This is a genomic window from uncultured Paraglaciecola sp., from assembly GCF_943787955.1.
GTDB lineage: Bacteria > Pseudomonadota > Gammaproteobacteria > Enterobacterales > Alteromonadaceae > Paraglaciecola.
The window spans coordinates 115,343-156,974 of the sequence record NZ_CALSOK010000001.1 but is presented as its reverse complement, the minus strand read 5'-3'; the positions used below and the strand labels follow the sequence as shown (position 1 = coordinate 156,974).

The 41,632-nt window shown below is 39.3% G+C and carries 38 protein-coding genes and 1 pseudogene (1 of these 39 only partly in view); 23 read left to right on the top strand and 16 right to left on the bottom strand.

Annotated elements, in window-relative coordinates; translation table 11 throughout:
* The 3 genes from Q0Y52_RS00720 to Q0Y52_RS00710 form a co-directional block, all read right to left on the bottom strand.
* On the bottom strand, nt 1–976 hold a 976-nt coding region (locus Q0Y52_RS00720), incomplete at its 3' end, for a hydroxymethylglutaryl-CoA reductase (RefSeq protein WP_297816685.1).
* A 143-nt stretch (nt 977–1,119) separates the two neighbouring features.
* Nucleotides 1,120–1,620, bottom strand: coding sequence for an RNA methyltransferase (locus tag Q0Y52_RS00715; protein ID WP_297816683.1), 501 nt, complete (start codon nt 1,618–1,620; stop codon nt 1,120–1,122).
* A gap of 1 nt (nt 1,621) precedes the next feature.
* Complete coding sequence (locus Q0Y52_RS00710; RefSeq protein ID WP_297816681.1) at nt 1,622–2,638, bottom strand: aldo/keto reductase; 1,017 nt, start codon at nt 2,636–2,638, stop codon at nt 1,622–1,624.
* Between the two features lie 274 nt (nt 2,639–2,912).
* On the opposite strand from Q0Y52_RS00710, the gene Q0Y52_RS00705 reads away from it, so the two are divergent.
* Entirely contained in the window at nt 2,913–3,176 is a 264-nt protein-coding gene (locus Q0Y52_RS00705; RefSeq protein ID WP_297816678.1) for a TerB family tellurite resistance protein, read from the top strand.
* Nucleotides 3,177–3,401: 225 nt separating this feature from the next.
* Here Q0Y52_RS00705 and Q0Y52_RS00700 read toward each other — a convergent pair whose 3' ends face one another.
* Genes Q0Y52_RS00700 through Q0Y52_RS00690 form a run of 3 tightly spaced genes read right to left on the bottom strand, consistent with a single transcriptional unit; the run spans nt 3,402 to nt 11,007 of the window.
* On the bottom strand, nt 3,402–6,491 hold the full coding sequence (locus Q0Y52_RS00700) for an efflux RND transporter permease subunit (protein ID WP_297816676.1): 3,090 nt from the start codon (nt 6,489–6,491) through the stop codon (nt 3,402–3,404).
* A complete protein-coding gene (locus Q0Y52_RS00695; protein ID WP_297816673.1) occupies nt 6,484–9,858 on the bottom strand; it encodes an efflux RND transporter permease subunit in 3,375 nt (1,124 codons plus the stop codon). The genes Q0Y52_RS00700 and Q0Y52_RS00695 overlap by 8 nt, the downstream gene beginning before the upstream one ends.
* A 9-nt stretch (nt 9,859–9,867) precedes the next feature.
* Entirely contained in the window at nt 9,868–11,007 is a 1,140-nt protein-coding gene (locus tag Q0Y52_RS00690) for an efflux RND transporter periplasmic adaptor subunit (RefSeq protein ID WP_297816670.1), read from the bottom strand.
* A 316-nt stretch (nt 11,008–11,323) separates the two neighbouring features.
* Between Q0Y52_RS00690 and Q0Y52_RS00685 the strand changes: the two genes are divergently transcribed.
* Genes Q0Y52_RS00685 through Q0Y52_RS00670 form a run of 4 tightly spaced genes read left to right on the top strand, consistent with a single transcriptional unit; the run spans nt 11,324 to nt 15,100 of the window.
* Nucleotides 11,324–13,147, top strand: coding sequence for a VWA domain-containing protein (locus Q0Y52_RS00685; RefSeq protein ID WP_297816668.1), 1,824 nt, complete (start codon nt 11,324–11,326; stop codon nt 13,145–13,147).
* A complete protein-coding gene (locus tag Q0Y52_RS00680) occupies nt 13,144–13,800 on the top strand; it encodes a sigma-70 family RNA polymerase sigma factor (RefSeq protein ID WP_297816665.1) in 657 nt (218 codons plus the stop codon). The genes Q0Y52_RS00685 and Q0Y52_RS00680 overlap by 4 nt, the downstream gene beginning before the upstream one ends.
* A complete protein-coding gene (locus tag Q0Y52_RS00675; protein ID WP_297816662.1) occupies nt 13,800–14,630 on the top strand; it encodes a hypothetical protein in 831 nt (276 codons plus the stop codon). The genes Q0Y52_RS00680 and Q0Y52_RS00675 overlap by 1 nt, the downstream gene beginning before the upstream one ends.
* Nucleotides 14,631–14,653: 23 nt before the next feature.
* On the top strand, nt 14,654–15,100 hold the full coding sequence (locus Q0Y52_RS00670) for a YaiI/YqxD family protein (RefSeq protein ID WP_297816659.1): 447 nt from the start codon (nt 14,654–14,656) through the stop codon (nt 15,098–15,100).
* A 122-nt stretch (nt 15,101–15,222) separates the two neighbouring features.
* Here the strand turns inward: Q0Y52_RS00670 and Q0Y52_RS00665 are convergent, their stop codons facing one another.
* Nucleotides 15,223–16,539 (bottom strand): DEAD/DEAH box helicase, encoded by a 1,317-nt coding sequence (locus Q0Y52_RS00665; protein WP_297816656.1) that lies wholly within the window; start codon nt 16,537–16,539, stop codon nt 15,223–15,225.
* A 207-nt stretch (nt 16,540–16,746) separates the two neighbouring features.
* Complete coding sequence (gene rne, locus Q0Y52_RS00660; protein WP_297816698.1) at nt 16,747–19,602, bottom strand: ribonuclease E; 2,856 nt, start codon at nt 19,600–19,602, stop codon at nt 16,747–16,749.
* Nucleotides 19,603–20,203: 601 nt separating this feature from the next.
* On the opposite strand from rne, the gene rluC reads away from it, so the two are divergent.
* The gene (gene rluC / locus Q0Y52_RS00655) at nt 20,204–21,157 is read left to right on the top strand and encodes a 23S rRNA pseudouridine(955/2504/2580) synthase RluC (protein ID WP_297816653.1); all 954 of its coding nucleotides are present in this window, start codon (nt 20,204–20,206) and stop codon (nt 21,155–21,157) included.
* Nucleotides 21,158–21,188: 31 nt separating this feature from the next.
* Nucleotides 21,189–21,751, top strand: a pseudogene (locus Q0Y52_RS00650) (HAD hydrolase-like protein).
* Between the two features lie 31 nt (nt 21,752–21,782).
* On the opposite strand, the gene Q0Y52_RS00640 reads toward Q0Y52_RS00650, so the two are convergent.
* Nucleotides 21,783–22,388, bottom strand: coding sequence for a nucleoside triphosphate pyrophosphatase (locus Q0Y52_RS00640; RefSeq protein WP_297816647.1), 606 nt, complete (start codon nt 22,386–22,388; stop codon nt 21,783–21,785).
* 117 nt (nt 22,389–22,505) lie between these two features.
* On the opposite strand from Q0Y52_RS00640, the gene yceD reads away from it, so the two are divergent.
* The 13 genes from yceD to Q0Y52_RS00575 all read left to right on the top strand — a co-directional run bounded on the left by yceD (nt 22,506) and on the right by Q0Y52_RS00575 (nt 32,365).
* On the top strand, nt 22,506–23,033 hold the full coding sequence (gene yceD, locus Q0Y52_RS00635; protein ID WP_297816643.1) for a 23S rRNA accumulation protein YceD: 528 nt from the start codon (nt 22,506–22,508) through the stop codon (nt 23,031–23,033).
* 10 nt (nt 23,034–23,043) lie between these two features.
* Nucleotides 23,044–23,214 carry a 50S ribosomal protein L32 gene (gene rpmF / locus Q0Y52_RS00630; protein WP_007635479.1) on the top strand — a complete coding sequence of 57 codons (171 nt, stop codon included), beginning with the start codon at nt 23,044–23,046 and terminating at the stop codon, nt 23,212–23,214.
* Between the two features lie 17 nt (nt 23,215–23,231).
* Nucleotides 23,232–24,260: a phosphate acyltransferase PlsX gene (gene plsX, locus Q0Y52_RS00625; RefSeq protein ID WP_297816638.1), complete on the top strand. Its 1,029-nt coding sequence runs from the start codon at nt 23,232–23,234 to the stop codon at nt 24,258–24,260.
* Nucleotides 24,261–24,431, top strand: a complete 171-nt coding sequence (locus Q0Y52_RS00620; RefSeq protein ID WP_297816635.1) for a hypothetical protein — start codon at nt 24,261–24,263, stop codon at nt 24,429–24,431. It begins immediately after the preceding gene.
* 281 nt (nt 24,432–24,712) lie between these two features.
* Nucleotides 24,713–25,639 carry an ACP S-malonyltransferase gene (gene fabD, locus Q0Y52_RS00615; RefSeq protein ID WP_297816632.1) on the top strand — a complete coding sequence of 309 codons (927 nt, stop codon included), beginning with the start codon at nt 24,713–24,715 and terminating at the stop codon, nt 25,637–25,639.
* 28 nt (nt 25,640–25,667) lie between these two features.
* The gene (gene fabG, locus Q0Y52_RS00610) at nt 25,668–26,405 is read left to right on the top strand and encodes a 3-oxoacyl-ACP reductase FabG (protein WP_297816629.1); all 738 of its coding nucleotides are present in this window, start codon (nt 25,668–25,670) and stop codon (nt 26,403–26,405) included.
* 169 nt (nt 26,406–26,574) lie between these two features.
* Nucleotides 26,575–26,814 carry an acyl carrier protein gene (acpP, locus tag Q0Y52_RS00605; RefSeq protein ID WP_007620501.1) on the top strand — a complete coding sequence of 80 codons (240 nt, stop codon included), beginning with the start codon at nt 26,575–26,577 and terminating at the stop codon, nt 26,812–26,814.
* Nucleotides 26,815–26,892: 78 nt separating this feature from the next.
* Entirely contained in the window at nt 26,893–28,131 is a 1,239-nt protein-coding gene (fabF, locus tag Q0Y52_RS00600; RefSeq protein ID WP_297816624.1) for a beta-ketoacyl-ACP synthase II, read from the top strand.
* Nucleotides 28,132–28,191: 60 nt separating this feature from the next.
* Nucleotides 28,192–29,034 (top strand): aminodeoxychorismate lyase, encoded by an 843-nt coding sequence (gene pabC, locus Q0Y52_RS00595; protein WP_297816620.1) that lies wholly within the window; start codon nt 28,192–28,194, stop codon nt 29,032–29,034.
* On the top strand, nt 29,034–30,029 hold the full coding sequence (mltG, locus tag Q0Y52_RS00590; RefSeq protein WP_297816617.1) for an endolytic transglycosylase MltG: 996 nt from the start codon (nt 29,034–29,036) through the stop codon (nt 30,027–30,029). The genes pabC and mltG overlap by 1 nt, the downstream gene beginning before the upstream one ends.
* 11 nt (nt 30,030–30,040) lie before the next feature.
* On the top strand, nt 30,041–30,670 hold the full coding sequence (tmk, locus tag Q0Y52_RS00585) for a dTMP kinase (RefSeq protein ID WP_297816614.1): 630 nt from the start codon (nt 30,041–30,043) through the stop codon (nt 30,668–30,670).
* Nucleotides 30,671–31,558 carry a DNA polymerase III subunit delta' gene (gene holB, locus Q0Y52_RS00580; RefSeq protein ID WP_297816611.1) on the top strand — a complete coding sequence of 296 codons (888 nt, stop codon included), beginning with the start codon at nt 30,671–30,673 and terminating at the stop codon, nt 31,556–31,558. It abuts the gene before it with no gap.
* A gap of 33 nt (nt 31,559–31,591) precedes the next feature.
* A complete protein-coding gene (locus Q0Y52_RS00575; RefSeq protein ID WP_297816609.1) occupies nt 31,592–32,365 on the top strand; it encodes a TatD family hydrolase in 774 nt (257 codons plus the stop codon).
* An 86-nt stretch (nt 32,366–32,451) separates the two neighbouring features.
* On the opposite strand, the gene Q0Y52_RS00570 is transcribed toward Q0Y52_RS00575, so the two are convergent.
* The 6 genes from Q0Y52_RS00570 to Q0Y52_RS00545 form a co-directional block, all read right to left on the bottom strand.
* The gene (locus Q0Y52_RS00570) at nt 32,452–33,150 is read right to left on the bottom strand and encodes a glutathione S-transferase family protein (RefSeq protein WP_297816607.1); all 699 of its coding nucleotides are present in this window, start codon (nt 33,148–33,150) and stop codon (nt 32,452–32,454) included.
* Nucleotides 33,151–33,337: 187 nt separating this feature from the next.
* A complete protein-coding gene (locus Q0Y52_RS00565) occupies nt 33,338–33,817 on the bottom strand; it encodes a YchJ family protein (RefSeq protein ID WP_297816605.1) in 480 nt (159 codons plus the stop codon).
* A gap of 89 nt (nt 33,818–33,906) precedes the next feature.
* Complete coding sequence (locus Q0Y52_RS00560; RefSeq protein WP_297816602.1) at nt 33,907–34,197, bottom strand: hypothetical protein; 291 nt, start codon at nt 34,195–34,197, stop codon at nt 33,907–33,909.
* A gap of 599 nt (nt 34,198–34,796) precedes the next feature.
* Nucleotides 34,797–36,119 carry an anti-phage deoxyguanosine triphosphatase gene (locus Q0Y52_RS00555; RefSeq protein WP_297816599.1) on the bottom strand — a complete coding sequence of 441 codons (1,323 nt, stop codon included), beginning with the start codon at nt 36,117–36,119 and terminating at the stop codon, nt 34,797–34,799.
* A 100-nt stretch (nt 36,120–36,219) separates the two neighbouring features.
* Complete coding sequence (gene yfbR / locus Q0Y52_RS00550; protein WP_297816596.1) at nt 36,220–36,831, bottom strand: 5'-deoxynucleotidase; 612 nt, start codon at nt 36,829–36,831, stop codon at nt 36,220–36,222.
* Between the two features lie 4 nt (nt 36,832–36,835).
* Nucleotides 36,836–38,056 (bottom strand): pyridoxal phosphate-dependent aminotransferase, encoded by a 1,221-nt coding sequence (locus tag Q0Y52_RS00545; RefSeq protein WP_297816593.1) that lies wholly within the window; start codon nt 38,054–38,056, stop codon nt 36,836–36,838.
* Nucleotides 38,057–38,932: 876 nt separating this feature from the next.
* On the opposite strand from Q0Y52_RS00545, the gene Q0Y52_RS00540 reads away from it, so the two are divergent.
* Nucleotides 38,933–39,727 (top strand): DUF2189 domain-containing protein, encoded by a 795-nt coding sequence (locus Q0Y52_RS00540; RefSeq protein WP_297816696.1) that lies wholly within the window; start codon nt 38,933–38,935, stop codon nt 39,725–39,727.
* Between the two features lie 77 nt (nt 39,728–39,804).
* On the opposite strand, the gene Q0Y52_RS00535 is transcribed toward Q0Y52_RS00540, so the two are convergent.
* On the bottom strand, nt 39,805–40,140 hold the full coding sequence (locus Q0Y52_RS00535) for a hypothetical protein (protein ID WP_297816590.1): 336 nt from the start codon (nt 40,138–40,140) through the stop codon (nt 39,805–39,807).
* A gap of 118 nt (nt 40,141–40,258) precedes the next feature.
* Between Q0Y52_RS00535 and Q0Y52_RS00530 the strand changes: the two genes are divergently transcribed.
* Nucleotides 40,259–41,020, top strand: coding sequence for a Nif3-like dinuclear metal center hexameric protein (locus Q0Y52_RS00530; protein WP_297816587.1), 762 nt, complete (start codon nt 40,259–40,261; stop codon nt 41,018–41,020).
* A 14-nt stretch (nt 41,021–41,034) separates the two neighbouring features.
* Nucleotides 41,035–41,632: the 5' portion of a methyltransferase domain-containing protein gene (locus Q0Y52_RS00525; RefSeq protein ID WP_297816584.1), read on the top strand. It continues 170 nt past the right edge of the window; 598 of the gene's 768 nt are visible here — the first part of the coding sequence; its start codon is at nt 41,035–41,037; its stop codon lies off the right edge, out of view.

The window sequence follows — 41,632 nt, the reverse complement described above, 5'->3', positions numbered from 1 at the left end:
CCACAATTAGAGAGGGTAGAGTGACCGACATGTAAAGATCGCCGTTGTCTAACAGCTCATGCGACAACATACCCGCATGAGATTCAACAACGTTTGCCTCATCCTGACCTGTGGCAATATATAAAGAGGCGATGCCATTGGCTGAGTGAGGACCGTTATATGCGGCACCTGCCATTTGCGCGCCAGTGTTAGCTAACACGGAAGCACCAGCAAGCATTTTGGTATCGACTTTCATTACGCGGGCTAACACTTCCTTTTTAAGTACTACCTCAGCAATTACCCGTTTGCCTCTTGAGTGCAACATATTAAGGTGAGAGTGTTTTTTGTCGGTATCCATATTACCAGATAACATATACATACAAGGAATAGGCGAATTGGCTTTTATCCATTCACAAGCCACTAAAGTAGCTTTACCAACCATGTTTTGCCCAGCAGCATCACCTGTGGTGTAGTTAAAGCGTAAATATTTTGTTTTTGACACCGACCATTGCTGAATATGTTCAAGCTTACCGACGCTAGTAGTGGTTTCTGCGGTTGCTTTGATTATTTCAAAATTTTCTTCTATCCAATGACCGAAATCTCTCGCTTCTCGCGCATCTTTAAAAATAAAAGCGGGAGCCCGTTGCATAAAACCTTCAACAACAGTGGTTTTTACTCCACCACATTCATTGATCACCCGCATCCCACGACTATAACTTGCGACTAATGTACCTTCAGTGGTGGCAAGAGGCACGTAGAATTCGCCCTTTGCATGTTCGCCATTGACTAAAACTGGACCTGCTACACCCACTGGCATTTGCACGATACCGATAAAGTTTTCAATATTGCCTGGTAACACTGCAGGATCGATACTAAATTGCCCTGTATGAGTCAGTTCTGCACCAGTTTTTTGTTCGATAAATTGTCTACGGATCTCGGCCATTTCACTAGTATGGTCATTTTCTGAATTACGTGGGATTCGGTTATCATCACTCATTAACTATTCCTTCTATTTTATCGTGTGATTAAATTACAGTATTTACGGATCATTTCACCTTAATATTCACACGGTTAGCTAAAGATGACAAAGGAAATGTGATGACGAAAATCAAATAGTTGGTATTTAATTAATGAATGGGTCTACTTTGTTTTTGTACGGTTATTGTTATCTCGGCTTTTTTTTATTACTTCATCGTCCACAGGCATTTGTGTGGTTTTGGCCAAACGGTCGTAGAGTAATACATTGACTGTAGCTGCCAGATTCATGCAGCCGATTGTTGGGATGTAAACCACATGCTCACATTGATCGACTATCCCTTGCTCAATTGACCCATCCTCAGGACCAAATATATACAAGCAATTTTCAGGATGAATAAAATTAGGCAGTGGTATTGCACCTTCTACCAGTTCTACAGCTACTTTTGTAAGATTTTTGTCTGTTGTTTTACAAATTATTTCATCAACATGACTGACTTTAATATCTAAATGTACATTTTTAGTGTCAGTTTGGAATGCTTTGGCCCGCGCATAGCGCTCACCTGTATATCGAATGCTTTGTGCCTGATAACAACCGGCAGCACGCAGAATGCTACCCATGTTTTCTGGGCTTTTGGGATTGATAATAGCTAAGTGTATTGGCACGTTACTGTCCTAATATATTGTCGATGCTGATCAGTTCTTGTTGAGTAAATTCTAAGTTATCCAAAGCCGCCACACAGTCTTCAATTTGACTGACTTTACTCGCTCCGATAATTGCACTTGTGACAGCTTGATTGTTTAGTACCCAAGCTACCGCCATTTGTGCCAGAGATTGCTCTCTTTGTTCAGCTAGTTTATTGAGTTGAATGACTTTGGTTATTTTCTCTTGATTGATATTTTCTTCGGTTAAATAAATCTGTTCGCTGCGGGAGGCCCGTGAACCCTGGGGAACACCTTTAAGATACTTATTTGTTAAAAAACCTTGTGCTAACGGAGAGAATACAATTGAGCCAACCCCTTCTTCCAACAAAACGTCTGTCAATCCGTCTTCTATCCATCTATCAAACATATTATAACTAGGTTGGTGAACCAGCAGATGTGTGCCTAAATCTTGTAAAATACGCATGGCTTGTTTGGTATGAACCGGTGAATAACTGGAAATTCCCACATACATGGCGCGACCGGAACGCACAATATAGTCCAACGCTTGCATGGTTTCTTCAAGTGGTGTGTCGGGGTCATAACAGTGTGAATAAAACACGTCAAAATAATCAAGCCCCGTGCGCTTTAGACTTTGATCACAGCTGGCGATTAAATATTTGCGTGAACCACCAATACCATAGGGTCCAGCCCACATATCGTATCCTGCTTTACTGGATACCAGCATTTCATCTCGATAGGGCTTAAAGCTTTTTGCCATAACCTGACCAAAGGTCGATTCGGCAGAACCAAAAGGAGGGCCATAATTGTTGGCTAAATCAAAATGATTAATGCCTAAATCAAATGCACGGTGGAGCATGTTTTGAGCATTTTGAGGCGAGTCTACAGCTCCAAAGTTTTGCCATAATCCTAACGATATGGCGGGTAACTTAAGACCGCTTTTACCACATCGACTGTAAGACATGTTTTCATATCTACCACTAGCCGCTAAATATTGCGGATTAGGATCAGTTTTTATCATTAAAAGTTACCCAGCAAAAAAATTTGAGCTAGCCTAAACCAAAGTAAGCTAATTCTCAATTTACCTTGCACATATTGTGACAACATTCGTGGAGAATTGGGGTTTCACGAAATTGAGTATCTTATTTTAAAGAAATAACAGATGAAATTTGATACGTTAATACAGTTGATAGACATGTGGCATTGTCACGATCAACAGCAACGTGAAGCATTATTTGGCTTAGTGTTTTTTGATTGTTGCTGATTGCGTGAACTCAGAATAAGAAACTGAATTTATGCGCAAATGGCTAGATACCATTAAATGGAGTGCCGATGTGACTAAAGATGATTATTACACCATGACTGTGCTGAAATGTTATGCCGCTATTAAAACTAATACAGTAGACGATTATCTAACCCACAGAGCCCAGTTGTTAATTGATGATGACATAAAACAACAAGCTATGCAGTTAGTCAGGAATGTTGCTATTGCTGATGTTGAACTGAACGCAGCAGAACAACAGGTTATTAACCTGTTGTCTGAGGTCTTAGAAAAATAAATCTTATTGAGGTGATAATGAGAGTAATTTTGATGGATGTTTTTTTAAGATTTATTTTTTCTCGGAAAAGCTTTTAACCAAAATGCAATCTCGAATATAAAGCCAATGAGCAAAAGTCCAATCAGACTAGTAAAGTTGCCAATGCTATAAAAACAAATTGCTGCTATGGCTAGTAATGTTAAAACAATCCACCTGCTTAAATGATTCATTATGTTCTGCGGCTCTCTAAATACTTATGATGCGATTGACCATATGTTTGCTGTTAGTGATCATGTCGATGGTTTTTGCTCTAAGTTTTAGCAGTAATAAATAAGCGAGTGGTACCAATACCAAACTGGTTAATGTAGAAAATATTAAACCACCAATAATTGAAATGGCCATGGGCGAGTAGGGGGGGCCATCGCCACCAATTCGGGTGCTGCCTATTGCCAATGGTACTAAGCCTAATACTGTTGTGGCCACGGTCATTAGTATTGGTTTAACACGCGTTAAACACGCTTCGATGATCGCTTGTTGTACCTTATAACCCCCATTGATTAGCTGATTTATCCTATCCACCAGCACAATGCCGTTATTCACCACTATTCCCATCAGTATTAACATGCCAATCATAGTCATAATCGACATATCTACACCCGTCGCAAACAAGGCCCAAAATACCCCTGTCATTGAAAATAAAAGAGAGGTGATCACCGCTGTGGGCAAAAGTAATGACTCAAACAAAGCCGCCATCACAATGTAAATCATAATTAAGGCTAATAGCATATTGGTTTGCATGGCATCTTCATTTTGGTTTTGGCGTTTAATGCTGCCATCAAATGTCCAATCATAACCTGTGGGTAGCTTGATATGCTGCATCACACCTTCAATACTTTTTTGAGCCTCTTGCAAGGTAAAGCCATCTTGTAAATTGCCGCCAATGGTAATAGAGGTTTGACGATAGCTACGGTTAATTTCTGAGAGTCTTGGTTTGACATCTAATTTAGCAATCATATCTAATGTGACACTTTGGCCCGATATTCGGGTGATAGTTAAGTTTTTTAGGGCGTCGACTGAATTTTGTAACCCTTGGTCGTACATTAATTGAATACCCACCTCACCATTTTCCCCATGGCGAAAGGTGCGCAGGTTAGCACCTCGCAGTGCAGTAGAAACGACCCTAGAAATATCTCTGGTATTAAGCCCAAAACGAAACGCCTTTTGCCTGTCTATGACGATCTGCAATTCCTGTTTTTGGCGACTAGTATCAGCTTTGACTTCTGAAAGGCCTTTAACATTAGTCAATATTGGAATGATTTGTTGAGCTATTTGTCCAAGTTTTTCAGAAGAGTCACCTATGATAGTCATTTGAATGCCACCGCCGTTTCTTTGATCCCATTGAAACGAAGGTTTCGCCCTGACAAACTTAGGCAGGTTATCAGTGATTTGCTTTTTGACTTCCGACTGTGACACTGGCATGTCATTAATTAGGGTAATACCTGATACAGCAAAACCTGCAGTGTAATAAGTGTAAACCTGTTTGATATGAAATTTCTCTTGATTGGCATACAAATATTTCTCCATTTTACTAACGGTTTTTTCGACTTCCTCTAAACTAAAGCTGCCTTGAATGTCATAGTTCAACCAGACTCGGCTTTGGTCATCGTTGTTGTCATCATCACTGGTAACGTGTTGCATCGGCAGTGCTGTACTAGCCAATATCAATATAGCAATTAAGCTGGTTTTTCCTTGGTTATTAAGGGACCAAGTAAGAATGTCTTTATAGTAAGTTGCCATTTTCCCAAGTGTTTTGGGTCGTTTGATGTTGTCACTTTTAACTACCTTGATTTTAATTTTGCTGGAAAGTAGAGGGATTAGAGTTTGAGATATCAATAACGAGGCAAATAATGAGATACAGATTGCAATGGCAACATGCTCTAGAAAGATTGTGATGTTGACCTTAGCACCAACAATATTAGGTAAAAAAACAATAGCAGTGGTGATGGTCCCAGCGATGACGGCTAAACTTACCTTACCCACACCGGCTTTTGTGGCGGCAATGATATCTGGATTTCTCTTCTTTTCCTGTGCGATGCTTTCAGTCACCACGACGGCATTATCTACTAACATACCTACCGCCAACATCAGCCCCATCATAGACAATATATTAATGGTATAACCCATCATGTACATGCAGCCTAAGGTAATACAAATACTAAAAGGCACTGATAACACCACTAATAATGTACTCGTTACATCACGAAGAAAGGCGTAAAGAACAAGTAGTGATAATAATGCCCCAATCATACCGGCATTGAGCAGGTCGGAAAGAGACTCGGTGACACTCTCTGCTTCGTTTTGCATAATAAACAAGTGGATGCCATTAAAAGCTGGATTTGAATTAGCGTCATCAATAACCTTCAATACTTTGCTGGATACCTCGACCATATTGCTGTTCGATTCACGAAAAATGTTAAAACCTACAGCATAGGACTGGTCCAAATGCCGACCTTCAGTGCGTTTGGGTTTTTCGTATTTTACCAAGGCAATATCGCTAAGGCGCACGCCCTTTTTAACCATCAAGTCACGGATTTCCTGTAAGTTAGTAAACTCACCCTGAGGGTTGACTGTGATTTTTTGCTCAACATCAGAGTCAATAAAACTGCCTGCTGTAAGGGAAAAGTTGGCATCACTTAAAGAGCTCGTCAATTCATTGGTATCAACCTGCAGCGCAGCCATAAGTTGTTGATCTAAACGAATAGATATTTGTTTTTTTGTGACGCCGTAAAGTTCAACTTTAGATACGCCTGGCACTCTTTCGATTGGCCGTTTTAAGTTACGATCAAGTAAGTCGTAGGCGCTAGAAATGTCTCGTTCGCTGGACACTCGCAATGAAAAAATTGGCATGTCGTTGGTATTAAACTGATATACCAATATCCGCTCTACATCGTCGGGCAAGTCTGTTCGTATTGCATCTATTTTTTCTCTTGCTTCAATGCCTTTGGCTTTTAGGTTCTCATCCCAAGCAAACTGCAACTGGATTTCAGCACCTTCCTCAGAAGAACGAGAACGCAAACGTTCGATGCCAGACATAGTGGCTAAAGCTTCCTCTACTGGCCGGGTGATCATTTTTTCCACTTCCACCGGTGTCGCATCATTGTAAGGAATACGAATAGAGATTTCGGGAATATCAATGCTGGGGAATTTTTCTAGTGGCAATAGCTGACTGGATATAATGCCAAATACCAACATAGATAAAAACAACATCATAATGGTGACAGGGCGGCGCATGGCAAAGTCCGCTAATGCGGAACCCGCACTTTCAAACTTATCCATAAATTGTCTCCCCAACATCTGTGCTTATTGGCAATTGCTCTGATTGTTGATCAAATTGCTTACGGTCAAATAAACTGTAAATTACAGGAATAAAAAACAAGGTAAGTAGGGTGGCAAAAAGTAAACCATAAATAACAGTGATGGCCATAGGGGTTCGAATTTCAGCTCCTTCTCCTAAACCCATTGCCATAGGTAATAATCCTAATGAAGTCGTAAGTGTGGTCATTAAAATCGGTCGAAGTCTGCTTTGTGCAGCTTCGATGATAGCTGCAGTTTTTTCTAGCCCTGAAGCGCGTAATTGGTTAATTCGGTCAATTAACACTATGGCATTATTCACTACGATACCTGCTAGCATAATGAGTCCAATAAATACCACTACGCTGATATTGGTACCTGACACATACAATCCATAAATAGACCCCGCGCAAGCTAATGGCACCGTAAATAAAATCAGTAGTGGGTGTAATAATGACTCAAATTGAGAGGCCATGACCAGATACACTAAAAATATCGCCAGGGCTAAAGCAAACTGTAAAGATTGAAAACTGTTTTCCATTTCTTCACTCTGTCCGGCTACTTTAGCTAGCATGTTTAAAGGTAATGTTAATGAGTCGATATGTTGTTGAACGGCTAATACCGCTTCATTTAAATCACCAAAATTTAAATTAGCTGAAACCACTGCAACCCGTTCTTGACCTATACGCGTGATTTCACTTGGACCAATTGACATACTTATATCCGCCACCGCTTCCAAAGGGATAGATGGGCTAGCACCGGGGTTGACGAACATTTGGCCGATATCAGCAATGGAATCTCTTTGTTTTTCAATTGTTGTGACTAGAATGTCGACTTTGCGGTCTTCGATACTGTATTTAGTCGCTATTTCGCCACCAATTTTTGCAGAGATAAGTTTAGAAACATCGGGTGCATTGATACCAAGCTGGGCGAGTTTTCCATGATCGAATTTGATTTTAAGTTCTGGATTACCAGACTGTAATGAGGACTTTACATCGGCGAATCGTTTATCACCTTGCATGATAAGTTCCATCTTTTGGCTGTATTTTGTCAAATTTTTAAGATCATAACCCACGATTTGCACTGCTAAAGGTGTCGCAAAGGTAAACAATGCAGGTTTACCAAACTTACTCTGAACACCCGCTTGTTGTGACAAATAACCACGCATTTTGTCCATTACCAGTTGAGTTGTATAAACAGATCTATTGGGTTGCATCACCACATTTAGCTTGCCCCAATATTCACCCCCTTGACTGGCTGATACATTCATTAAACTTCCCGTCCCCGCTAGAGCATAGGTGCGCTCTACGCCGTCAAGTTCAGCTGTAAAGTTAGCTAAGTCAGCAATCACTCGATCGGTGTTTTCTAACTGAGAGCCTGTTGGCAAGTTGATCTCGACAAAAAACTCACCTTGGGACATATCAGGGATCAGCTCCATTCCTAGTTTAGGTAGTAATAAAACTGACGCTAAAGAAACGGTAATCACACCAGTCAAAACTACCAGACGAACACGTAATGCCTGTTTAAGCGCAGCCAAATAGGTTTTTTCGATTTGCACAAAGCTTTTATCAAATATCCATAATAGCGGACGGAATAACGTTCCCAACACTTTGCTTGACACTCTAAACACCAAAACAATTAAAGATGTAATCAGAAAAGGAATAAAATGGAAAATCAGTTGTACTACCCAATAAAAAGGCAATGATAAGTAATGAAATAACCAGCCTATTTTGGATGTTGGAATGGTTTTGTCGAGGCTTTCACCTAAATCTAAGCTTTGCTCATTGTTTGTTGCCTCATTGGATTTCTCTCTTGAGGCCAACATCGGTATTAACGTTAGTGCTACTACTAGCGATGCAGCCAAGGCAAAAGTAACGGTTAACGCTTGGTCACTAAAAAGCTGACCGGCTATGCCTTCAACAAATACTAATGGAAAAAATACTGCCATGGTCGTCAATGTTGATGCGACGATGGCCATCGATACTTCTTTGGTGCCTATGATTGCAGCTTGTTTAAAATTTTTGGTTTTGGCTTTATGTTGAGCAATGTTTTCTAATACCACTATGCTGTTATCTACTAGTAGGCCAATAGCCAGCGCTATACCACCCAAACTCATGATATTAAGACTAATATCATTGCCATACATAAGGTTAAAAGTCGCGATAATGGAGACAGGAATTGAAATAGAAATAATCAAGGTTGACCAAATGTTTTTAAGAAACAGATACAACACCAACATTGCCAGCAAACCACCAATAATGGCTGCTGATTTTACCTCGTCAATTGCACTAGCAATAAACCTAGATTGATCATACACCAACTGTAACTGATATTGGCTGGGTATATCATTTTGCAACTGGGCAATGCGAAACTGTATATTTTGTGCAACTTGCACTGTGTTAGCATCGCCTTCTTTATAAATAGCTATTTCTACGCCTTGAAAACCATTAAAGCGGTTCATAGAGGTAGGCTCTTTGTGGGAGTCTTGCACTGTGGCAATGTCGCCTAATCGAATGTTTTTCCCTTCTCGATTAGCGATAAACAAGTCACGTATATCATCTAAGGTTTGAAATTGATTTAAGGTGCGCACCAAATATTCTTGTGAACCATCTTTTACGCGTCCTCCAGAGGCATTGACGTTTTCATCTTTTAAACGTTTAATGATTTCACTTACTGTGATGTTCAGTTGACTGGTTTTTTGTTGGTCAACCAGTACCTGGATTTCATTTTCTAAGCCGCCACCTACTTTGACAGATGCCACGCCCACTACTGATTCTAGTTGCCGTTTGATTTGTTCCTCGGCGTATATACGCAGTGCTTTTATACCTTGATCGGTTAATGCTATCTGCTGGCTGTCTTTAGTTTTTGTGGTGTCTTGTGTTGCTAGGGACTTTGCACCTGTCTTATTATCTGTAACTTCAACACCACCTAAGCCAAATCGCATGACTGGATCTAAACTAGGATTAAAGCGAAGTAATAATGGCTTTTTTATATCTAAAGGTAATTGTAGCGTGTCTAGTTTTTCACGCACTTCAAGACTGGCTAAGTCCATATCTGTGCCCCACTCAAACTCAAGTAACACATCAGATTGACCAGCCTTTGAGGTTGAAGTGACGGTGCGTACACCTTTAACCACACCTATAGTTTCTTCAATGGGTTTGGATACTAGTTGTTCTATTTCGCCCGGTGCTGCGCCAATATAATCTGTGCGGATAGTCAGGGTCGGGTAGGACAATTCAGGTAACAGATTTATCGCCAGACGCGATAGTGAAACCATACCAAATAAAATAACTGCAAAGGTAAACATCCATACTGTGACTGGCCGTTTGACAGCAATCTCAACAATGTTCATAAGACGCCCTTAACCTTTAACTAACTGATTGGAGGTTTTCTGAGCTAGTTCTAAAGGTTCGCTTTGGCTAACGTCATCATTAACAATGTCAACAGGAGCCTGATCCCTAAGGTTCTGATGACCTGTGATAACCACTTTTTCATTGCCTGATAAGCCACTTAGTATTTCTACCACTTCACCTTCTTGATAACCAACTGTGACGGCTTTTCTGCTTGCAATGCCATCTTTGACTACAAACACATTAATACTATCGTCTATAGCCAGTAACGCTTTACGTGGAAGAAGTATCACATTTTGTTTAGTGTCGTAATTGAGTTTAACTTGGGCAAACATGCCTGACTTGAGTAAGTTATCAGGGTTGAATACCCGTAATGTGACTTTAAATGTCCCTGTTTTTGAGTCAATAACCGGGCTAATACGTTCGACAAAAGCAAGTATGTCGTCACCATCAAATGCAGTTAGATTTAAAGAGGCTTGTTGTTCTTTATGCACTTTAGATAGTTCTTTTTCAGGTAAATAGACGATTCCGTATAGTTCTTTTTGTTGAACGATATGGAACATTCTTTCACGTTGGAAAGACTCGCTTAAATTACCTACTTTAGCGTTTTGTTCAGCGATATAACCGGATATTGGTGCTGTTATTGTCGCTTCATTTAAATCCAGTTCAGCGAGGGAACGAGTAGCTTTAGCTGATTCATATTGAGCTGTCAGTTTGTCATAAGTATCGTCACTGACTAACTGCTTGTTGTATACCTTATTAATCTTTGCCAACTCTTTTTCAACACCCACTAAGTCTGCTTTTGCTCGGTCTAGATTTAGGTGATAACGACGGGGCTCTATTTGTGCCAATATTTGGCCTTTTTCAACATAGTCTCCTTCTTCTACATAAATATGTTCGATGATCCCAGACGCTCTTGGTACGACAAATGCCTCTTCTTTGGCTTCTAACACAGCAGTTGTAGGGTAATTTGAAGAAATATGACCTATCGACAATGGTGCGACTTCTACAGGAACCGATATAATAACTTCTTTGGTTTCATCAGCCACGGCCTCGGCTTCACCACATCCACTGAGTAGGCTAACTGATAGAAGAATTGGCAGTATTGAAAGTAGTCTAAGGCCAACCTTTTGATTTATTATTGATTCCATTTTTTGGTTCCCTGAAAATCTAGTTTAAAGTTATTAGTGAGTATGTGAATTTGGTCATGTTGTCAGATGTTGTCTGACATGTTGTGATACGAATTGCATCGACTATGCCAATCAAAAAAAGCTTATATAAAACAGATAGATAGTAGAATGGTGTGAATATAAAGCGAGTTTGTAATTGTAACCATTAGTGATATTCACCAATTGTTGGTTTAAATGATTAACTTAAAACTCTAAATATAAATAACCCTTTTGATTAACTGACCCGTTGGTAAGGCAAACACAGCAGCTATTAATTGGTCATCGAGAGAGTGAATCTATGAAAAATTTCAAAAACCACAGTAATAAAACTTCCAACTTCAATATGTATATTGTTAGCACAACATTGCTGATATTGACGGTGGCGTGTAGTTCAGGCACTAAAGAGAATAAGACTGCAGAGGAACTAAAAAAACATCCCAAGCCAGTGGTGGCGGTGAGTCGAACCATAGAGATGCACTTGATACGGGAGTCTATGGCTGACAAGGAGATCTTGTTTAATAGCTTTGCTCACAAATCCCAGCAACAGCGTTTCAGACCGGATAAACCAGTCATTGTAAATACCGAAAACTACCAGCACTATACTGAAAATGGGATTAAGTCAGTGCTGCAGGATCCTGTATCAACCTTCTCAATCGATGTCGACACAGGTAGTTACAGTAATATTCGCAGAATGATTAATCAGGGCATGCTGCCACCTTCAGATGCCATAAGAATTGAAGAATTTATCAATTATTTTGATTACGACTATCCTCAGCAAAGTGAAAATGGAAGTGGAACTGATGCCCCTTTTAGTATCAATGCCGCTATTGCCACTTCACCTTGGGCAGAACAAAGGCATATTATGCGTATTGCCCTAAAAGGTTTTACCCCAGATGTTAGTCAGATTACAGGCCGAAATTTGGTGTTTTTATTGGATGTATCGGGCTCGATGAATCAGCCAAACAAATTACCATTATTAACCCGTTCACTTGAGCTGTTAACCGGTCAGTTAAGCGAGCAAGACAGTGTATCTATTGTGGTTTATGCAGGTGCGTCAGGGGTTGTGTTAGAACCAACTCAAGGTAATAACAAAGCCAGAATTAAACAGGCACTGTCAAGTCTGTCGGCCGGAGGTTCAACTAATGGTCAAGCAGGTATTGAGTTAGCCTATAGTATGGCAGAACAGGCATTTATAAAAGGCGGAGTTAACCGAGTTATCTTGGCCACCGACGGCGATTTTAATGTGGGTGTGATAAATCATCAACGATTAATCGAGTTGATCAAACACAAACGTCAGAAAGGCATTGCCTTAACAACTTTGGGGTTTGGGCAAGGTAACTACAACGACCATCTTATGGAACAATTAGCCGATGCAGGTAACGGTAACTATGCTTATATTGATAATATTCATGAAGCTAGAAAAGTATTAGTCGATGAAATGAATGCTACACTTTTGACCATTGCTAAAGATGTCAAAATCCAAGTCGAATTTAATCTTGACTTAGTAGCCGAATACCGTCTGTTAGGTTATGAAAATCGAGCGTTAAAACGTGAAGATTTTAACAATGATAAGGTTGATGCAGGTGAAATAGGTGCAGGGCATACAGTCACTGCTTTATATGAGCTGATATTAAAAACATCTAACAATACTTATCTTGAGCCATTACGTTATCAACAGGTACAAATTAAGAATGATCCTAATCTACAGATAAACCAATTTTCTGATGAGTTGGCTTTGGTAAAACTGCGTTACAAACCAGTTAATAGCGAAAAAAGTCAATTAATCACCCAAGCAGTGATGGCGAATCAAATCACTGAGTTTAAACAACAATCTGACGATTTTAGGTTTGCCACTAGCGTAGTAGGGTTTGCCCATTTGTTAAAACAGAGTCATTTCTGGCAAGATATGAGTTATCAACAAATTATTGAGTTAGCGCAGGGGGCAAAAGGTAAAGACGAGTTTGGTTATCGAGCTGAGTTTATTAACTTGGTTCGCAGCAGCGCCAGTTTACAAGTCAGTATATCTAATCAGCCTGATGAAAATTTACAATTAGTAGAATTGAATCTTCAAGGTTTTGCCGGCAATATTAAGGTTAAGCCTACATTGTTGAACGTCCATTGAAACTATCTGTAAACCTTTACGCTAATAATGCTGAGTCAGTGCAACCCATCGCTGCCTCAGCAGATTATCAACAACAAACAGATGCAAGTTTGATGCAACTATACGCGTCAGGTGATCTGCGGGCGTTTGAAACATTATATAACAGACACAAAGGTGGGTTGTATCGCTATTTTATGCGGCATATTCGTGAACCAAGTGCGGCAGAAGACTTGTATCAAGAAATATGGAATAAAGTGATAATACAAGCTAAACACTATAAACCATCGGCAAAATTTACCACTTGGTTATACACCTTAGCCCACAATAAGTTGGTGGATCATGTGCGTCATTTGTCTGTGGTTAATAAAGTAGTAGTTCGCAGCCATGACGAAGAAGTAGATGAGTCACCTCAAGAATTTATACAGTCACAAATGGACAACGAGCCAGAGAGTATATTGACCAGCATTAGAGCCGCTGAATCTTTAAAACAGTGTATAGGTCAATTACCTCATGCACAAAAAGACAGCTTTTTGTTAAAAGAAGAGGCCGGTCTGTCAGTTAAAGAGATTGCAACGGTTCTCAATACCAGTTTTGAGGCCAGTAAAAGCCGTTTGCGCTATGCCTATGAGAATCTGCGCCAATGTTTGCACCTTAAAACGGGGAGGGCAATATAATGAGTATTGATAATAAAGATGAATCTTTTGAATTATTAGTCTATGAAAAAACAATCAGCGAGCTTTATCATAATAAGGAGTGCCAAGCTGAAGTGCCTAGTGCGCAGATAAACGCTGAGATAATGGCAATGGCCAAACAACAACTTTTAGACAATTCTTTATTATTGATTAAAGAACAATCGTCTACTAATAAAAACCCACAAAATAACACCAAAAAGACATGGCAATGGCCTTTTTCATTGGTGGCCTCTGTTGGAATTTTGGGTATTTTGTTTATTTCCCAAAAAGACTATTTTATAAACCCCAGTAATGTTGTCGCAGGAGATGCTGGCATATTGAATGCACCCGTTATGCGAACTCCCGATATTAGCCAAGCTGATAGATTTACTCAGGAGTTATCGGTAGCTAAGTCTTTTGAAACTAAAAAAACGCTAGCTTATGCTCAAAAATCTGAGGAGCGGTTAGAGAAAAGGTTGATTGCAGTTGAAACAAAAGCAATGTTAATCAGACAAGTCCCAAAAGTGTTAGAAAAACAGATGCTGGACAAGTTGATGCTTGAAGACATTGATGCAAAAGAATCTCCTATGTCATTGTCAGATATGTCTAAAATTGCAGCGTTTTTAAAGCAAGAACTAACTAAACAAAACAAGTCAGAATTAAAAGTGAGTGCTTTAAGCGCTAAGATGCAACAAAATTTGTTTGAAAATTTGCTCCAGTATCAAAATAATCATCCAGACTTTAAAATAACTGAAAAGTATTGGAGTGTGTTGTCAGAAAAACAATTACAGCAATTAAAATTAGTGGCTACCAAAGCCGTTTCTGAAAATTAATAATTTAAAAAGAGAGTGTTGAATTGAAAATTTGGGTTGACGCGGATGCATGTCCAGTAGTGATAAAAGAAATTTTGTTTCGTGCTGCAGAGCGTAAAAAGATTGAAACCATTTTTGTGGCTAATCAGTATATTCGTACACCTCCGTCTAATTTTATTCGCTCAATGCAAGTTAGTGCTGGTTTTGATGTGGCTGACGACGAAATAGTGCGGCAAATTGAAATCAAAGATTTAGTGATCACCAGTGATATCCCTTTAGCTGCAGAAGTGATTGAAAAGGGTGGCCAAGTATTAAGCTCAAGAGGAGAACTATTTACCACTGAGAACATACGCGCACGACTCAATATCCGCGACTTTATGGACACTATGCGCGCCAGCGGTGAACAGTCAGGCGGCCCGGCCCCTTTAAATCAAAGTGATAGGCAGAATTTTGCTAATCATCTGGACAGGATACTCACTGCAAATATATAGAGATTGGGGAGATGAAAGTGCAGGTGTTAGACACCTTCACTTTCAATATTTGAATTATCTATCCTAAATAAGTTACTAAAATATAATCTAAAATTTGAGCCATTATTTGGGGGGACTATATGTTAACGATTACCAGAGTTGCCATTGGACTGGCTCTTATTTTTATTCCGTGCTTGATTACTTTTAGGCGGTTGTCCACCAGAGGAATTACGACCAGAACGCTGACCGTCTCTGTGACCAGATTGAGCTTGTTTAGGCTTTTTGGCTTTAATGGCTCGTTGACCCAGTTTTGATTCAGGCAGAGGCTGAGTGGGTTCAAAACCAGCAGTAACTTTGCGTTGAATAAGTTGTTTGATCAATATTTCAATATCGACTAATTCCTTGAATTCATCTTGTGTCACCATCGATATTGCTTGGCCTGTTGCACCAGCGCGACCAGTACGCCCAATCCTATGCACATAATCTTCGGGTACATTGGGTAAATCAAAATTGACTACTTGTGGTAATTGATCAATATCCAAACCACGGGCTGCAATATCAGTTGCTATTAAGGCTTTTACTTTACCTTGCTTAAAGTCTGCGAGTGCTTTGGTACGTGCACCTTGACTCTTGTTGCCATGAATTGCTGCTGAGCTGATGCCGTGTGCTTCAAGTTGCTTGGCTATGCGGTTGGCACCATGTTTAGTGCGGCTAAAAACAAGTACCTGTTGCCAGTCATTCTGTTTGATCAAGTGGGTAAGTAGTTGGGATTTTTTGCTTTTATCTACTGGGTACACCCACTGTTCAACTAAGTCAACCGTAGTATTGGCAGGTGATACAGATATCTCTACTGGGTTATTGACTAAACCTTTGGCTAGTTTTCTAATGTCATCAGAAAAAGTGGCTGAAAACATCAAATTTTGTCGTTTTTGAGGTAACAACTTTATTATCTTTTTGATGTCGTGAATAAAGCCCATGTCTAACATGCGATCGGCTTCGTCCATAACAAGGATTTCTAATTCGCAAAACTTCACTGCATTTTGGTTGTATAAGTCAAGTAGGCGACCAGGTGTGGCAACTAATATATCCACACCTTTTCGTAATTTGATCATTTGTGGATTAATACCCACGCCGCCAAATACTACTGCAGACTTTAAAGGTAGGTCTTTACCATAAGTTTGAACACTTTCTGCTATTTGTGCTGCCAACTCTCTTGTGGGAGTCAGTATCAGTGCTCGTGCTTGGTTAGGTCTAGCTGATTGCCCCTGACTCAGTAAATGTAATATAGGCAGAGTGAAACCAGCCGTTTTACCGGTACCTGTTTGTGCCGCAGCCATTACGTCGCTACCTTGTAATACCGCTGGTATGGCTTTAGCTTGAATGGGTGAGGGTGTGGTGTACCCTTTACTGGCTATAGCGGATAAAATTTTTGTTGATAGGCCTAGGTCGGCAAAACTCATAGATAATTCTCAAATAGGGTGATTAGCTTATTTGTCTGGAAAATTGTAGATATTGTCAGACATAGCTTAAATTTTAAACAGCTTAAAATAGTCGCGGGAGGATACAGTAAACAACACACAATAGCACTTAGACTATCAATAAAATACCGCAAGTCAGTGAAGTCTTGCGGCATTTTCTAAACTCTTGCGAGTATCTAATTGACTAGTTTACGAACCGGGACGTGTTGCTGGTGCGGCCGTTGCATTCGATAAACTTGAAAACGACTTACCAGAGCGTTTAACTTCTGGTCTGGCGGCGTCGTCCAGAGAACCGATTTTAACATCAACAAAAGCTTCATCAATGGAAGCAGGTCGAGCCATAGGAGCAGACACTGATTCTTTCTTAGCCGGCTTAGCAGGAACTTTCAAAGACGCGGTCTTACTGGGAGCTTTCTTAGTGGGCTCTTTTCTGACTGGCTTAGTCATCTGTTTTTTTACAGAAACAGTTGCAGGCACAATACTTTCGGTTGCATTTTCACTTGTAGTTGCAGGTTCAGCAGCCGGTTCGGGTGAATCGACACCTTGGTCAGACTTTGTCGCTGATTCCAGTGCTACCTGAGCTGGTTTTTCTTCAGGTTCAGATACTACAAGTGTTGTTTCGACTGCGGGTGTGTCAACAGGTTCATCAAACTGAAGTTCATCTTGTGTGACATCCGTCGCTTCAGTTTTTAAAGGTTTGTCTTTATCATCCGCTTCTTTACGACGTTTTTGACCCGCCGCTCGAATATGTCTAGGAGAACGACGACTACTACGAGTAGGAGTTGTAGACTCTTCATCTTTATTGGTTTCGGTAACTGCTTGTGTGTCTGTGGTTTCAGAAACAAGTTCTGATGCTTCGTCTACTGGTACTGTTTCAATCGTTTTTTGCTCATTAGTTGCTGTATTCTCTAATACTGTACTATTTTGAACGACTGTTTTGGGCTGCTCAATAATGTCGGTCTGAGTTTCTTGAACAGGGGCGATAACTTTATTTTGTTCATCATTATTATCGTCAACTCTAACACTTCGCCTTGTATCTCGGCGCTTTCTGCGTTCTGCTACCTTTTCTTTTTTCTTGGCTGGTGCCGGAGATGAGGCAGGTGATGGTGCGGTGCTTTTTGACACCATAGCTGCATCTTGTATTGCCTCTACAGGTTTGTCGTCGCGGCGGGGCTTACGGTTATCATTTCTAGGTTTACGAGCAGAACGTTCTGTACGATTAGCAGACTGTTCACCATGCTCTTTACGCTCATGATTTTTGCTATTACGTTTGTTTCTATCTGGGCGAGCATTTCTATTTTGACGCTGATTAGTACCTTGATTACGTGTATGAGTCGTTTTCTTAGGAACTACTTTTTCTTCAGCTTTAAATAACTGAGAAATCCATTTGCTAACTTTATCAAATAAACTTTCTGATTTAGTTTGAGATGAAGTTTTACCCGTAGATGCTTTTTTCTGTTCAGGTGCAATAAGACTTTGCAGCGCAGGTTGTTCTTTAGCCATCGCTGGTGCAACATTTTTATCAGTAATATTTTCTTCTTGCTCAATTAATGGCAGGTTATAACTCATTTCCTGAACCGCATCATCTGGGCGTCTGCGAGCAACGCTATACTGCGGTGTTTCCATCTTAGGATTAGGTATAATAACTAACTGAACACTATGACGTTTTTCAACGCTGCGAACAGACTTACGCTTTTCATTTAGTAAGTATGTTGCAACATTAACCGGTAACTGGGCTTCTATTTGACCAGTATTATCTTTAATACTTTCTTCTTCCATAATGCGAAGCACAGATAATGCTAATGACTCAGTTCCACGAACCGTTCCGTGACCACTACATCTTGGACAAACATTATTAGCTGAATCACCTAAAGATGGACGTAAACGCTGACGAGACATTTCTAGTAAACCGAAACGTGAAATACGACCTAATTGTACCCTTGCTCTGTCACCCCTGACTGCGTCCTTCATACGATTTTCAACTTCACGTTGATGACGCACTGGGGTCATATCAATAAAATCGATGACGACTAATCCGCCGGCATCACGCAAGCGTAATTGACGTGCAATTTCGTCTGCCGCTTCAAGATTGGTATTAAAGGCTGTTTCTTCAATATCGCTACCTTTAGTTGCTCGAGCAGAGTTTATGTCTATTGAAATCAACGCTTCAGTAGGATCAATCACTATTGAGCCGCCAGACGGAAGCCTTACTTCACGTTGAAAAGCTGATTCGATTTGGCTTTCAATTTGATAGTGGCTGAACAGAGGCACATCACCGTTATAAAGTTTTACACGGTTAGCATAGTCAGGACGCATCTGTTCGACATGTTTTAATGCTCTTTCGTGTACAACGGCATTATCGATGAGAATTTCACCAATATCACGTCTAAGGTAATCACGAATAGCACGAACGACTACATCACTCTCTTGGTGGATAAGGAATGGAGCAGGGCGAGAGTCAGCCATATCTTTAATTCGGCCCCAACCTGATACTAGGTAATCTAAATCATATGCAAGTTCTTCAGTTGTTTTACCTACACCAGCGGTTCTGACGATTAACCCCATGCCTTCTGGGAGATCTAAGCCGTTTAAGGCCGCTTTTAATTCAGTACGTTCATCGCCTTCAATACGACGAGATACGCCGCCAGCGCGAGGATTGTTTGGCATTAATACTAGGTAACTGCCTGCAAGACTGATAAAAGTGGTTAAGGCTGCCCCTTTTTGGCCGCGCTCTTCTTTATCAATTTGAACAATGACTTCTTGGCCTTCTTTGATCACCTCTTTAATATTTGGGCGACCTTCAAACCTATAACCTTGAGGAAAGTAAGTTCGGGCAATTTCTTTTAAAGGAAGGAAACCGTGACGATCAGCGCCATAGTCAACAAACGCAGCTTCTAAGCTCGGCTCAACGCGTGTAATCGTGCCTTTATATATATTGGATTTTTTTTGTTCATGACCTGGACTTTCTATATCCAAATCATACAGTTTTTGACCATCTACAAGTGCAACTCGCAATTCTTCTAGCTGAGTGGCATTGATTAACATTCTTTTCATTCTTGTTAGCTCGGTAAAGTACCGATCACCACAAGTAAAGAACTACGCAGTAATGTGACAACTATTCAATTCAGCCTCACGACTGTATACTAAAATTAAGTTTTTTGAGCCTAAGTGTTATGTGCATTAATTATTTAAAGCACTATTTTTTAAACACTTTACCTATATTTTATAGGCGCTAAACAAGACTACGGGTCTAGCTTACTTATTAATTATTTAAAACTTATTTGTATTCAAAAATGAGAGCTTGTCTGGCTGGTCATTATCCAAATATCTTGTCAATTCTTTTGTATTCTCTACATCAATGGCGATCAATAGGTTAATTGTATCGCTGATGTAAGGGTTCTGTTTAATCAAGCTTGTGAAAAGTTACTCGCTTCACAGTTGATTAGCCGTAATAGGCTTGCAAGTTACGCTCTAAGATAAACGCTTCACGACAAATTGGTCGTTTTTACATACAGAACTGATTAATCCATCTGTTTGTTTTAAATATGCTTTAAAACATAGTCATTATCACATTAAAGTTATGACACTGGCAAGACATTAAAATACTGGACATTTACTGCATTAATCCAGCTATAATAGGTCGGATATGAAAGACCTAGCCATCCCAAAAGTTCAATTTGTTACTATCGATCCCGAGCTTAAAGGGCAAAGGATAGATAACTACTTGCACACTTTCTTAAAAGGTGTGCCTAAAAGCCGCATTTATCGTATTTTGCGTAAAGGCGAAGTACGAGTTAACAAAAAGCGGGTTAAGCCCGAATATAAATTACAGGCCAACGATGAGTTGCGCATTCCTCCTGTCCGAGTATCTGAGCCAACTGCTTTACCTTCTACTAATCTCAATAAAGTATCGAGCTTAGAAAACCATATATTGTATGAAGATGAGTGGTTAATTGTGTTAAATAAACCTTCAGGCACGGCTGTTCATGGTGGCAGTGGTTTAAGTTTTGGGGTGATTGAAGCTCTCAGAGCGTTACGCCCAAAGCAAAATTTCTTAGAGTTAGTACACAGACTTGACCGGGACACGTCTGGCTGTTTATTGATTGCTAAAAAACGTTCCGCTTTAAAAAATCTTCATGAGCAACTCAGAGATAGAAAGGTAGATAAACGTTATCAAGCATTAGTTTCTGGGGAATGGCCAGCTAATCGCTTCAAGGTCAAAGCGCCATTGTTAAAGAACACTTTAAAGTCTGGCGAACGCGTTGTGTTGATTGACGAAGAAGGTAAACCTTCAGAGACACGCTACCGCATTTTGGAATCCTTCAATCAAGCCACTTTAGTCGAGGCTTCGCCTATTACCGGGCGTACTCACCAAATTCGGGTACATTGTTTACATGCCGGCCATCCTATCGCGTCTGATAATAGATACGGTAATAAAGACTTTGACCAAAGAACATATAAGATAGGCCTTAAACGATTATTTTTACATGCACACTCATTGGCCTTTATACATCCTAATACAGATGAACGCGTGACGTATAAAGCCCCTTTAGAGTTAAGTCTGATCAGTGTGTTAAAGAGACTGAGAAGTGAAATATAAAGCCATTGTGTTTGATTGGGACGGCACACTGATGGACTCTATCAGTAAGATTGTTGAGAGCATGCAGTCCACAGCTAAACATCTGGGTCTACCTGTTCCTAACTACGACCAAGCAAAAGATGTAATCGGGATTAGTCTTCTTCCTGCATTAAAACAATTATTTAATATCCACGATGAAAAAACTGCAATGGAGCTTATTCACACCTATAAAAAACATTTTAGGGAGCATGCACAAATTAGTAGTCCACTTTTTAACGGTGCAATAGAATTATTGGTAAAACTAAAACTAAAACTAAAACTAAAACAAAAGGGCTACATATCAGCGGTAGTCACTGGAAAAGGACGCCTGGGGTTAGAACATAATTTACATCATTCCAATACAGAACACTTTTTAGTGCTTTCAGAACTGCAGATGATGCGTTAAGTAAATCCTCTCCTGATATGCAGCTACAATTATTAATTGAATTAACTTTGTCAGCGGATCAGGTGTTAATGGTGGGCGATACCACTTATGACATGGCGATGTCCGAAGCAATAAATATGGACCCGTTCATAGTGAGGATAAGTTACAGAAACATAAATCATTGGCGGTAATTAATGTGCTGAATGAATTATTGCTACATGCTTAAGTATTGTTTTTGTGCATATAAGCAAATAAGTCCACAGACATATTGTTAAATAAATCTATCAAGGCGATCAAGGGTAAACCAATTAACGTATTTGGATCTCTGCCATTAAGTGATTCAAACAACGCAATACCTAATCCTTCACATTTGAAGCTGCCTGCACAGTCATAAGGTTGTTCTATGCGCAGATAAGTTGAAATTTGAACCTCGGTTAAGGTTTTGAATGTTACATCAAAGGTTTCTACTATCTGAGCCAATTGATTTTTAGCTGAATGGACCAAACACAACCCAGTATAAAACTTGACAGTTTGGCCACTAAACATTGTCAGTTGTTGTTTGGCTGTAGCAAAGTCTCCTGGTTTGCCTAATACTTGGCCATTAAAACTGGCCAATTGATCAGTGCCAATAACATAACTTTTAATATTAGTTTTTATTGTAGCTATAGCTAATGCTTTAACTTTTGCTAAGCGTTCTACTTGAGCAGAAATTGATTCGCCAGATACCGCGGACTCATTAATATTGGGTGCGGCACAGCTGAACGGAATATGCAGTTTTTTTAAGATGGTTTGGCGGTAAGGGGAACTCGAAGCCAGAATGATTTTCATAGATGTTGGATACTGCCTCTTCAAATAATAGTCGAAGCATATAAAATGCAGTGCCCAGTGTCATTAACTATGATTTTCTTTGACTAAGTTGCGATGTTTATATAATATGCGCGCGCTATGCAGAGAGTGAAACTACCCAAGCTGGTTGATCCAGTTAAAAACGCTACTATACGCTCCGATTATCGGGGAGTTATACTGTCGTCTGAAATGCCGAGGTTGCTTGGGGCAGTTGCTGATATCGCCAAAGAAATTGATGTTGAAATTAAGTTTGCTAAAGACGAGCAGGGTCTTACTTATTTTCAAGGTCATATGGCATGTTCTACATCACTTATCTGTGAGAGATGTAATGAAGTCTTTGAATATCCTATGGATGTCTCTTTTTGTTTTAGCCCCTTGCAGAGTGCTAAAGATAAAGACAAAGATGAGTTACCGGACGTTTACGAACCGGTTGAGGTTAATGACCAAGGAGAAATCAATTTATTTCAAACACTTGAAGACGAACTGATTTTATCATTGCCGATTGTAGCCCTTCATGCAGAGAAGGATTGCAAACAAAAGCGCGATGAAATGAGCTTCGGAAAGATTGAACCTGTTGATGAACGTCCAAACCCGTTCGCGGTTTTGAAAGAACTTAAGCGAGACTAGGAGTAAAGTAATGGCTGTACAGAAGAGTAAGAAAACTCGTTCAAGGCGTGGTATGCGTCGTTCACACGATGCACTTGGTACTGCGACTTTGTCTGTAGATTCAACGTCAGGTGAGACACATATACGTCATCACGTGACTGCTGATGGTTACTACAAAGGCAAAAAAGTTTTATCCCTTTAATTTAAAGTGACAAAATTTTGAGTCGTCTAACCTTAGCGTTAGATATCATGGGGGGCGATAACGGCCCCCATATTATTTTTGACGCTGCATTAACTGCACTTCAGAAAACCCCTCATTTACATCTTATATTATGTGGTCCATTGACAATTATGTCTCAGTGGCTGAACAAACAATTACCCAATATCCAAGCTCGTATCAGGTTATGTGATTGCCCACAACAGGTGGCTATGGATGAAGCGCCCGCTCATGCATTACGTTACAAAAAACAATCATCGATGCGACGTATATTAGATTTAGTTCATAACAATGAAGCTGATGCTTGTATCAGTAGCGGTAATACCGGTGCTTTACTTGCCATTGCAAATTATGTGTTGAAAACCCTACCTGGTATAGACCGTCCAGCACTTGTTTCACTGGTGCCAACTATAAACAATGGCAAAGTATATTTTTTGGATTTAGGCGCAAATATTAATTGTGACTCAGAAGTGTTATTCCAATACGCTGTGATGGGGTCGGTATTGGCTGAGCAAATCGCTGATATCAAGCAGCCAAAAGTGGCTTTATTAAATGTAGGCTCAGAAGAAATTAAAGGTAACGACCAAGTTAAACAGACTGCTAAGTTATTAACTGATTCCCAACACATTAATTATATTGGATATGTTGAAGGTAACGATATCTTCTCCCAGAAAGCCGATGTGATAGTCACTGATGGTTTTGTCGGAAATATTGCTATGAAATCGTGGGAAGGGCTTGTGAATTTCGCTATTCAAGAGGTGAGAAAAGCATCACAGCATAATTGGTTGTCTAAAATTGTGGCAAACATAGCCATTCCTTTTTTCCGTAGTATTTATTTACGTATGAAACCCGACCAGTATAATGGTGCTAGTTTGATAGGATTACGTGGGATTGTAGTAAAGAGTCACGGTAACGCCTCGTCAGAGAGTTTTTTGTATGCGATCCGTGAGGCGATAGAACAAGTTGAGATGCGAGTCCCAGACAAAATAAAAGATAAAATTGAAGCTGTTTTAATGGAACGCCACGAATAAATGAATTGCAGAATAATTGGCAGTGGTAGTCACTTTCTTAATGCTATAAATACCAATGCAAACTCGCTTGTGGTGGTTGATAAGTTAGATGAATGGATTACCAACCGCACTTGGATTAAAGAAATTGAATTTCAGACGTTCATCAAAAACAGCCGCGACTATTGGTCTTAAAGTGAAGGAAAATTGTGCTTTGTATTGGTTAGAGCTGCACCAAGAAGAATGTAAAGTATAAAAGCATTGGCAAAAAATTGGAAATGTCACTTGAATAGACGGTTATGCTCCTTGGGAAATATGGTAATACCTCCTCTGTTACATTATCAACAGCAATAGACACCGATACAATAGATGGTAGGATCGAATGCTAACAATATTTTCTTGTGGCTTTTGATGACGGTTTTGCCTATGTATTTGCGTTAATATGTTATTAAAATACTATTTTTAGAGAAACAATTATGAGTAAACAAGCATGGGTCTTTCCTGGTCAGGGATCCCAAAATTTAGGTATGTTAAGTGAACTAGCTTCTGAATATGCCATCATTCAAGAGACTTTTGCACAAGCCAGCGAAGTCTTAGGTTATGATTTGTGGAATGTGGTACAAAATGATGAACAAAAACTTAATCAAACGCATATTACACAACCCGCTTTATTAGCCGCAAGTTATGCAATTTATAAACTTTTACTCGAAAAAGAACTCAGCCAGCCGCTATATTTGGCAGGCCATAGTCTTGGAGAGTACTCCGCTTTAGTTTGTGCTGGCGTTATAGATTTTAGTGATGCTGTTAAATTGGTTGAAGCTCGTGGTCAATTTATGCAACAAGCTGTACCTGCGGGAACAGGTGGTATGTATGCCATTATTGGCTTGGATGATGACAAGGTAATTGCAAGTTGCCATCAGGCACAAGGTGAAACACATGAAGTTGTGGCAGCAGTTAATTTTAATTCGCCAGGACAAATAGTGATCGCAGGTAATAAAGGTGCGGCTGAACTGGCTGCAAATTTATGTAAAGAACAGGGTGCAAAACGCGCATTACCATTGGCTGTTAGTGTGCCTTCTCATTGTGCCCTAATGAAACCAGCAGCTAAAAAACTGGCAAGTTTACTGACTGATATTCAATTTAATATACCTAATATCCGCGTTATTAATAATGTCAATGTTGCCTCCCCAAATGAACCTGATGCGATAAAACAAGCTCTAGTTGAACAATTGTATAGTCCAGTTAGATGGACAGAGACGGTGACTATGTTAGCTGATCTTGAGGTTGAAAATTTATTAGAAATCGGTCCCGGCAAAGTATTAACTGGATTAACTAAGCGTATTGATAATCGCTTAAGTTGCAAGGCGATAAACAGTATTGATTCTGTTAATTCATTGATTTAATTTAAAACTTTTTTTGTAGAGAGAATGTATGTCTAGTTTAAATGGCAGTATTGCATTGGTGACGGGTGCAAGTAGGGGAATAGGTAGAGCGATAGCTGAGCGGTTAGCTGCAGATGGAGCAACTGTTATAGGTACTGCAACTTCTGAAAATGGCGCACATTCAATCAGTGATTATCTGCAAGGTGAAGGTGAAGGTAAAGTTCTCGATGTTTCCATACCCGAATCAATGCAAACCTTACTGGCTGAGATCACCGAAAAACACGGCGCTGTGGATATACTGGTCAACAATGCTGGGATCACCCGTGATAATTTATTGATGCGTATGAAGGATGACGAATGGCAAAGTATTATGGATACAAATTTAACCGCCATTTTTAAAATGTCCAAAGCAGTGCTTCGCGGCATGATGAAAAAACGCAAAGGACGTATCATTAATATTGGTTCTGTAGTTGGCTCTACAGGTAATGCTGGTCAAGCCAATTATGCAGCTGCCAAAGCCGGTGTGATAGGTTTTAGTAAGTCTATGGCCCGTGAAGTTGCATCTAGAGGTATTACGATTAATGTGGTATCTCCAGGTTTTATCGATACGGATATGACAAAATCATTATCAGATGATCAAAAAGAAAGTATATTCAAAGATATTCCAGCAAACCGTTTAGGTGATCCTAAAGAAATAGCGGCAACGGTTGGATTTTTAGCAAGTGATGATGCTGCATATATCACTGGTGAAACGATACACGTCAATGGCGGCATGTATATGGGGTGAAATGTAATAAGGTTTATAATTGTTGATGCTTTATTAAACGAATAAATATTTACTAATCTGTGAGTGGTTAGACCAGAAAAAAAGTTGACCCTGCCACTTGCAAGGGGTGACTTAGCTGAATACACTACCCACAAATTTATATCTAGCGACTTAAAGGATAACTAGAATTATGAGTACTATCGAAGAACGTGTAAAAAAAATCGTCATAGAACAACTTGGTGTTAAAGAAGAAGAAGTAAAACCAGAAGCCTCATTCGTTGATGATTTAGGTGCGGACTCACTAGACACTGTTGAGTTGGTAATGGCCCTTGAAGAAGAGTTTGATACTGAAATTCCTGATGAAGAAGCCGAAAAAATTACAACTGTTCAGTCTGCTATTGACTACGTTAACGCTAATAAAGACGCTTAACATTTTAAAAAAAACGGTCCACTCTGGACCGTTTCTTCACAAAACACACACACTCTCATATAATAATCGGAGGCCAATGTGGCTAAACGTCGCGTTGTTGTGACCGGTCTGGGCATGCTTTCACCTGTCGGTAATACTGTAGATTCAAGTTGGAAAAACATTCTCGCCGGAAAAAGTGGAATTGCACCTATTACTTCCTTTGATTGTTCTTCGTTCACCACTCAATTTGCTGGTGAAGTCAAAAACTTTGATGCCGAGCAGTACATCCCCAAAAAAGAAACCAAAAAGATGGATAGATTTATTCAGCTAGGTATCGCAGCAGGCAAACAAGCCCTTGTAAATTCAGGTTTAAAAATAACCTCTCAAAATGCAGCAAGAATCGGTGTTGCTATCGGTTCTGGAATTGGCGGCTTGGGGTTAATTGAAGACAATCATCGTCGAATGCTTGAATCAGGTCCACGAAAAATATCACCTTTTTTCGTTCCTGCCACCATCACCAATATGATATCGGGCTTCTTTTCGATATTCGAAGGGCTTAAAGGGCCAAACATCAACGTAGTTACTGCATGTACCACAGGTGTTCACAATATTGGAATTGCTGCCCGCATTATTGCTTACGGGGACGCTGATGCGATGATTGCTGGTGGCGCTGAGTCGACTGTCTGTGCCCTAGGTATTGGTGGTTTTGCTGCAGCCCGCGCTTTATCTACGTGTAATCATAATCCTGAAGCTGCTAGCCGACCTTGGGATAAAGACAGAGATGGTTTTGTAATGGGCGAGGGGGCTGGCGTTTTGATGTTAGAAAATTATGACAATGCGGTAGCTCGTGGCGCGACTATTTATGCTGAACTAGTAGGTTTTGGCATGAGTGGTGATGCTTATCATATGACATCGCCACCACCTGATGGAGAAGGTGCTGCTGCTGCTATGGTCAACGCTATTAACGATGCCAAAATCGATGTGAACGAAATTGGTTACATCAATGCACACGGTACCTCTACTCCAGCAGGAGATATGGCTGAAGTGGCCGCGATTAAACATGTGTTTGGTGAACATGCAAACAGTGTTTTGGTGAGTTCCACCAAATCGATGATTGGGCATTTACTTGGAGCTGCAGGGTCGGTAGAGGCTATATTTACTATATTGGCATTACAAGACCAAATTGCACCACCGACTATCAATTTAGATAATCCGGGCGAAGGTTGCGATCTTGATTTTGTTGCTCATACTGCAAGACCTGCGAAATTGGAATATGCCTTATGTAATTCTTTTGGTTTTGGTGGCACGAATGGCTCATTGTTGTTTAAAAAACACTAGGCAAAATTTAGCTATTGGGTATGATTAAAATATATTTTAGAGTTCCAGATGCAAGAATGAATGATTGTTAACGGTCAACAGCAGCAAAATATAGAGATCACAGACAGAGCCTTTCAATATGGTGATGGTTGCTTTACCACTATGGCGTTCAGAAACGACTGCCTCGAACTTTTTGATGATCATATTGTTCGTCTGAAATTAGCTTGTAAAACTCTGTATATAGACTTTGATAAATGGTCAATCTTAGAAAATTGTATTGTGGATTCATTGAAAGCTACTTCCGACTGCGTAGTGAAAGTGATGATTACTCGCGGAACAGGTGGCAGAGGGTACAGCCCAGAAGGGGCTGTAAACCCTAGCTTCATTATTACCCACCATACTATCCCAGCCCATTATACTTTTTGGCAAGCCAAGGGTGTCAAACTAACCATAAGTCCAATTAGGTTAGCTAACCAACCATTGCTAGCAGGCATAAAACATCTAAACCGTTTAGAGCAAGTTTTAGTGAAACATGCATTGGCCCAAACTGGTTATGATGATGCTGTTGTGTGTGATACCCAAAACAAGATTATTGAAACATCTATAGGTAATCTTTTTTGGTATCAAGATGAAGTATGGTTTACTGCAGACCTATCAGAGTCAGGAGTTGAAGGGGTTATGCGTAACCATGTGCTGACTGTTATGCAAGAGCAAGGGTTGGAATGCCGGGTAGTTAAGCATGATATTAATGCTTTATTTGATGCCCATCAGATGTTTGTTTGTAACTCTTTAATGATGTTAGTACCAGTGGTGAATTTGTTCAATCCAGTCAATCAGCAATGCAAGGACTATTTTGTGGATCAAGCTAAACACATTCAGCATTATGTTCAGAATAAAATTAACCTTAATGCGAAAAAAGTTTAATGAAAATTGTAAAATGGTTATCGATTATTGTGGTGACATTGGGCATTATTCTTGTCGCAATACTGATTCATTTTGAAAAAGAAGTACATCAATCACTTAATCTCACTGAGGCAACTGTGTACCAAGTTAAACCTGGTCAATCTGCCAAAGGTCTGCTTAATAGCTTAAAAGAGGAAGGGGTTATCTCAGATGATTTTGGCCTTAAAATCAGGTTGAAAGTTCAACCTGAACTTGCGAATGTCAAAGCTGGCACTTACGAATTGTTGCCTTCAATGAGTGCATTAGATTTACTAGAGCTTTTTACTAGAGGCAAAGAATTACAATTTTCAATTAGTTTAGTTGAAGGGCTGAATTGGCGGCAATGGTTATTAGTTTTAAAATCTCATCCTCAAATTACATTTACTGATGAGTGCAACCAACAGCTTGAGATCCTAATTAAATCATTGCCAAAACAGTCAATTGAAGGGTATCTATTACCTGATACTTATTATTTTGTGGCGCAGACAGAGGCGATTGAAATCGTTAAACGTGCTCATGTAAACATGCAACAATATTTAAAAAGTGCTTGGCAGAATCGTGCGCTAGATTTACCGTATAATACTGCCTATGAGGGGTTGATTATGGCGTCCATCATTGAAAAAGAAACAGGTATTGCAGAAGAGCGTCCGCGAATTTCTGGGGTATTCGTTAACCGACTTAATCTGAAGATGCGCTTGCAAACCGATCCCACGATTATTTATGGTATGGGTGATAATTTTGATGGAGATATTCGGCGCAAAGATATGAAAACAGCTACGCCCTATAATACCTATGTTATTAAGGGGTTACCTCCAACTCCTATCGCCATGCCAAGTAAATTAGCCATTGATGCTGCTTTTAATCCGGTTGCAACTGAAGAGTTGTATTTTGTTTCTAAAGGCGATGGCAGTCACAAGTTTTCAAAAACTTTGCAAGAACACAATCTTGCAGTTCGTAAATACCAGTTAAAAAAATAAGAGAGTCTTAGTTGCAAAAACCAGGTAAATTTATCGTTATTGAAGGTTTGGAAGGCGCTGGGAAAAGTACTGCAGTAGCAATATTGACTCAATCTATTCAAGCGGCTGGTTATACAGTGATCAATACCAGAGAGCCCGGTGGTACTCCTATGGCAGAAGCGATTAGAGATATCGTTAAACATGAATGGCAAGATGAAAACGTCACAGTAGAATCTGAGTTGTTGTTAATGTACGCGGCTAGAGCGCAATTAGTGCAAAATGTAATACTGCCTAATTTAGCCAAAGGTTATTGGGTACTTGGTGACAGACATGACATGTCCTCCCAAGCATATCAAGGTGGCGGCCGTCAGATTGACCAAAACATGATTCAAAGCCTAAGAGCCATCACCCTAAAAGACTTTAGACCTGATTTTACCTTGTATATGGATGTTGAGCCCAAAGAAGGCCTTAAGCGGGCAAAAGGTCGTGGAGAGCTAGATCGTATTGAACAAGAAGATCTTAGCTTTTTCGAACGAACCCGCGAACGGTATTTACAATTAGCTCAGCAAGATCCTAATTGTGAGGTGATTAACACCATGCAAAGTATGCAAGCGGTGCATAATGATGTTGATATATGTATCAAACAATTTTTGGAGAATTAGGTGTTCCCTTGGTTAGATGCATCTTTTAAACAATTAAGTCATAGGATTACAACGAATAAGTTGCACCATGCATTGCTTATTCAAGGGCCTTCAGGGCTCGGTAAAGCCAGCTTTACCATGCAATTAGGCCAGCTGCTTCTATGTAAAGATAGGCAGGGTGACAAGGTCTGTGGTCAATGTCAGTCTTGTTTACTCAATGCAGCAAACACCCATCCTGATTTACATTTAGTGGCATCTGACAAACAAATTGGTGTGGATCAGATACGCGAAGCCATCAAAAAGTTAGATAGCTCTGCTCATATGTCTGGGGCAAAGGTGTTGATCATCTATCATGCACATACTATGACCGAATCAAGTGCTAATGCATTGCTCAAAACATTAGAAGAGCCCACCGCCAATACCTTTTTGTTACTTACAACAGATAAACCCGAACGTATCTTAGCCACAATCAAAAGTCGCTGTGAAAAATTAGCCTTACCTTTGCCAGATTTGGACACAACCTTAGCTTGGGTGAAAACCCAATACGCTGGAGAAATTGATATTAACTTTGTAAAGTTGTTTAGTGCCCGACCACTGGCGTTATTAGCTGAACTACAAGAAGAACAAAAGTTTACCTATGATATCTTTAGCCAAGGACTACAAGCTTTGCTACAAGGGCAAACAAATAGCATGCAACTGGCAATGGATTGGCAAGACAGTGCAGATAAAGTGCTTAAATGGACTCAGTACTGGGCACGGCAGCAATGCACCGAACAAATGTCAGAATCGGTTTGGCAGTTAAGTGAACAAGCTATTAAAGTCACCCAACAATTGCGTAATCCTGGGGTGAATAAAACTTTATTATTAACCGCATTACTCAATAAGCTGGCGCTAGTTAAAGCCGCATAAACTTTATAACCCAATTAAAATGGAAAAAAACTCGTGTTTGTTGATTCACATTGCCACCTAGATAGATTAGATAAAACCCCAGAAGAACTGTCAGACGTACTCAATTTTGCTAGAAACCGCGGTGTTGAACATTTTTTATGTGTGTCGGTATCGGTAAAAGACTTTCCTGCCATGTTAGATACCGTCAAAGGCTTCAAAGACGTGTCTGTATCTTGCGGCGTACATCCTTTACATCAAGAAGATGCCTGCAGTTATGCTGACCTTTTGCAAATGGCTGATAGCGAGGACGTAGTAGCCATTGGTGAAACAGGGTTAGATTATTTTTATAGCGCAGAAACCAAAGCGGTACAGTTAACGTCTTTTGTCGACCATATCAAAGTGGCCAATAAATTAAATAAACCTTTGATCATCCACACTCGCGATGCTCGGGTCGATACTATTGATTTGCTGAAACAACATAAAGACCCATCAACCCAAGGTGTACTGCACTGTTTTACCGAAACCTGGGAAATGGCACAAGCTGCAATAGAGCTGGGGATGTATATATCAATATCTGGCATAGTGACCTTTAAAACGGCTACAGAGTTGCAAGATGTGGTTACAAAAATCCCACTAGATAAATTGCTAATTGAAACAGACTCACCTTGGTTAGCACCTGTACCGTACAGAGGTAAACCTAATCAACCAGGGTTTGTCAGAGAGGTCGGGGAGTTTATTGCTGATCTAAAAGGCATAACAGTTGAAGAGTTAGCCAAGATCACAACCGATAATTTTTATAACTTGTTTGCTATTGAACGAACAGTTTAAGGATTTTGATTATCAATGGCTCTGACACCTTTGATGCACTTGTTGATTACGCTGTGACTGGGTACTTTATTATTTTGGGTGTTTAATTAAGTAGCCTCTCCCATTTCAGCTCGTAAGATTAAGGTTTTAAAAGGGTCCAATTCAACTCCTTTTTCCATTGATCTTTTAAAAGCACTTCTTGCTGTTAACCTTGACAGGTAGGCAGAAATATCAGAATTCAACTGTGTGTTTAGACCAATAATGGTGGCCAAATGTAACGCATAACCCACTGTGATATCAGCAACAGTGAATCTCTCACCACATAAATATAGTCGACCCGTGGATAAGTGTTGTTCTAACCATCGCAGACGTGCCAAAAACCATCGAATATAACCTTCTGCTACTTGAGGTAACTTGCGGTCATCTGGCTCTAAATGTCGATACCTTAAAGCAATCGCTAATGGAAACGTCAGGGTTGAATCGCTTTGATGTAAAAAATTCAAATAATGAGCATAATCAGGATCGTCAGCCGCAATGCCAAATTCAGGTTTATCGTACACGTCGACTAAATATTGACATATTGCGGAAGATTCAGTCATTTGACTTCTGCCGTCATCAAAAAATGGAATAGTGCCAAGGGGGTTGGTTTCTAAGTATTCTCTTTGGGTAAACCGCGGTGGAAATGGCATAACGTTTAATTGATAATCTATGCCCATCTCTTCTAACGCCCATAAAGGACGTAAGGATCTGGCGTTATAGCAATGCCATAAGGTTGGGGTTGCTTTGCTAGTATTGAAAGAAGTCATTATTTTTATGCTTAAACTAAGTGAATATGTATATTGAAAACGGCAAAGCTCACCTGAATAAGTGTTTAATCCTAGATGAATACGCGTGTGTTTAGACTACAGAATAACAGGGACAGAACAAAGCTAAATAAAGCCTAGGCTATTCTTGATATTCGTTTATGTGAAAGATAAGAAAATACCAAGTACGTTATCGTCCACAACATTTTTTAAACTTCTTACCACTCCCACACAAACATTGGCTATTACGTTCTGGTGAAAATTCACCGGAGTCTTTTTGAATTACACCTGTTGTGTAACACCACCTATCATCTTCAAGCACAAAGTCTGAAAGTTCATGCATCACATAATAACGACCATCTGCTTGGTAGAAGGCTTTAAATTCCACTTGAGCCGTGTCGGGGTGTGGATAATGAGCTAACACCTTAAGGTTTAGCCATTTTGTACCTTGTGCACTATCCGCTAGCTGGCTAACAGTTAAGCCCGAACGTTGTTGTGATGCATAGGTTTGTAAAATATAGGGGAAATCTTCGATTACATAAGCGGTAAAACGAGAGCGCATTAACTGTTCAGCGTTTTGTGGATTTATTTTGTCGTTAATAATAGGCTGGCAACACTGTTCAAATGCCAGGTGGTTACCACAAAAGCAATTTTTATCAATATCGGTCAAAGTGTTAGATCTATAGCAAATGGGGTAGCCTAGGTGATCAGAAGGAGAATAGTCAATAGCACCTATAGCAGTTTGTGAAATTTAGCTATTTACCAAGGTCCTTTTACTACGTTATTATTTTGCTGTTTATTTGGCATTAAATTAACAAGGGCGACTTTGTAATCAATACATAGTTGTTTCAAACGTTTAAAGCTTACTTCATCCAAGGATAGATGTTCAACAAACAAATTGGAACATTGACCGCCAGTAACAATTTTTTCAAGCCATAGTGACAAGCAATTTTGTTTGGGTTTTATCAGGCGAATGCAGTTGACCTGTTTTTCAGAAAAGCGAATATGATTGGCCACTAAAAATGTCCATTTATTTGCATGCGTCAACATTTATATCGTTGTGATCGCCCACTATCTGCCGGCACCTGCATGATGGCTAGTGGAGTAGAGTTGTGTGTAAACGCATGTAAACTTGCCATAATAATTGCTCAGTAGTGATGTTATGTACAGTGGTTTTATATACAGTAGTACTGTGTATATCATCATGCAAGCTTTTTTTTACTCTGGTTAGTTTTTATTCTCTTATTAAACATTTACTTTGATAGTTTAAAAAATTTGGCTTTACCTGGATTTAATAAAATTAATAATACTGGCCCACATATTATTAGCTGAATGATTTCAGATTTCATTTGTTAGGTGGCCTATGTATTGCCTTATTAGGAATTGGCCGTTTTGCATTGAATTGTGATTAAATAAAACTTATTGCCCTCTGCAAACCGCTCTATAGCGAGAAGTAGCACAACGAGATTTCTATTGTGGGGCTAATGAAGATTGACTTTAGCGTAAACTGTATTCTAGCGGAGTGTTTTTTTGTGGTCGCAGGTTTTTATCGTTAAAAATATGTGCAGCACAGACTTAATACTTTTACCCCCCTATTTTAATGAAGCATCTCGTCATATCTGAGCACCGTTTTTGTGGTGGTAGTATTATTAACCAAGTTTTTCTCCAACGACGGCAGAGGAAGGCATAAATAAGGTGCTATACAACTTAGAAGCAAAACCATCTGTCATACCTGAGATATAATCTGCAATCACTCTGTGACCATTTCCAGCTTCATTAGCTTTTAACCAGCGTTGGCTTGTATTATCAGGCAGTAGCCTTTGAGGATCTGAAGCAAAAGCCTGAAATAATTCCATGACTATTTGTTGGCCTTTATATTCGAGCATTTGAATTTCGGGCTTTCTGATAACTCGATTATATACATAATCCTTAAATATACTCAGAGCCTGACTGAATGCAGGGGGGAAAACTGCATTATATTTAAGTAAATCTTGTTCAAATTCTGGTGTGATTTCAGTTATCTCAATATTAGTAATAAAACAGTTAACCAATGCACCTATGGCATCTTTACGTTCGTGATGATGCTGACTAAAGAGTTTTTCACTGAGAGCCTCTATATTTTGATCCATCCAATCAATGTCCAGTTTGAGCAAGGTCTCTGCTACTTCTCGAAAAAATTGCGACTGGTTGACTATACCCATTACAATAGCATCTTCAAGATCATGGATGGCGTAAGCAATATCATCTGCCAACTCCATAATGGAACAGTCAAATGATTTATATAGGGTTTTGTGATGACTTTTGTCAGTATGCTTAAATTGCATAAATCGTTGAGTATCATGGTTCGACACCCCTTCAAACAACCAGTTAAAAGAAGCTTGATCGCATTCATACAACCCTTTTGGTGGATGCCAAAGAGATGCTTTAACGTCTCTATAGGACATCGTGTCTTGCTCTTGAGATGGTTGATTAAGTTTTGGCAGGTAGTTGGGATATTTGATTAAACCTAACAAAGTACGTCTGCTAAGATTCATTCCATGGTTAGCCGTATATGGTTCAAGTTTAGTGACTATTCTAAATGTTTGGCCATTCCCTTCGAAACCGCCATGGTTGCGCATCATATAATGCAGCGCTACCTCACCACCATGGCCGTAAGGAGGATGGCCGATATCATGGGCTAAGCATAACGCCTCAATTAATGTGTCATTCAAATCTAGGTGTTGGGTTAATTCTGCGTACTTGCTTTTAAGCTGTGCAGCTATACCTTGGCCAATTTGTGATGCTTCTAAAGAGTGGGTAAGGCGAGTGCGATAAAAATCACTCATGCCTATACCTAAAACTTGGGTTTTGGCTTGTAATCGTCTGAATGCAGCAGAATGTAAAATTCTGGCTTTATCACGTTGATAAGGTGTGCGATGATCACCTTGACGTTGAATTTTTTGACTATGCCTGCGCTGTGTCCATATTCCCATAACTTACATCTGCTCCACTCTTAATTATTTGATGCGAATTACTTTCAAGTTATGTGACCAGATGCTGCTGAGTTAATCAAGTCATTGTTTAGTCGTCTAATTAATGTTCTTCCTGGGTAATTTCGTCAAGGCTTAAACTAAAACTGGGCACATAAGCTGTCATAAAATAATCTATTTCGCTTGAATGATAATCTTTCAATATTGTATCTAAACGTTTTTTGGCTAGTGTAAATTCCTTATTTCCAGCAGAAAGTTCTTCTAGTGTCTTAAGGTAGGCGCATATTACATCCGCAGCTTTGACAATAAAGGCCACGTCTTTATTATGATGATGGTGATCAATCAGCTGCGCATAATCTTCTTTAAACTCATCCGGAGCCATATTGATCAATTTTTGTTCTGCAAGTTTTTCAATTTTTTTGTATTCGTCACGTATAATAGGATTCGAATATTTTATCGGTGTGGGTAAGTCCCCAGTGATCACCTCTGATACGTCATGAAACATGGCAATAGTGGCGACTTGATTGGGATCTAAGTCACCATCAAAATATTTATTACGTATCAGAGCTAAAGCATGAGCCACCATGGCCACTTGCAAACTGTGTTCTTGAACATTTTCTGTTCTTATATTGCGCATTAAAGGCCATCTGTTTATCAATTTCATGCGTGATAGATGAGCAAAGAAATGACTTTGATTAGCTGATATGTCGTTCATGTATCTAATTTACCTGCTTATAACTTTTGAAAAAGTTTGCAATCGCTTCTAATGCTGGTTTTAGTAAATCAACATGGGGCAGAAATACTAATCTAAAATAACACCCCTCTTTAAGATTAAATGCAGAACCGTGAACTAATAATATTTTTTCTGTGCGTAATAAATCAAAAATCATTGTTTCGTCGTTAGTAATATTGAATTTTTCTGCGTCAACTTTAACAAAACAATACATAGCGCCTTTGGGCATAACACACTCAAGGCCATCTACTGCATTTAACATTTTAAACGCCATATCTCTTTGAATCTTTAGTCGTCCATCCCCACCAATTAGTTCGTTAATACTCTGATATCCCCCTAAAGCGGTTTGAATTGCATGTTGGCTAGGAACATTTGCACACATTCGCATAGATGACAGAATGTTCAGCCCCTCTATGTAACTTTGGGCAATGAGTTTGTTGCCACTAACCACTAACCATCCAGCCCTGAAACCTGCTATCCGATAGTTTTTTGACAGACCACCCATAGTAATACAAAAAATATCTGTAGCCATTGATGCAATACAATGATGCTTTGCGTCGTCATATAGAATTTTGTCGTATATTTCATCGCTGATAACAACCAGTGAAAATTCACGTGCCAATTCAATAATTTGTTGCAATAACTCTGGACTATATACTGCGCCAGTTGGGTTATTAGGGTTGATTAATACTATTGCCTTGGACTTATCAGTAATTTTGCTGCGGATATCTTTTATATCAGGCTGCCAACCATTAGTTTCATCACAACGATAATGTATGGGTACACCTGATGCGAGACTCACAGCAGCTGTCCATAGAGGGTAATCCGGTGCGGGGATCAATACTTCATCATCGTTATTTACCAGTCCTTGCATGGCCATAACAATTAGCTCACTGACACCGTTACCAATAAATACATCCTCTACTTTGACGTTTTTGATATTTTTCTGTTGATAATATTGCATCACTGCAACTCGAGCTGAATAAATACCATTAGAGTCTGAATAACCTTGAGATTTTGGCAGGTTATGGATCACGTCCTTCAATATATCGTCAGGGGCTTCAAAACCAAACGGAGCAGGGTTGCCGATATTTAGCTTCAGTATTCGATGCCCTTCGTCTTCCATTTTTTTTGCTTCGGTCAAAATGGGCCCGCGTATCTCGTAACAGACGTTTTCTAACTTGTTCGACTTATTAATTTTTTTCATTGATTGTGAATAACCTCCAACATGGAGCCACAGATTAAACCAACAGTGGCAAGGGTGTTAAGTGTTAAATTAGCTATGCTATATAAAAATGTTAAATAAGCTGATTGTTAAGAAGGTTGTCACATCACATTGCCCCCCAAATAAGATTTCTGCCTACTATTTACCTTAGTGAGTATTATACCTATTCACGAATGAAAACATATGCTGACCCCTTTAATAAGGTTTAATCTAAGTGACTTAACAATATTTGCTGGTGTTAAAATCTCAAAAATTAAAGGTTCGCATAACTATGTTGGTTGCTTTTCTGGCGAAACAGATGAAAATAAGCTGTGAAGGGTGCTATCGTAACTTGCGGAGTTTAGGGGCTTTATGAGTAAACTGTTAGATGAAAATATTTTAGAATTTAAATGTAATGGTTTAATGAAAAGGGCATCCCCAAAAAGGTTTTTTACAGGTACGCAGTGGTGATATTATTTACATCACTTGCGATGTTAAATAATCCTTTTGATACGGTGGAAAATTGCTAATAGAGCTGTGTCAGAACTTTTCGCTATTCATATGACGTTATCAAACATAATTGTTTCAAATTTGTAAGCCTTTTATCTCAAGCGAAAGAACACCACTTGAACAATTTTCCACACGAGATTAAATGATGGTTGAAAAATTTGAGATAACTCTCCATTGTCATCCAGAAAATTTCTGAGGGTATTCAGTCATTCATTACGGTTCAGTAACATATTTACCTTCGCTAAATTAACGTGGTTTTATCAGATCCAAGGTTGAAGCGCTATATACTTTTTTTATTGTAAGAGTAAGATAATAATGCAACGAGATAATAAAAAACTAAAACGTTTCGACTTTTTATGGACTAAAAACATGTCAGATCACTTCAAAATAACACCTCAGAATGCAATTTCCGATAGTGACATTGCAAGAGTTATTCCTTGTAAAAAGTTGTCAATGAATGCCCCTATCAAATGGTTAGCGTTAGGTCTTAAGGACGCGAGTCAGGAGCCTGGGCTAACGCTTTTTTTTGGTCTTATATTTGCAGCTATACCTTGGCTAATTATTGAATTGGTGCAATTAACAGGTTGGCATTTAGTAATAATGCCTGCAATTGTTTGCTTTATGCTGATTGGACCATTTTTGGCTGCGTGTATGTACGATGTCAGTTGGGAATTAGAAAAAAACCACGAACCCACTTTACGTCATTGTGTAAAAACATTAAAACGCAACGCTCTAAATGAATGGGGTTTAGGTATTTTACTGATGTTATTAATGATTTTTTGGCTGCGCGTGGCTTCATTGATCCATGCCTTATATCCGCAATTCATGGATAAAGATTTTATTAATCTTTTGCCATTTTTGGCGGTTGGGACTTTAGTTGGTGCCGCATTCACTTTATTAGTTTTTTTTATCAGTGCGTTTACACAACCAATATTGATGGAAAGAAAAGTTGATTTAGCCACCGCTTTGTTAACCAACATGAACGCAATATGGACTAATAAAGCCCCGATGATGTTATGGGCATTCATCATTTTAACGTCAGTACTTATCGGTTTTGCTACATGGTTTGTTGGGTTTATTTTCCTGATGCCGCTTATTGGATATGCAACTTGGCACGGTTATATTGATACAATAGAAATTAAACGGGAACGAACTTTCGAGTAGTTAAGTATTTCTATACAGTACGAAGGCAATAAAAAAGCCCCATAATGAATCATTATGAGGCTTTTTTATGTTGTCGCTTATCGTGGTAGTTTAGACACAGGGCTTTCTTCTAAAATTTTCTTAGCCCAAAAAGCCTTGACTGAAAAGTCAGACTTTTTAACTTTCTTTTTAACCGGAGCTGCTTTTTTCGGTTTGGAATTTTTAGGTTTTTCAACGGCTGCTGTGGCTTCCTTTGCTGGAGTTGAAGTGTCTAATTCAGCAATCATTGCATTTAAATTGGCCAAACGAATATTTTTACCACCATCAACACTATACCAGCCACCTTTTGCTTCGATTGTAGGGGCTTTGCCATTTGCTGCAGTATAAGCTTCTGTAAAAGCCGCTATAACTTGATCTTTATCCAATTTACTCATAATCAGGTCTTTGCCTTTTCTATTTTTATTTTCAGTATGTGTAGAGGTTTTATACCTTTTTTTATTTATAATGTCTAATTTTACAAAATTAGCCGTATGTAAATCAGTAGGAACAACAATGTTAGTATCAAATATTCAATTATTAGAATTACTTAATTCGTTATTAAAGCCAGAAATGGTTCGTGATTATTGCCCTAATGGTTTGCAAATAGAAGGCAAAAGGAAGGTGACTAAGTTAGTCACGGGCGTGACTGCTTCTCAGGCATTAATCGACCAAGCAATATCAATAAATGCAGATGCTATTTTGGTACATCATGGCTATTTTTGGAAAAATGAGTCGCCATGTATAACAGGCATGAAGAGAAAACGAATACATACTTTGTTGCAGCACAATATCAATCTTTATGCCTATCATTTACCTTTGGATATTCACTCATCACTTGGTAATAACGCTCAATTAGCTAAATTATTAGGGATTGTGGATATCGCACCGTTAGAAAAAAACAACCCTCAGTCTGTGGTTATGGAAGGTAGGTTTGAAGGTGGTATTCACCCGACTCGCTTGACTGAGTTGTTAAGTAATGTGTTAATTAAAACACCGTTACACGAGCCAGCGAGAAAAACTAAAATTGAAACAGTTGCCTGGTGTACAGGTGGCGGACAAGGTTATATCGATTTAGCCGCTGAAAGAGGTATTGATGCTTACATCACCGGTGAGGTATCAGAACAAACTATTCATACTGCGAGGGAAATGGACATTCATTTTTATGCTGCAGGACATCATGCAACCGAACGTTATGGTGTAAAAGCGTTAGGTGAGTATATTCAACAAAAATTAGAAATTGAGGTTGTCTTTGTTGACATCGATAATCCAGCATGAGGCAGATTCGATAAATGGATAATGAAAGGCATGATCAAAGTTTTGATACATTCGCAGATAAATTCGAAAAAAACATTTATGGCTCCACAAAAGGCCAATTACGCCATGAGTTGCTAGTACATTATTTGCACGAGTGCATACCTCTAAATACTCAGTCATTAGAAGTCTTGGATGCAGGAGGGGGCACCGGTGTAATGACTCAAGTCATGCTCGATTTAAACCACAAGGTAACTTTATCTGATATCTCTTCAGAAGTATTATCTTTGGCTAAAGGTAAGCTAGGTGAAAATATCAATCTTGATGTTCAAAACAAGGCTATTTTATCTTTAAGCACTAACAAGCAATATGATTTGGTTGTTTGTCATGCAGTTTTAGAGTGGTTGCAAAATCCATTCGAAGTGATAAGTAAACTAGTGGATTTAGTTAAGCCGGGTGGATATCTTTCCCTGAGTTTCTTTAACTACGATGCTCAGTTATTTGGAAATATGTTGTATGGTAATTTTGATTATGTCGAACAGGGTATGACAACTAAAAATATTGTGCGGTTGAGCCCAAATAACCCACAAAAACCTAAAATCATTTTATCGCAACTTAAAAACTTACCTGTCCAGA

What these genes read in the sequence shown, in the direction of transcription:
- rluC (WP_297816653.1), top strand. Translation starts at nt 20,204, where the DNA reads ATGAAAGACCTAGCCATCCCAAAAGTTCAATTTGTTACTATCGATCCC.
- Q0Y52_RS00560 (WP_297816602.1), bottom strand. Translation starts at nt 34,197, where the DNA reads ATGTTGACGCATGCAAATAAATGGACATTTTTAGTGGCCAATCATATT.
- fabG (WP_297816629.1), top strand. Translation starts at nt 25,668, where the DNA reads ATGTCTAGTTTAAATGGCAGTATTGCATTGGTGACGGGTGCAAGTAGG.
- acpP (WP_007620501.1), top strand. Translation starts at nt 26,575, where the DNA reads ATGAGTACTATCGAAGAACGTGTAAAAAAAATCGTCATAGAACAACTT.
- yfbR (WP_297816596.1), bottom strand. Translation starts at nt 36,831, where the DNA reads ATGAACGACATATCAGCTAATCAAAGTCATTTCTTTGCTCATCTATCA.
- pabC (WP_297816620.1), top strand. Translation starts at nt 28,192, where the DNA reads ATGATTGTTAACGGTCAACAGCAGCAAAATATAGAGATCACAGACAGA.
- rne (WP_297816698.1), bottom strand. Translation starts at nt 19,602, where the DNA reads ATGTTAATCAATGCCACTCAGCTAGAAGAATTGCGAGTTGCACTTGTA.
- Q0Y52_RS00675 (WP_297816662.1), top strand. Translation starts at nt 13,800, where the DNA reads ATGAGTATTGATAATAAAGATGAATCTTTTGAATTATTAGTCTATGAA.
- Q0Y52_RS00530 (WP_297816587.1), top strand. Translation starts at nt 40,259, where the DNA reads ATGTTAGTATCAAATATTCAATTATTAGAATTACTTAATTCGTTATTA.
- mltG (WP_297816617.1), top strand. Translation starts at nt 29,034, where the DNA reads ATGAAAATTGTAAAATGGTTATCGATTATTGTGGTGACATTGGGCATT.
- rpmF (WP_007635479.1), top strand. Translation starts at nt 23,044, where the DNA reads ATGGCTGTACAGAAGAGTAAGAAAACTCGTTCAAGGCGTGGTATGCGT.
- Q0Y52_RS00665 (WP_297816656.1), bottom strand. Translation starts at nt 16,539, where the DNA reads ATGAGTTTTGCCGACCTAGGCCTATCAACAAAAATTTTATCCGCTATA.
- Q0Y52_RS00685 (WP_297816668.1), top strand. Translation starts at nt 11,324, where the DNA reads ATGAAAAATTTCAAAAACCACAGTAATAAAACTTCCAACTTCAATATG.
- Q0Y52_RS00540 (WP_297816696.1), top strand. Translation starts at nt 38,933, where the DNA reads ATGTCAGATCACTTCAAAATAACACCTCAGAATGCAATTTCCGATAGT.
- Q0Y52_RS00705 (WP_297816678.1), top strand. Translation starts at nt 2,913, where the DNA reads ATGCGCAAATGGCTAGATACCATTAAATGGAGTGCCGATGTGACTAAA.
- yceD (WP_297816643.1), top strand. Translation starts at nt 22,506, where the DNA reads ATGCAGAGAGTGAAACTACCCAAGCTGGTTGATCCAGTTAAAAACGCT.
- Q0Y52_RS00695 (WP_297816673.1), bottom strand. Translation starts at nt 9,858, where the DNA reads ATGAACATTGTTGAGATTGCTGTCAAACGGCCAGTCACAGTATGGATG.
- fabD (WP_297816632.1), top strand. Translation starts at nt 24,713, where the DNA reads ATGAGTAAACAAGCATGGGTCTTTCCTGGTCAGGGATCCCAAAATTTA.
- Q0Y52_RS00690 (WP_297816670.1), bottom strand. Translation starts at nt 11,007, where the DNA reads ATGGAATCAATAATAAATCAAAAGGTTGGCCTTAGACTACTTTCAATA.
- Q0Y52_RS00700 (WP_297816676.1), bottom strand. Translation starts at nt 6,491, where the DNA reads ATGGATAAGTTTGAAAGTGCGGGTTCCGCATTAGCGGACTTTGCCATG.
- Q0Y52_RS00620 (WP_297816635.1), top strand. Translation starts at nt 24,261, where the DNA reads ATGAATTGCAGAATAATTGGCAGTGGTAGTCACTTTCTTAATGCTATA.
- Q0Y52_RS00545 (WP_297816593.1), bottom strand. Translation starts at nt 38,056, where the DNA reads ATGAAAAAAATTAATAAGTCGAACAAGTTAGAAAACGTCTGTTACGAG.
- Q0Y52_RS00555 (WP_297816599.1), bottom strand. Translation starts at nt 36,119, where the DNA reads ATGGGAATATGGACACAGCGCAGGCATAGTCAAAAAATTCAACGTCAA.
- Q0Y52_RS00710 (WP_297816681.1), bottom strand. Translation starts at nt 2,638, where the DNA reads ATGATAAAAACTGATCCTAATCCGCAATATTTAGCGGCTAGTGGTAGA.
- Q0Y52_RS00640 (WP_297816647.1), bottom strand. Translation starts at nt 22,388, where the DNA reads ATGAAAATCATTCTGGCTTCGAGTTCCCCTTACCGCCAAACCATCTTA.
- Q0Y52_RS00535 (WP_297816590.1), bottom strand. Translation starts at nt 40,140, where the DNA reads ATGAGTAAATTGGATAAAGATCAAGTTATAGCGGCTTTTACAGAAGCT.
- Q0Y52_RS00570 (WP_297816607.1), bottom strand. Translation starts at nt 33,150, where the DNA reads ATGACTTCTTTCAATACTAGCAAAGCAACCCCAACCTTATGGCATTGC.